Here is a 57,671-nt window from a genome sequence, read left to right as displayed (position 1 = left end):
GATGGCGGCAAGGTTACCGACCACCAAAGAAGCAACGGCAAGGATGGACAACATCGGCGCCCAGTCTGAATGTATGGTACCCATACCGGTCACAAGGATACGGAACGCAAAGACAACGGCGGCAATTTTCGGAGCCGTACCCACAAAGGCGGTAACAGAGGTAGGCGCGCCATCGTACACATCGGGTACCCACATATGGAATGGAACCGCACCCAATTTAAATGCAATGGCGACCACAATAAACACCATACCCAATTTCAACAACCATTCATTGGCCTGCTCATTGAAAGCAGAAGCCAAGACGGAAGCAAAATCAAGAGAACCGGTGGCGCCGTAAACCATAGAAATACCATAGAGCAGCAAACCGGAGGCCAACGCACCCAATACGAAGTATTTCAGCGCGGCCTCGGCAGAACGGCCGGAATCACGGCGCAGGGCAATCATAGCGTACAGCGACAAAGACAACAATTCCAAACCGATATACGCAGTCAGGAAATGTGCCGCGCTGACCATGACGCTCATGCCCAACAGGGCAAACAGCGACAGGGTGTAAAACTCGCCTTTAAAAATTTGGCGGTCTTGGTTGTACGGTTTACTGTAAATAAACAGACCGAAAGTCAGCGCATACAGCACCAGTTTTGCCAAACGGGACATGCCGTCTGCAATATACATACCGTGAAAGGCATCGACACTGCCCTGTTCCCATACTGCCAATTGGGTAACGGCCACGATGATGACCGTTCCCAAACTCATCAGATGGGTCAGATAGCGGTTTTTATCGCAAATCCACAAGTCTGCCAGCAATACGACACCCAATAGCGCAAGCAGCACGATTTCGGGCATGGCGGGCATTAAATTCAAATCAGACCAGTTCATTTACACACCTCAAATCTTGCTTTGTGCCACATGGGCAATCAAATCGTTTGCCGCTTGATGCACCACTTCGATAAACGCTTGCGGATACAGACCCATGCCCAAAACAGCAACCGCCAAAATCGCCAAAATCGCAAATTCGCGGCAATTGATGTCTTTCATTTCGGCAACGTGCGGATTGTGGATCGCACCAAAAATAACGCGTTTGTACATCCACAGGGTATAAGACGCACCGTAAATCAAGGTCATGGCAGCCAACGCGCCTACCCAAAAATTCACTTTAACCGCGCCCATAATCACCATAAACTCGCCCACGAAGCCGGAAGTCGCAGGCAGACCGGCATTGGCCATACCGAACAACATCATAAACGCCGCAAACTTAGGCATTACATTGACCACGCCGCCATAGTCGGCAATATTGCGGGTATGCAGGCGGTCGTACATCACGCCGATACACATAAACATCGCGGCAGACACAAAACCGTGGGAAATCATTTGAACGATTGCACCTTTCAATGCCCAGTCATTCAGTTGGCCGTTCACGAACAGGAACATACCCAAAGTGACAAAACCCATGTGGCTGATGGAAGAGTATGCCACCAGTTTTTTCATATCGGTTTGCACCAAAGCCACCATACCGATGTAAATCACGGCAATCAGGCTCAATACGATGATCACGGGGGCAAAATAGCGTGCCGCATCCGGCATAATCGGCAGGATAAAGCGCAAGAAACCATACGCACCCAGCTTCAGCGTAATGGCCGCCAACACCATCGAACCGCCGGTCGGCGCTTCAACGTGGGCATCCGGCAACCAAGTGTGCACAGGGAACATCGGCACTTTTACGGCAAATGACAGGAAGAATGCCGCAAACAAAAGCTGTTGTACGCCCAACGGAATCTGTTTGATGTTTTGGAAATCGATAATAGAGAAGCTGCCTGTTTGATAGTACAGGTAAACCATGGCAACCAGCATCAAAAGCGAACCCATCAGCGTATAGAGGAACAGCTTGACCGACGCATAGACGCGGCGCGGACCGCCCCATACACCGATAATCAGGTACAGCGGAATCAGCATACCCTCGAAGAACACATAAAACAGAATCGCATCCTGCGCGGCAAACGCACCGTTAATCAAACCTGACATAATCAGGAAAGCGGCCATATACTGCGCCGGACGTTTCTGAATGACTTCCCAACCGGCCAATACCACCAACAGCGTAATAAACGCATTCAAGATGATAAAGAGCACTGAAATACCGTCCACGCCCAATGCGTAGTTGATTTTCAGCAACGGAATCCACTCGTGGAACTCGGTAAACTGATAGCCGCCGCTCAAACGATCGAAACCGGTAAACAGGGGCAGCGTTACCAAGAAACCGGCAAGCGCACCCATGAAGGCAAGCACACGCGCCAGCGGCGCACGGCTGTCCTTACCGGTCGCCAAAACCAGCACACCTGCGGCGATGGGTATCCATATTGCCAAGCTGAGTAGGTAGTTGGAAAACATAGTGGTTAACCTGTGGTTAAAATAAAAATGTGTTTATGTGGATATTTCTTCGTTTCAGACGGCCTGAAGGTTTAAGACCGTCTGAAACCTTATTCTTATCGGAACAATCCCCAGAAAGTCATGCCGAGCAGTACTAATACGCCGAATACCATAGCGGCGGCGTAGGTATAGATAAAGCCGGTTTGGGCTTTACGCACTTGCGCGGCAATCGCGCCGACCAGTTTGGCAGAGCCGTTGACGATGCCGTTGTCGATAATGGCGGTATCGCCGACTTTCCAGAAGAAGTTGCCCAATGCGCGTGTGCCTTTGGCGAAAACGTTGAAATACAGGGCGTCAAGGTAGTATTTGTTTTCAAACAAAACGTAAATCGGACGGAACGTCTGTGCAATTTTCGCAGGCAGGTGCGGCAGTTTGACGTACAGGAGCCATGCGCTCAAGACACCTGCAATAGCAAGGTAGAGTACAGGAGAATGCAGGCTGTGTGACACCATTGCCAATGCGCCGTGGAACTCTTCCTTCATGATGTGCATGGTCGGATGCGCGTCGGCATTGACAAAGATTACGTCTTTAAAGAAATCGCCGTAAAGCATAGGCTCAATGGCAACGTAGCCGATGATGACGGACGGAATGGCCAGCAAAATCAAAGGCAGGGTAACAACCAATGGGCTTTCATGCGGATTATCGTTTTTGCCCAAGCCGTGATGTTCTTCGCCATGATGATCGTCATGATGCTCAGGCAGACTGCGCCATTTCTCTTCACCATGGAACACCATAAAGTATTGGCGGAACGCGTAAAACGCAGTAACAAACACGCTGGTAAGGACGGCAAAATAGGCAAAGCCGCTGCCCGGTAGGGTACTGTATTTCGCCGCTTCGATAATCGAATCTTTAGAATAGAAGCCGGAGAAGAACGGCGTACCGATCAGAGACAAGTTACCGATCAACATGGTCAGCCAAGTAATCGGCATGTATTTTTTCAGGTTGCCCATGTGGCGCATGTCTTGGTCGTGGTGCATACCGATAATCGCGCTACCTGCGGCCAAGAATAACAAGGCTTTAAAGAAGGCGTGGGTCATCACATGGAACATCGCCACGGAATAGGCAGACGCGCCCAGAGCCACAGTCATATAACCCAGTTGCGACAGGGTGGAATACGCAACCACACGTTTGATATCGTTTTGAATCACGCCCAAGAAGCCCATAAACAGGGCGGTAATCGCACCGATCACCATGATGACAGACAACGCAGTGCTGCTCATCTCATAAATCGGCGACATACGCGATACCATAAACAGACCGGCGGTAACCATGGTTGCGGCGTGAATCAATGCAGAAATCGGGGTCGGGCCTTCCATCGAATCAGGCAGCCAGACGTGCAGCGGGAATTGTGCCGATTTACCCATCGCACCGACAAACAGGAGCAAACAGGTTACGGTAATCAAAGACCATTCCACGCCGGGGAACAATTGAATGGTGGCCGTCTGAACATTAGGCAGATAAGCGAATACATCTTGATAGCGCAAACTGCCGCCGAAATAGGCAAGCACCAAACCGATACCGAGCAAAAAGCCGAAGTCGCCGACACGGTTGATCAAAAAGGCTTTCAGGTTGGCAAAAGTCGCGCTCGGACGTTTGAAATAGAAACCGATCAAGAGATACGATACCAAACCCACAGCTTCCCAGCCGAAGAAGAGCTGGATGAAGTTGTTGCTCATAATCAGCATCAACATGCTGAATGTAAACAAAGAAATATAGCTGAAGAAGCGTTGGTAGCCGACTTTTTCATCGTGCATATAGCCGATGGTGTAGATATGCACCATCAACGACACGCCCGTTACCACGACCATCATCATCGCCGTCATCGTATCGACCAAGAAGCCGACGGAAAAATCCAAACCGCCCATCGTCAGCCAAGTATAGACATTCTCGTCAAACTTGGCGCGGCTGCCGTCGATAAAGCCCCACAGCACATAAGCCGACAACACGGCGGACACTGACACGCCGAGTATCGTCACGGTATGCGCACCGGCACGACCGATTTTGTTACCGAACAAACCCGCAATCAACGATCCTGCCAACGGAACAAGGGCAATTATCAAATATAAAGTCATATCGTTCATGATTACCCTTTCAACTCATCCAAATCGGCAACGTTGATTGTTTGTCGGTTGCGGTACACCAATACCATAATCGCCAAACCGATGGCAGATTCGGCAGCGGCAACGGTCAATACGAAGAATACGAAAATTTGTCCGGCAGTATCGCCCAAATGTTGTGAGAAGGCGATAAAGTTGAAGTTCACCGCTAAAAGCATCAGCTCGATGGACATCAGCAATACCAGCACGTTTTTGCGGTTCATAAAGATACCCATTGCGCTGATACCGAACAGGAGCGCACCCAATACCAGATAATGCGTCAAGGTAATCATGCTTTGCCCTCCCCTTCCGGCTTGAGGCCGTCTGAAACTTCGCTTTCTTCGGCAGATTCAACTTGCGGTTTGACCGCTTCCATTTTCACCAGACGCATACGGCCTTGGTCGGCGCGTACTTTAACTTGGTCGGCTGGATCCATGCGTTTCGGGTTAGTGGTTTTGCGGTGAACCAGCGCAATCGCGGCCACCATGCCCAACAGCAGCAATACCGCCGCCAATTCAAACGGCAACAGGTAGTCGGTATAAATACGGCTGCCCAAATCGCGGATATTGTTGTAATCGGCAGGAATGTCTTTCATCAAACCAAATGCAGCGAGGTCGGTTTTCGGGTTGACCAGAATCAGAATTAGGGCAACCGCCAACAACGTGCCGACCACACCGGCAACAGGCGCGTGCCGCCAGAAACCGGCGCGCATTTCTTCAATGTCGATGTTCAACATCATCACGACGAACAGGAACAACACCATTACGGCGCCGACATACACGACCACCAGCGTAACGCCCAAAAACTCCGCCTGCATCAACATCCAAATCATCGCGCTCACGCAGAAGGTCAGCACCAGATGCAAAGCGGCATGTACGGGGTTTTTAGCGGTAACGGTACGAACCGCACCGTACAAAACGATGGCGGCAAGAATATAGAACAGAATCGCGGAAAAAGTCATTCGTCTGCTCCTTAACGATACGGCGCGTCAGCGGCTTTGCGCTTGGCGATTTCGGCTTCGTATTTGTCGCCAATGGCCAAAAGAATCGGCTTGGTCATGTGCAAGTCGCCTTTTTTCTCGCCGTGGTATTCAAAAATATGGGTTTCCACAATCGCATCGGTCGGGCAGGCCTCTTCGCAGAAACCACAGAAGATGCACTTGGTCAGGTCGATGTCGTAACGCTTGGTGCGGCGCGTGCCGTCTTCGCGTTCTTCCGATTCGATGTTAATCGCCATTGCCGGACAAACTGCCTCGCACAATTTACACGCAATACAGCGCTCTTCGCCGTTCGGATAGCGGCGTTGGGCGTGTAGGCCGCGGAAACGCACGGATTGCGGCGTTTTCTCTTCGGGGAAGTAAATCGTGTCTTTGCGGGCGAAGAAGTTTTTGAGCGTTACGCCCATGCCTTTCACCAATTCGCCCAGCAGGAAGGTTTTTACTAAATTAGCCATTTTCGGATGCTCTTTTCGGATTGTTCTGTTTACAGGCCGTCTGAAAGCGGTTTTTTAACCTGCCGCGCCCACCATTTCTAAAAACTCTGCTTCGGTCAGCTTCGGGGTATCGTTGGCCAAGTCGTAATACGGAGCTTTGCAATCGATAAAGATTTGCGAAGTGGTTTCAAAGCCCGCGTTGTCGGCAAACAGCCCGGCGTTGATGTAATAATCGTTGCCAACTTTCACAAACAGATGTGTGCCGCAGTGTTTGCAAAAACAGCGTTGCGCCCATTCGGACGACTGATAATGCGCAATGTGTTCGCTGCCTGTAATTTCAGGCGACTGGGCGGCCAAAGTAAAAGACGCGCCGCCGCCCCATACGCGGCATTTTCCGCAATGGCAGGCGTGGAGTTCGCGGTTTTCGGCGGTTTCCAGTGATACTGCGCCACACAGGCATTGAGCTTTCATTAGGTTCTCTCGGTTTGAAACGGTTAAAAATTTGGGTTATAGGCTACCTGAAAACTTTCAGACGGCCTCCCTGCCCTATTTCCACAAATTCAGCGGTGAAATCATCCACACGCCCAAAATCACGATGTAGGCGAAGCCGATCGGAATCAGCACTTTCCAGCCCAAACGCATGATTTGGTCGTAACGGTAGCGCGGGAAGGTTGCACGGATCCACAGATACCAGTACAGCACCGCCGCCATTTTCACAAACATCCAGAATGCGGAAGGCGTACCGATAAAGCCCCAGCTTTGCGGGAACGGAGACAACCAGCCGCCGAGGAACATCAGCGAGGTCAGCGCGGCAATCAGAATCATGAAAATGTATTCGGCAAGAAAGAACAGTGCGAATGCGAAGCCGGAGTATTCAACGTGGTGGCCGGCAACGATTTCAGATTCACCCTCTGCCACGTCAAACGGTGCGCGGTTGGTTTCGGCAACGGCGGAAATCAGATAGACGATGAAGATGGGGAACAGCGGCAGCCAGTTCCACGAGAACACAGAACCGCCCGCGATGCCTTTTGCCTGCGCGGCAACGATGTCGGAGAAGTTCATGCTGCCCGACACCATCACGACGCACACCAGCGCGGCACTCATGGCAATCTCGTAAGAAATGCTTTGTGCGGAAGCACGCATTGCGCCCAAGAACGAATATTTGGAGTTGGAAGCCCAGCCCGCGATGATCACGCCGTAAACCGACAGCGAGGTAATCATCAGGATGTACAAAAGGCCGATATTGATATTGGTCAGCACCCATTCTTCGTTGAACGGAATCACTGCCCATGCCGCGAAAGACGGGGCGAGCGACATAATCGGACCGATGTAGAACAGGGCTTTGTTTGACAGCTTCGGACGGGTAACTTCTTTAAACAAGAGTTTGAACACGTCGGCAAACGGCTGAATCAGACCCCACGGACCGGTTACGTTCGGACCGACGCGAAGCTGCATAAAGCCGATGACTTTACGTTCGAAATAAGTCAGGTAGGCGACGGTTAGAATCAGCGGAATCAGGATAATCACGATTTTGACGATGACGGACACCACCAAGCCCACGGTGATGCCCAAATCGCCCAGACCGAGCGTTGCGGCAAAGAGGTTTTGGAACCATTCCTGCATAATCAAGCTCCCGCCAGTTCAATAGTGTCCATCAACGCACCCAGCGCGGCATTTTCGGTATGCAGCGGCAGATGCACCACGTTTTCAGGCAGTCCGGCATCGGCTTTGACCATCACGGACATGCCTGTGCCGTTTTGTTTGGCAATGGCGGTTTGTCCGTCTTGCAGGCCTAAGCGCGCCAATGTGTTCGGATTCACACGCGCGGCGGGCACGGCGGCATGGCTGGTCGCTTGCAACGGCGCGGAACGGCGCACGATGGCATCGGTGTGATAAATACCGACTCCGCCCACGCGCACGAGGCGGCTTGAGGTCGTCTGAAAATCTTTTTGAGTCGATGCGGCACGGTTGTTCAGTTTGGACGGCAGGCTTTCCATGTCCAACGCATCTTTCAGAATCTCGGCGGTATCGTGGTATTCAAAGCCTTGCAGGTCAAACAGGTTGCCCAATACGCGCAACACTTTCCACAGCGGACGCGAGTCGCCAAATCCCTGAACGACACTGTGGAAGGATTGCAGACGGCCTTCCATATTGATGAAGCTGCCCGAGGTTTCGGTAAACGGCGCAATCGGCAGCAATACGTCGCACATGTCCAGCAGCGTTTCGCTGACAAACGGCGTAAACGCCATCACGCTTTTCGCCTGTTTCAACGCGGCTACGGCTTTTGCGCCGTCCGCCGTATCGATTTCCGGCTCGACGTTGAGCAGCAAAACCGCCTGTTTCGGCGCGTTTGCCATTTCGGCAACGCTCTCGCCCGAGTTCACGCCCAAAACGTCCGCACCGACGCTGTTGGCGGCTTGCGGCAGAATGCCCAGCACCGCGCCGGTCGCGTCCGCCAGCTCTTGCGCGACGGCGTAAATTGCGGCGTAATCGGGATGGTTTTGCACTTCCGCGCCCAAAATCACCGCTGCTTTTTCAGCGTTTTTCAGGCTCGCGGTAACCGCATGTTCCGCATCGGCAGACAGGTTTTTCAGACGACCTGCCCACTCGTCGGGATGCACCGCTTCCTGAGCCAGAAGCGGCATCAACAATTCTTCCTTGCTGCTTGCCAATACGCTCAAAGCCATGCGTTCTTTGGCAGCGCGGCGCAGGCGGGCAGTCAGGAGCGGCTGTTCTTTGCGCAGGTTCGCACCGACCACCAGTACGGCTTCGTTGTCCGCCAGCGATTCGATACTTTGTCCCAGCCATTGCGCACCATTGAGGTCGTCTGAAAGACGTTTGTCCTGTTGGCGCAGGCGGGTGGCGAAATTTTTAACGCCCAAACCGTCGGCAAGTTTCTTCGCCAGATACAGTTCTTCAACCGTATTCATCGGGTTCGCCCAAATGCCGACTTGGTTTTGGTTGCCGTCTTTGGCGATACATTCAATCGCGCTGTGGACATATTCCAGTGCGGTTTTCCAATCTACGTCCATCCACTCGCCGCCCTGTTTGATTTTCGGGTTTTTCAGACGGCTTTCGTGATACAGGCCTTCATAGGCAAAACGGTCGCGGTCGGACAGCCAGCATTCGTTGATGGCTTCGTTTTCCAACGGCAATACGCGGCGGACGGTATGGTCTTTGGTTTGCACAATCAAGTTGCTGCCCAAAGCGTCATGGGCGGAAACGGATTTGCGGCGGTTCAATTCCCAAGTACGCGCGTTGAAACGGAACGGTTTGCTGGTCAGCGCACCGACGGGGCACAAATCGATGACGTTGCCCGACAACTCGGTTTCCACCGCTTTGCCGATAAAGGGCATGATTTCGGAGTGTTCGCCGCGATTCGCCATCGCAATTTCCTGCAAACCGGCGATTTCTTCGGTGAAACGTACGCAGCGGGTGCAGTGGATGCAGCGGCTCATTTCCTCGGCGGAAACCAAAGGCCCCATGTCTTTGCCGACGACGGAACGTTTTTCTTCGGTATAGCGGCTGGTGGTTTTGCCGTAGCCCACCGCCAAATCCTGCAACTGGCATTCGCCGCCTTGGTCGCAGGTCGGACAGTCGAGCGGATGGTTGATGAGCAGGAACTCCATCACGCCTTCCTGCGCTTCGCGGGCTTTTGCCGAATGCGTACGCACAATCATGCCGTCCGTTACCGGCGTGGCGCAGGCGGGCAGCGGTTTGGGGGCTTTTTCCACGTCCACCAAACACATACGGCAGTTGGCGGCGATGGAAAGTTTTTTGTGGTAACAGAAATGCGGGATATAAGTACCGAGCTTGTGCGCGGCTTCAATCACCGTCGCGCCCTGCTCCACAGATACCTGTTTGCCGTCGATTTCGATTTGTAACATGGTTCGTTCCTAGTTACGGGTATTTAATAAATAATTCTTTTAGAGGCCGTCTGAAAACTTAGCACCACTTATTTGGTTTCATCGGCCCGCCGTGTTCAATGTAATGCACAAACTCATCACGGAAATGCTTGGTAAAGCTGCGGACAGGGAAAACGGCGGCGTCGGCGAGGGCGCAGATGGTGCGGCCTGCCATTTGGTTGCCAACGGAATCCAACAAATCCAAGTCTTCCATGCGGCCTTTGCCTTCTACGATGCGGTGGACGATGCGGTAGAGCCAGCCGGTTCCTTCACGGCACGGGGTGCATTGGCCGCAGGATTCGTCGTAGTAGAAGTAGCTTAAGCGTTCGAGGGCTTTGACCATGCACACGTCTTCGTCCATCACGATAATCGCGCCGGAACCGAGCATCGAGCCTGCTTTGGAAATCGAGTCGTAGTCCATATTGGTCTGCATCATGATGTCGGCAGGCAATACGGGGGCGGACGAACCGCCGGGGATAACGGCTTTGAGTTTTTTGCCGCCGCGCATACCGCCCGCCATTTTCAGGATTTCGGCAAACGGCGTGCCCAATGGCACTTCATAGTTGCCCGGACGCTCAACGTGGCCGGAGATGCAGAACAGTTTGGTACCGCCGGCATTCGGAATGCCTTTGTCGGCAAACGTCTGACCGCCATCGCGGACGATAAACGGTACGGAAGCGAAGGTTTCGGTATTGTTGATGGTGGTCGGTTTGCCGTACAGGCCGAATGAAGCAGGGAATGGCGGTTTAAAGCGCGGCTGGCCTTTTTTGCCTTCCAGCGATTCGAGCAATGCGGTTTCTTCGCCGCAGATGTATGCACCGTAGCCGTGGTGGGCGAAAAGTTCGAATTCAAAATCCGAACCCAAAATATTTTTACCCAAAAAGCCTGCGGCGCGCGCTTGCTCCAAAGCGGCCTCAAAGCGTTGGTAGCCTTCGAAAATTTCGCCGTGGATATAGTTGTAGCCAGCTTTCGCACCCATTGCGTAACCGGCAATAATCATGCCTTCAATCAGGGCATGAGGATTGAACATGATGATGTCGCGGTCTTTAAATGTACCCGGCTCGCCTTCGTCGGTGTTGCAAACCACATATTTTTCGCCCGGGAAGGAGCGGGGCATAAAGCTCCATTTCAAACCAGTCGGGAAGCCCGCACCGCCACGACCGCGCAAGCCGGAGGTTTTGACTTCGTCAATCACGTCGGTTTGCGAGATGTTTTCGGACAGGATTTTACGCAGGGCGGTATAGCCGCCACGTTTGACGTATTCGTCCAATGTCCAGCAATCGGGATTGGCGGTATCCACTTGGTCAAAAATCACGCCTGATTGGTAAATAGCCATTTTTGGTGTGCCTATTCGTTTTCGTATCGGTTGCAGCCGTTGTTTTCAGACGGCCTTTTATTTCAGTTCGGCAAGTTTCTTCTCAATCGCCTCTTCGGTCATAAAGCTGCACATGCTGTGGTTGTTGACCAGCATAACGGGGGCGTCGCCGCATGCGCCCATGCATTCGCCTTCGACAAGAGTAAATTTGCCGTCAGGCGTGGTTTCGCCGTAGCCGATACCGAGTTTTTGTTTGAGGTATTCGCCGGTAGCCATACCGCCGCGCAGGGCGCAGGGCAGGTTGGTACAAACGGTCAGTTTGTATTTGCCGACAGGCTCAAGGTCGTACATATTGTAGAAAGTAGCGACTTCATATGCCTGCGCCGGCGAGATGCCGATGTAGTCGGCAACAAAGGCGATGGTTTCGGGGGCGAGCCAGCCTTTTTCGGTTTGGGCGATACGCAACGCGCCCATGATGGCGGAACGGCGTTGGTCGGCGGGATATTTCGCCAACTCGATGTCGATTTGTTTTAAGGATTCTGCGGATAACATTATCGGTCAACCTCCCCGAATACGATGTCCTGCGTACCGATGATGGCAACGACGTCGGCAAGCATGTGGCCTTTTGCCATTTCGTCCATGCCTTGCAGGTGGGCGAAGCCGGGTGCACGGATTTTCAGGCGGTAGGGTTTGTTTGCGCCGTCTGAAATGATGTAAACGCCGAACTCGCCTTTCGGATGTTCGACAGCGGTATAGGTCTCGCCCTCAGGAACGTGCATACCCTCGGTAAAGAGTTTGAAATGGTGAATCAGGTCTTCCATACCTGTTTTCATTTCGGTACGTTTGGGCGGAGCAAATTTGTGGTTGGTGGTAATGACCGGACCGGGATTGACACGCAACCACTCAGAGCATTGTTTGATGATGCGTACGGATTGACGCATTTCTTCCATACGGCAGAGGTAACGGTCGTAGCAGTCGCCGTTGACGCCGACGGGAATGTCGAAATCCATTTTGTCGTACACTTCGTAAGGCTGTGTCTTACGCACGTCCCATTCCACGCCGGAACCGCGCAACATAACGCCGGTAAAGCCTTTTTGCATGGCGCGCTCAGGAGTGACAACGCCGATGCCGACGGTACGCTGTTTCCAAATACGGTTGTCGGTCAGAAGGGTTTCGAGTGTGTCGATGTTTTTCGGGAAGCGTTCGCAGAAGGCGTCGATGAAGTCAAGCATGGTACCTTCGCGGGATTCGTTGAGCTGCTTCAATACTTTGGCATTGCGGAATTTACTGCTCTCGTATTTGGGCATGAAGTCGGGCAGGTCGCGGTAAACGCCGCCGGGACGGAAGTAGGCGGCGTGCATACGCGCGCCGGAAACGGCTTCGTACAAGTCCATCAGCTCTTCGCGATCGCGGAAGGCGTAGAGAATGGCGGTCATCGCGCCGATGTCGAAAGCGTGCGAACCGATGCCCATCAGGTGATTGAGGATGCGCGTTACTTCGGCGAACATCACGCGGATGTATTGGGCGCGGATAGGCACATCAATGCCAGCGAGTTTTTCTACTGCCAAACAATACGCCTGCTCGTTGACCATCATGGAAACGTAGTCCAGCCTGTCCATATAAGGCAGGGCTTGCAGGTAGGTTTTGGTTTCCGCCAGTTTTTCGGTGCCTCGGTGCAAGAGACCGATATGCGGGTCGGCACGGACGATGGTTTCGCCCTCCAACTCCAAAATCATACGCAATACGCCGTGCGCCGCAGGGTGTTGCGGACCGAAGTTGATGGTGTAGTTTCTTAATTTATTGGCCACCGTAGTTCTCCTCACGGACGATACGCGGCGTGATCTCGCGCGGCTCAATGGTAACAGGTTGGTAAATCACGCGTTTTTGCTCTTCGTCGTAACGCATTTCCACATAGCCGGAAATCGGGAAATCTTTGCGGAACGGATGTCCGACAAAACCGTAATCGGTCAGGATGCGGCGCAAGTCCGGATGGTTGTTGAACATGATGCCGTACATATCGAAGGCTTCGCGCTCGTACCAATCCGCACTGTTGTAAATATCGACTACAGACTCGACTACGGGGAAGTCGTCGTCTGAAACCCAGACGCGTACGCGGATGCGTTGATTGTTTTTAACGGAAAGCAACTGACTGACGACGGCAAAGCGTTTACCTTGCCATACTTCGTTTTTGTAAGTGCTGTAATCGACACCGCACAAGTCAACCAGAAGCTCGAAATGCAACTCTTCATGGTCGCGTAATGCGGTCATGACTGAAATATAGTGTTCGGGCAGACACTCGACGGTAATCTCGCCCAAAGCTGAAATAACTTTGCTTGCCTGATCGCCAAGCACGCCGACGACGGTCTCGTATAAGTTTTGAATGCTTGCCATATCGTCCTCTCCTTACTCGTCACGCGCGATGGTGGAAGTGCGCTTGATTTTTTGTTGGAGCTGAATCAGGCCGTAAATCAGGGCTTCCGCAGTCGGCGGACAACCCGGCACATAAACGTCTACCGGCACGACGCGGTCGGCACCGCGCACAACGGAATAAGAATAGTGATAATAGCCGCCACCGTTGGCACACGAACCCATAGACAATACCCAACGCGGCTCGGCGAGCTGGTCGTATACGCGGCGCAGCGCAGGCGCCATTTTGTTGGTCAACGTACCTGCCACAATCATCAGATCGGCCTGACGTGGGGACGGACGGAAAATGATACCGAAACGGTCAAGGTCATAACGCGCCATACCCGCATGCATCATTTCCACGGCGCAGCAGGCCAAGCCGAAAGTAACCGGCCACAATGAACCGGTACGCATATAGTTCAACACCGTATCCGCGCTGGTGGTGATGAAACCTTTTTTCAAAACGCCTTCTATTCCCATTCCAGCGCACCTTTTTTCCATTCGTAAACAAAGCCTACCGTCAGAACGACGATAAACACCAGCATAGACCAGAAGCCGTATGCGCCCAAATCTTTGAACACGACAGCCCACGGCAACATGAACGCGACCTCCAAATCAAACAGGATGAAGAGGATGGCGACGAGGTAATAGCGCACGTCGAACTTCATCCTTGCGTTTTCAAAGGCTTCAAAACCGCATTCGTAAGCCGCGTCTTTTTCGGCATAGTGACGTTTCGGGCCTAAAATTGTGCCGAGCAGAATAAACAGCACGCCGGCCGCAAGGCCGACGAGGATGAATACGAGGACGGGAAAGTAACTGGCCAACATGGTCGTACCTAACTGGTTGACAGACAAATCTTAAAAATAGATTACCATTTTATCGAATTTCAAAAGCCATTTAAAGGTAAATATCAGCAAATCAGCAAAAAAACCTCAATAAATTCAATAAAGTTATGAGAACAATTCTTATTCTTATTTAATATTTCCAAATTTTAATTTCGTTTTAATTATGTATCATTTAATTCGAATTTTCCGCCTGTCCGATTTACTTCAAAAATTTGGAAAACCGCCCTTTTCCAAATCTCAATAAAAACATCAGGCCGTCTGAAAACTGATTCTTTTCAGACGGCCTGTGTACATCACATTATTTTAAATAGAAAAATTAATCGACACCTTTGAGCATGCGGTTCAATACCGGGGCAAGTACCAACAGGATACCGCAGGTTACTGCGCCGATGGTGGCCAGCATCCAGTAGAAATCCAATGGCGACTGAGCATTGTAGTAGTCTTTAAACAACACTCCGCCCAAAGTAAAGCCGATGGACAATGCCAAGAAATTCAACGCAACCATTTGTGTTTTAAACATGCTCGGTGCGATTTTGGTGGAAAACGACAGCGAAATCGGCGACAGCATCAACTCGCCTATCGTAATCGCCAGCAACACCAGCATAAACACGATAATCGGCATCGGGGTTCCGGATGAAATATACGGGATGAAACACAAATAGGAGACGCCGGTTACCAACATGGCCAGCGCAAACTTCAACGGCGTTTTAGGTTGGCGCTTGCCCATTTTCGTCCACACCGCCGCCATCACGCCGGAGAAGAGAACCACCCACATGGCCTGTATCGAGTCTTTCCATGAAACAGGCACGGTAAAGCCGAAGAAAGTACGGTCAACCGTTTCGTCGAAATAAACCGTTGCAACGGTGTACACCTGAAACCAAACCGCCCAGAACATACAAATGGTCAAAAACAGCGGAATATAGGCCATGATGTAACGTTTATTGGCTGCCTCAACCTGGCTGCTGCCCAGCAGGCGTGCAAAATAAGCGATGACGGTGATAATGACTACACCCAAGAGCCAGCGTGAAAAGTTCTCAAGATTGAGCGCGCCGGAAGCAATCACGCTGCCCAACACCAAAATCAGCAACACGCCGACAGCTATTGCAGTCTGTACCTTTTCAGGGCGCAACGGATTGGGAGCCGGCGTATGCGGCAGGTCTTTACGGCCACGTGAATACCACAGCAGGCCAAATGCCATACCGACGGCCGCCGCGCCAAAGCCATAATGAAAACCCATGCGGTCTTGCAAAATACCGGTCAACAAAGGGCCTAAGAAACCACCGATATTGATGGAAATATAGAAAATGGAGAAACCGGCATCGCGCAATTCGCGCAGATCGTCCCGTTCATACAAAGAACCGACCATCGAACTGGCAGACGATTTCACGCCGCCGCTGCCCAGCGCGATAAACACCAAGCCCAACAGCAATCCCATCAAGCCCGGCACAATCGCCAATAAAATATGACCGGTCATCACGACGATACCGGCGATAAACAGGGTACGTTCCGAGCCCCAAATGCGGTCGGCCAACCATGCGCCGAGAATAGTGGACAGGTAAACGCTGCCGCCGTATGCGCCAACGATACCGCCGGCCAAAGCCTTATCCATACCCAAGCCGCCTTGATTCGCGGCGTAATACAGATAAATCAACAGGATGCCCTGCATACCGTAGAAGGAAAAACGTTCCCACAGCTCAATATGGAATAGGGTGGATAATTGCAAAGGATGGCCGAAGAAGGTTTTCTCGGCAGAAGACGGCTTTTGACCGGACATTATGAGTTCTCCTATATATTAGACAGACTTAGGCTTCAGACGGCCTGTTATACCTACCAATCATTTTTATGGAAGCCATATATTACCGCTAATCTTTGCATTTGCAAAACATTAAAAAGCATATTTTTACAGAAAGATTAAGATTCGTATCTAAAAAGAACTCAATAGCTACATAACAAGGATATCGCGGCCATCTCCGTCATGCCCTACATATTCAAAAACCCATTAATTTTTAGATTTTCTATATTGTATTTTTCATGTGGCCGAAAACGGATATATTTACTACGTTCAGCATTCCTTTTAGGCTGATAGGACTTTAGCTTATTCAAATAGATAGAACCTTTTACCTGCTGGAAATATAAATCATCGAAGTAGGTGTAGTTACTGCCATATTCAACAACAAACAGGCCGTCTGAAATCTTTCAGACGGCCTGTTTATCTCTTACGGTTTACACACCTTGTTTCAGGCTGGCTTCGATGAAGCCGTCCAAATCGCCGTCCAATACGGCTTTGGTGTTGCCGACTTCGTAGCCCGTGCGCAAGTCTTTGATGCGAGAGGAGTCCAAAACGTATGAGCGGATTTGGCTGCCCCAACCCACATCGGATTTACCTTCTTCCAACGCCTGTTTCTCTTCGTTGCGTTTGCGCATTTCCAATTCATACAGTTTGGATTTCAACATTTCCATCGCAGCGGCTTTGTTGGCGTGTTGCGAACGGTCGTTTTGACACTGCACCACAATCCCCGTCGGCTCGTGGGTAATGCGCACGGCAGAGTCGGTTTTATTGATGTGCTGACCGCCCGCGCCCGATGCGCGATAAGTGTCGATACGCAAATCGGCGGGGTTGATTTCGATTTCGATGGAATCGTCGATTTCGGGGTATACGAACACGGATGAGAACGATGTATGGCGTTTGTTGTTCGAGTCAAACGGCGAGTAGCGCACCAGGCGGTGAACGCCGGTTTCGGTACGCAGCAGGCCGTAGGCGTATTCGCCTTCCACGCGGATGGTGGCGCGGTTGATGCCTGCGATTTCGCCGTCGTCTTCTTCAAGGATTTCGATTTTGAAGCCTTTGCGCTCGGCGTAGCGGCTGTACATGCGGAACAGCATGCCCGCCCAGTCTTCGGCTTCGGTACCGCCCGCGCCTGCGGTGATGTCGATAAAGCAGTTGTTCGGGTCGGCGGGCTGGTTGAACATCCGTTTGAACTCCAAATCCGCCATCTGTTTTTCCAAACCGGCCACGTCTTCCTGAACGGCGGCGAAACCTTCTTCGTCGTTTTCTTCGACGGCCATTTCAATCAGCATGCGGTTGTCTTCGATACCTGTGGCGATGTTGTCGAGGGTCACCACTATGCCTTCGAGGATTTTGCGCTCTTTGCCGATTTCTTGGGCGCGTTTGGGGTCGTTCCAGAGTTCCGGATCTTCGGAGAGGCCGACGACTTCTTCAAGGCGGTCTTTTTTACCTTGATAGTCCATATAGATGCGGATGTCTTCGCTGCGCTTCTCCAAGTCATTTAGGGTGTTGTTAAGCTGGTTGATTACTTCGGCTTCCATGATTCTTGTGTTCTTTCAAAATTTTAGGGGCGTATTGTAAGGGATTTGCCTGTTTTTTTCCATGACCGGGCCGTCTGAAAATGTGCGGTTTGGATTTTCAGACGGCCTCGGTTTTAAATTTTTCCATCCAAAGCCGCCAGTCGTTGTCTATCGGTGCTTGTACGGTCATCCGGCTGCCGTCTTCTATGCTTTGAAAACTGAGGCTTCGCGCGTGCAACATCAGGCGTTGCGTGCCGATATGTTCGGCAACGGCATGGTTTTGGCGCAAATCGCCGTAGTTGGTGTCGCCGACGATGGGGTGGAAAATGTGTTTCATATGGCGGCGGAGTTGGTGTTTGCGGCCGGTGTGCGGCGTGAGTTCGGCCCATGAATAACGCGAGGTCGGATAACGCAGGGCGGATTGGAACGGCAGCTCGGTTTGTGCCAGACAGCGGTAGGCGGTTTGCGCTTCCTGCAATGTGGCTTCGGTCTGCGCTTCGGCGATTTTGTCGGGCATATATTTGAGGGCGTAATCAATCAGGCCGTCTGAAGGCAGATGACCGCGAACGATCGCCCAATAAGTTTTTTCGATGGTTTTGTTTTCAAACTGCTGCGTCAATAACCGTGCGGCTTCCGTATCGAGGGCAAACAACAAGACGCCGGAAGTCGGGCGGTCGAGGCGGTGGACGGGATAAACGTGCTGCCCGATTTGGTCGCGCAGGGTCTGCACGGCAAAACGGGTTTCGTGTTTGTCTAACCAGCTTCGGTGTACCAGCATTCCGGCAGGTTTGTTGACGGCGATGGTGCGGCTGTCGCGGTGGATAATATCGAGCATGGCGGAGCAGTTGAATAAAAGCAGATATTGTAACGGGCTTTTGAAGATGTGGCAGAAACACTTGCCGCCGAAACCCAACTTTCAGACGGCCCGCCCCTTTCGGGTTACAATACTGCACATAAAAACACGAAGGAAAAGCCGTGAGCCTGCTCAAAAAACTGCCCAAACCCATGCTGCCCGACGAAACCCGCCGCGATATTCAGGCGCGCGAGTCGTATCATGTATTGAAGATTATTTCCGAATTTGTCGAAGCCGGCGAAGAATTGCGCGCCATTCAGCCAGCCGTCAGCATTTACGGCAGCGCGCGTACGCCTGAAGATCATCCCGACTACGAGTTCACATTACGCTTGGCACGCAAACTGTCGGATGCTGGATTTTCCGTCATTTCCGGCGGCGGGCCGGGCATTATGGAAGCGGCCAACAAAGGCGCGTTTGCAGGCGCAAGTCCGGCAGTGGGGCTGAATATCGTGTTGCCGCACGAGCAAAAAGCCAATCCGTATCAGGATTTGTCAATTAAATTCCAACACTTTTTCCCGCGCAAAGTCATGTTCGTCAAACACGCCGTGGCGTATGTCGTCATGCCCGGCGGTTTCGGCACATTGGACGAATTGTTTGAAAGCCTGACCTTGGTGCAAACCGGCAAAACGCCCGACCGCCCGATTATCTTAGTGGGCAAAGCATTTTGGGCAGGATTGTTGGACTGGATACGCGAGCAGTTGTTGGGCAGAAACCTGATTTTGGAAGAGGATTTGAACCTGATCCGCGTTATCGACGACGAAGACGAGATTATCGAAGAAATCTTCGCCCATTACGAAAACCGCTTGGAAGACTTGTCCGAGCACCAAAATGCTTGGTCGCTGGGGCTGTAAAAAACTAAGGTTTCAACTAAAAAAGCGGTTATCCCGCCTGCCCTTGCTTCATTAATAAAGGCCGTCTGAAAATGTTTTCAGACGGCCTTTTATCTTCTTTCAAAGCGTTTAATTGTTTTCCCATTCGACATGCTCACTCAAGAAACCGCCGCTTTGGTGCGCCCAAAGTTTGGCGTAGAGACCTTGTTTTTCAAGGAGTTCGGCGTGGCTGCCTTCTTCGATGATGCGGCCTTTGTCCAAGACGATGAGGCGGTCCATCGCGGCGATGGTGGAGAGGCGGTGGGCGATGGCAATCACGGTTTTGCCTTCCATCATTTTGTCGAGGCTTTCTTGGATGGCGGCTTCGACTTCGGAGTCGAGCGCGCTGGTGGCTTCGTCAAGCAATAGAATCGGCGCATCTTTAAGCATAACGCGGGCGATGGCGATGCGTTGGCGCTGGCCGCCGGAAAGTTTCACGCCGCGTTCGCCAACGTGTGCATCATAGCCGCGCCGGCCTTTGGCGTCGCTTAAGTTAGGAATAAAACCGGCGGCCTCGGCGCGTTCCGCAGCGGAAATCATTTCGGCTTCGGTCGCATCGGGACGGCCGTAGATAATGTTGTCGCGGACGGAGCGGTGCAACAGGGAGGTATCTTGCGTCACCAAACCGATTTGAGCGCGCAGGCTTTCTTGGGTAACGCTGTCCACGTTTTGGCCGTCGATCGAAATCGTGCCGCTTTGCGGTTCGTAAAAGCGCAGGAGCAGGTTGACGATGGTGGATTTGCCCGCGCCGCTGCGGCCGATCAAGCCGACTTTTTCGCCAGGTTTGATGTTCAGATTAAAGCCGTTGAGGAGCGGTTTGCCGGCTTCGTAGGAGAAATCGACGTGTTCAAACTTGATTTCGCCTCGGGTGACTTTCAGCGGCAGGGCGTTCGGCTTGTCGAGGATGGTGTGCGGCTTGGACAGGGTTGCCATGCCGTCGCCGACAGTGCCGATGTTTTCAAACAATCGGGCGGATTCCCACATGATGTATTGCGACAAACCGTTGACGCGCAACGCCATGGCTGTGGCTGTGGCAACCGCGCCGACGCCGACTTGTCCGTGATACCAAAGCCAGATGCCCAGCGCGGTCGTGCCGGCGGTTAGCGAGCTGTTGACGATGAAGCTGCAGGTGTGCAGCAGCGTCGCCAAACGCATTTGGGCGTGTACCGTAACCATAAATTCTTCCATCGACTGCTTGGCGTAGGCCGCTTCGCGCGCCCCGTGGGAGAAGAGTTTGACGGTGGTAATGTTGGAATAGGCGTCGGTAATGCGGCCGGTCATCAGCGAACGCGCATCCGCCTGACGCGCGGCGGTTTTCCCAAGCTTGGGAATCAGGAAGCGCATCACCAAGGCGAAGCCGATAATCCAGCCGATAAAGGGCAACAGCAGCCAGCCGTCGAACGAAATCAGAATCACGCCGGACGTGATGAAATACACCAGCACATACACAACCATGTCGGCAACCGTCATCACCACGTCGCGCATCGCCAGCGCGGTCTGCATGACTTTGGCGGACACGCGGCCGGCAAATTCGTCCTGATAGAAACCGAGGCTCTGCCCCAGCATCAGGCGGTGGAAATTCCAGCGCAGGCGCATGGGGAACACGCCTTGCAGGGTTTGCAGGCGCACGTTGGACGCGAGGAAGGTCCAGAGGGCGAAAAACACCATCATCCCCGCCATCGCCGTCAACGCCCAGCCTTTTTCAGCAAACAGGGTCGCGGGCGTGTATTTGCCGAGCCAGTCCACGACTTTGCCCATAAATTGAAACAGCAGGGCTTCCATGATGCCGATACCGGCGGTAAACACCGCCAATACGGCAATCCATTTGCGCAAGCCTTCGATATTGCTCCAGACAAACCGCCACAGCCCTTTTTCAGGCGTTTTCGGGGCGGCTTCGGGATAGGGGTCGATGCGGGACTCGAACCATGAGAATATTTTTTTAATCATTGTTTTTGCAAATGTGATAAGACGGTCAGGCCGTCTGAAAAGAAGTGTTCAAATACATTCAAGACTGTATTTTACGGGAAAAATCCAACTGATGACAGCGGATACCGTCAGTCCGATCAAACCAATCTATCGGGTTGACCATCTAAAAATCCCTTTGCTTTACATAAAACAAAGGCCGTCTGAAACTTTTCAGACGGCCTTTGCTGGATTTAGGTTGCCCTTAAAAATCACTCTTTACGTTGACGGCCCAAATCGGCAGCGGCAGTAAACAAGACGTCGGTGGAAGAGTTTAACGCAGTTTCTGCAGAGTCTTGAATCACGCCGATGATAAAGCCGACGGCAACCACCTGCATGGCCACATCGTTATCGATACCGAACAAGCTGCACGCCAAAGGAATCAGCAGCAACGAGCCGCCGGCCACACCGGATGCACCGCATGCGCTGACGGTAGCCACCAGGCTCAGCAGCAGGGCAGTGGCGAAGTCAACCGTAATGCCTTGCGTGTGCGCCGCAGCCATCGCCAAAACGGTAATGGTGATTGCCGCACCGGCCATATTGATGGTTGCACCCAATGGAATGGAGATGGAGTAAGTGTCTTCGTGCAAACCCAGTTTTTTCGCCAATGCCATGTTCACAGGGATATTGGCGGCGGAAGAACGGGTAAAGAAGGCATAAATGCCACTTTCGCGCAGGCAGGTAAACACCAGCGGGAAAGGGTTGCGGCGGATTTGCGACCACACAATAATCGGGTTGACCACCAAAGCAATAAACAGCATACAGCCGAGTAATACAGCCAACAGCTGCATATAACCGGCAAGCGCTTCAAAACCGGTTTCCGCAATGGTAGAGGACACCAAGCCGAAAATACCCAGCGGCGCAAAACGGATAATCCATTTCACAACCGTCGAAACGGTATCGGCCAAATCGGCCGCCACTTGGCGGGTCGTATCCGAGCCGTGATGGCGCAAAGCCGCACCCAATACCAAAGCCCAAGCCAAAATGCCGATATAGTTAGCATTAGCCAGCGCGTTAATCGGGTTGGCCACCAAATTCATCAGCAGCGTTTTCAGCACTTCGACAATGCCGGAAGGCGGTGCAACGGACACATCGCCTGCCGCACGCAAAATCAGCGTGGTCGGGAATGCCATACTGGCAATGACTGCCACCACAGCCGCAGCAAACGTACCGAAAATATACAAAATCAAAATCGGTTTGATGTAGGCCTGATTGCCTTTTTGGTGTTGCGCAATGGCGGCAGTCACCAAAACAAATACCAAAATCGGCGCGATAGCCTTAAGCGCACCGACAAACAGGCTGCCCAGCAGTCCTGCGCTGATACCGACTTGCGGCGAAACTGCGCCCACAAGAATACCTAAAACCAAGCCGATGGCGATTTGCGCCACCAGGCTGACGCGATTGAGCGCGTTCAAAATCGGATTGCCACTTGCCATATCCGTTCCTTCACAATTTAAAGATATGTTAAAAAAGTCTTACATTCTAAAATAAAAAATCATTTGTCGGCGAGGTTTTCATGCACACCTCACAAAAACAGCATTAAAGTTTAGCATTTATAACACAGTTGGCACTTTATGCCAAAAATACGGTCAAACCCGCTCAAACCCTACTTTAAAGTATGCCCATACCTTTACCTTATCCCTCTGTATCTTGATTTCAGACGGCCTGAAATCTGCGCCATAAGGCCGAATACAAAGGCAACTTCATCAGTAAAAATACAAAAACATAAATATTACAATCAGATAGAAACAAACCAAAGTCCGCCCTTATGTCGCATTTTGCAACGTTATCGCGCTAAATTTCCGTTTATAACCACAGCCTGAAACCTTGCAGAAATAATGTTAAAATCCCCAAACTGAAGAATTGTCGCTGTCGAACACACATCATGACCAAACTGACCTACCCTGTTTTATTTGCATCATTGGCGCTCGCCTACGGACACGCGTTGGCAGTAGATACTTCCGTTCCCAAAGCGGAAGACTACGAAGCTGTTCCCGAATCCGAAATGCCCAAGCAGCCCAAAGACGACCAAACAGGCAAACTCAAGCCCAAATTCCCCGTCAAAATCGACACTCAAGACAGCGAAGTCAAAGAAATGCTTGAAGAATACCTGCCGCTGATTACCCAGCAGCAGGAAGAAGAGCTGGATAAAGAACAGGTCGGCTTCCTCGCCGAAGAGGCACCCGACAACGTCAAAACCATGCTCCGGACCAAAGGCTACTTCAACAGCAACGTCAATATTCAAGACCACGGCGAGAGCTACACCGTCAACGTCACCCCCGGCCCGCGCACCAAAGTCGACAACGTCAGCGTGGCCATCCTCGGCGACGTATTGAATGACGACAACTTGGCCGAGTACTACCAAAATGCGATGGAAAACTGGCAACAGCCCGTTGGCGAAAACTTCGACCAAGATGGCTGGAGTGCGAGTAAAACCTCCGTCCTCAGCGCGGTAACACGGAAAAAATATCCGTTGGCGAAACTCACCACCACCCAAGCCACCATCAATCCTAATACGCAAAAAGCCGACTTGAACGTCATCGTGGAGAGCAACCGCCCCATTTACTTCGGCGATTTCCAAATCACCGGCACACGTCGCTACCCTGAGAGCGTGGTTTCCGGCATGGCGCGTTTCCACCCCGGTTCGCCTTACGACTTGGACAAAATCCTCGACCTGCAACAGGCGCTCGAGCAAAACGGCCACTATTCCGGCGCGTCCGTACAGGCCGACTTCGATCAACTGCAAGGCGACCGCGTTCCCGTCAAAATCAACGTGACCGAAGTCAAGCGCCACAAACTGGAAACCGGTATCCGCTACGACTCCGAATACGGAATCGGCGGCCGCATCGCCTACGACTATTACAACCTCTTTAACAAGGGCTACATTGGTTCCATCGTTTGGGACATGGACAAATACGAAACCACGCTGGCCGCCGGTATCAGCCAACCGCGCAACAACCGCGGCAACTACTGGACCAGCAACGTTTCCTACAACCGCTCGACCACGCAAAACCTTGAAAAACGCGCCCTGACCAGCGGTATTTGGTATGTCCGTGACCGCAACAATATCGACGCCCGCTTCGGCCTCGAATTTATTACCGAAGACCGCAAAGTCCCCGACACCAGCTACGATTTGGGCCGAAGCCATGCCACCATGCTGACCGCCTCATGGAAACGGCAAAGCATCGAAACCGAGCTGCACCCTCAAAACGGCTACTACCTCGACGGCAAAATCGGGGCAACTTTGGGCAAATTCCTTTCCTCCACCCAAATGGCACGCGCTGCAGCACGGGCAGGCTATTTCTTCACGCCTGAAAACAAAAAACTCGGTACATTCATCGTACGCGGACAGGCAGGCTACGTTTATGCCCGCGAAGGCGAAGAAGTACCGTCCAGCCTGATGTTCCGCACCGGCGGCGCAACTTCCGTACGCGGTTACGAACTCGACAGTATCGGTTTGGCCGGCCCCAATGGCTCCGTCCTGCCGCAACGCGCATTGATAGTCGGCAGCCTCGAATATCAATTCCCAGTTACCAAAAGCTTCTCCGGCGCCATCTTCCACGATGTCGGCGATGCGGCAAGCAACTTTAAACACATGACCTTAAAACACGGTACCGGCTTGGGCGTGCGCTGGTTCAGCCCGGTTGCGCCGTTCTCCTTCGATATTGCCTACGGCCATCACGACAAAAAAATTCGCTGGCACATCAGCTTGGGCACAAGGTTTTAAAAAAACATACTCACCATCCATTCTTTCAGACGGCCTCAGCCATTTCAGGCCGTCTGAACAACAGACAAACAGAAAAATATCATGACCGATACTGCAAACACTTCCACGCCGTCTGAACAACAGCCCGCCCCGCCAAAGCGCAAAAAACGCCTGTTGCGCGGCTTTGTCCTGTCCGCCTTGGGCGTATTGACCGTTTCCGCCGGCGCAATCGGCTGGCTGGTCGGTACGGAATCGGGTTTGCGTTTCGGTTTGTACAAAATCCCGTCATGGTTCGGCGTCAAAATCTCTTCGGACACGCTGAAGGGCACGCTGATTGAAGGTTTTGAAGGCGACAAATGGTTGATTGAAACAGAAGGTGCGGACATCAAAATCAGCAGCTTCCGCTTTGATTGGAAACCGTCCGAGCTGACCCGTCCGTCCTTGCACATTACCGAAGTCGTGGCCGGCGACATCGCCATCGTGACCAAACGCACGCCGCCCAAAGAAGAAGAGCCATCAAAAGGCCTGCCCGACAGCATAGACCTGCCCGTTACCGCCTATCTCGACCATTTGGAAACCGGCAAAATCAGCGTGGGCAAGCGTTTTGACAAGCAGACCGTCTATCTCGACCATCTGCACGCGGCCTATCATTACGACAAAAAAGAACACCGCCTCCACATCAAAACCGCCGATACGCCATGGAGCAGCTCGACAGGCGCGGTGGTGATCGGTTTGAACAAACCCTACGTCCTCAATACCGCCATCTACACCAAAGGCCAGCTTGAGGGCGAAACCCTACATGGCACGGTACGCCTGTGGGGCAGCCTGCAAGACGTATCCACCGACTTGCTGCTCGATAGCGACAACGTTCATTTGTCGGCCAAATCCACCATTCACCCATTCGCCGACAGCCTCAATGAAACCGTCGGCGAAATCCTGATTAAAGGTTCCAACATCAATCCGCAGGCCTTCCTGCCCAGCCTGCCCAAAGCGCGCCTGAATTTCGACGCCACCACCATTCCGTCGTTTACCAACGGCGTTGCGTTGGAAGGCTCGATTGACTTGGAAAACGACCAAGCCGGTTTTGCCGATGAAAATCATATTCCTGTCAAGCGCATCCTCGGCGAATTCATCGTCGACGATAAAGGCACGGTCATGATTGAAGACATCAGCGTCGACCTGCTCAAAGACGGCAGCATCGATGTATCCGGCTCTATCGATACCGCCCAAGACCAGCTCAAACTCGCACTGGGCATCAACAATACCGGCGCAGACGACTTTGTCCGTCAAAACATCGCAGGCCGTCTGAACGGCAGTATCGACGTCAAAGGCGAAACCTCCTCCCCCGTCGTCAACTGGAATCTCGACAGCGGATTCGCGCGCACAGACGGCATGCTGTTTTTCCAAACCGACAAACAGCTCGGCCAGCGCACGCTCAAGCTCGACAAAGTCCGCCTGGTTCCGCAAAACGGCGGCGAACTCAACGCCAAAGGCTCGCTCGAACTCTTCAAAGACCGCAAACTACAACTGGACATCGTCAGCAAAGCCTTCAACCCTGCGCGCATCGATCCGCAGCTTCCGCAAGGCAGCGTCAACGGCAACATCAACTTGACCGGCATACTGGCGCAAGAAAAATTCGCCGGCAAAATGCAGTTTGCACCGAGCACGCTCAACGGCGTTCCGCTCAGCGGCAAAGCCGACATCGCCTATGAAAACAAACACCTCGCGCGCGCCCTGACCGACCTGACCCTCGGCAACAACATCGTCAAAACCAACGGCAGCTTCGGCAAAAAAGGCGACCACCTCAACCTCAACATTACCGCCCCCGATTTGTCGCGTTTCGGCTTCGGCTTGGGCGGCCTGCTCAACGCGCGCGGCTACATCTCCGGCAGTTTTTCAGACGGCCTCAAAACCCTTGAAGCCGATTTGAACGGCGAAGCGCGCAACTTCAAAGTCGCCGATACCGTCAACATCCGCACCCTCGACTTCAAGCTTAAAGGTTCGCCCGATACCAACCGTCCGTTGAGTGCCGATATTAAAGGCGAACACATCGCCGTCTCCGGCGGCGCGGCCATGATCGACAACGTCAACCTGCTCATCAGCGGCACAGGCTCGCACCACCACATCCGCGGCAACAGCAGCATGGCGGTGGACAACAAACGCTACAAGCTCGACCTCGACGCCACCGGCGGTCTCAACAAAGACCAAACCCAATGGAAAGGCACGGTTGACACGCTCGACATCAACGGCGCGTTCAACCTCAAACTGCAAAACCGCCTCAACCTCGAAGCCGGCAGCGAACGCGTTGCCCTCAGCAGCGCGCGCTGGGCGGCCATGGGCGGCAGCCTCAACCTGCAAAATTTCGTTTGGGACAAGAAAGCCGGCATTACCAGTAAAGGCAGCGCACAAAATCTGCACATTACCGAATTGCACAACTTCTACACTCCGCCCATCGAACACAACCTCGTCTTGGGCGGCGACTGGGATTTGGCGTACAGTCAAAACGCGCGCGGCTTCCTCAACATCAACCGTCAAAGCGGCGACATCATCCTGCCGAGCAAAGACCCGAAAAACAAACAGCCTTTGGGACTTTCCTCGCTCGCCCTGCGCACCCGTTTCCAAAACGGCCGCATCGACAGCACGCTGGAAGGCAACACCCGTTTCGGCAAAGTTGACGGCACGCTCGGCATCGCCCAGCAGTTCGGCAACAACATCAACAACGCCCCCGTCAGCGGCAAAGTCAATATCAGCGTTCCCGATTTGGGCTCGCTCAAATCCTTTATGCCGGCGACAGCCCAAGGCATTGTAGGCCGTCTGAACGCGACCGCCACCATCGGCGGCCGACTCGGTTCGCCCACCGTCAACAGCAACCTCAACCTCCAAACCAATTACGGCCGTGCCGACGGTACCGTCAACATCGGTCAAGGCACCAGCTTCGATACCGCCCCTCTGAGCGGCAAGCTCAATCTGAACGTTGCCAACCTCGAAGTCTTCCGCAACTTCCTGCCCGTCGGCCAAACCCTCAAAGGCCGTCTGAACGCCGCCGTCAACTTGGCAGGCCGTCTGAACGATCCGCAACTGAGCGGCCTGATTAACGGCGACAACCTCTATTACCGCCATCAAACCCAAGGCCTGATTCTCGACAACGGCGTATTGCGTTCACGCCTGCAAGGTCAAAAATGGGTGATCGACAGCCTCAAATTCCACCGTGGCGGCACGATTGAGCTCAAAGGCGCGGTTAACCTTGCCAACGCCAACCCCGATGTTGACGTGGACATCGTCTTCGACAAATACCGCACCCTCTCGCGTCCAAACCGCCGACTGCAGCTCTCCGGCGCGGCCAAAGTCCTCTACAATCCGGAAAAAGGCGTATCGCTCAACGGCACCCTCAACACCGACTACGGCAGGTTTGGTTCGCAAAAATCCTCCATGCCGACCCTCGATGACGACGTGGTCGTACTGGGCGAAACCCCAAAAGAAGCAACGGCCACCACGCCGATTAATATGAACCTTGTCTTGAACATCAACGACAATGTCCGTTTTGTCGGCTACGGCGCAGACGTTACCATCGGCGGCAAACTGACCATCACGTCCCGCCCGGGTGAAACCGTCCAAGGCGTCGGTACCGTACGCGTTGTCAAAGGCCGCTACAAAGCCTACGGCCAAGACCTCGAAATCACCAAAGGCGCGGTTTCCTTCGTCGGCCCGCTGACCGATCCGAACCTCAACATCCGTGCCGAACGCCGCCTCTCCCCAGTCGGCGCTGGCGTCGAAGTTCTCGGCAGCCTCAACAATCCGCGCGTGACCTTGGTTGCCAAAGAAGCCATGAGTGAAAAAGACAAACTCTCCTGGCTCATCCTCAACCGTGCCAGCAGCGGCAGCGACGGCGACAACGCCACGCTCTCAGCGGCCGCCAGCGCATTGCTTGCCGGCCAAGTCAACGACCGCATCGGCCTTGTCGATGATTTGGGCTTCACCAGTAAACGCAGCCGCAACGCCCAAACCGGCGAGCTCAACCCTGCCGAACAAGTCCTGACCGTCGGCAAACAGCTCACCAACAACCTCTACGTAGGTTACGAATACGGCATCTCCAGCGCCGAACAATCCGTCAAACTCGTGTACCAACTGACCCGCGCCATCCAAGCCGTTGCCCGCATCGGCACACGCTCGTCCGGCGGCGAGTTGAAATACACCATCCGCTTTGACAATCTGTTCGGCAAAGACGAATCAGAGCCGGAAGAACAACAATAAGAGCCGTGATAAAGGCCGTCTGAAATTTATCTTTCAGACGGCCTTTATCTTGTTCTACCGTATCCAAATCCGCAGCCATGCCTCAAAAGGCAAAGGCCAACGGCGCAAGTTTGAAAATAAATGCTGCTAAAAAGTGAGCGGCAAACCATGGCTTATTCAAGATTAGTGATACATAAGGCAGATACAAAAAGGCCGTCTGAAACTAACAGGGGTAGGTTTCAGACGGCCTTTTTTTGAATCATCGAAACATCTTGTGCATGGCGTTGCTGATTAATTCGATCTGTTTCTTATATTCACGGCAACGGGGACAGAGCGACAGGTGCACGGCAAGGGCAATGCGCTTAAAAAGACTGAGGCGTACTTGGTCTTGCTGTTTGGAAATCAGATCGGTTATTTTGCGGCATTTCTTCATGGCGTTTTCCTGTCAGGCATGGGAGAACCATTTGATTTGCAGACACTGGCGCAAGGTTTCGCGCGCGCGGTGCATGATGGTGTGGTAGTTGGCATGGCTGATGCCGCATTGTTCGCGGATTTCATCACTTGAAAAGCCGAGAATTTCTTTCATGGTAAACACGCGGGCGGTGTTTTCCGGCAGATGGTAGAGGCAGGTCTGCAAAACTTGATAGAATTCTTTATTGTTTAAACTGGTTTCGGGCGAGTCCCAACCCTGAGGCTGTCCTTCGTCCGTCCAATGCCCGTCGGAGGCAAAATGTCCTTCAAAGGCTTCATCCAAAGCTTCTTCGTCGCGCGTGACGAAAACTTGGCGTTGCCGCCCGATTTGGCGCAAACAGTCGGTAATTTTGTTTTTTAAGATTGCAAACAGCCAGCTGCTCACTTGGGCGCCGCCTTTGAAACCCTCGGCCGCACGGTAGGCGGAAAGCATGGTTTCCTGTACGAGGTCTTCCGCCAAATCGGGGCGGTCGGGCAACTGGATACGGGCAAAGCGCAGCAGCAGTTTGCGGGATTCGGCAAGCTCTGCATCGGTCAGTTCGGGTAGGGCCATAATGTATCAGTATGAAATGAATGATCAATATGCTTCTGATTTTACGCTGATACGGAAAGAGCATGCGATTGAATCTATAAACGATTTCAGTAGTTTTTTTGTTTCGCCAAAACCGACTGTACCCGTTTCAGACGGCCTTGGTTTATGCCGCAACCAAAATGCCCTGTTCCCGCCAATCCGTCCATTGCTGCCTTAATGCGTCCTGCCAAGCGTTTTCAGACGGCATGAACTCTGTCAGCATGGTTTGCAGGCCGTTTAGGGAAGTGGGCGTCTCTGCCAGCGTTTCCAGCAATAATGCACCGAATCCATCAAGCGTTTGATACATCACGTCGTCTTCCTTATCGCGCCACACCAAAACAGCAGTTTCCGCCTCCTGCAATTCATCGGTCACATCATACTGATAACGGCGCACAAAGGCGGCGGGAGAAAGGGTGTAAGCTAAATCGTTTGAATCGGCGTGGGTTGTTTGGCTGTCGGTTTGAGCGGTTTCGGCGAGCAGCTGGGTGTGTTCAAAGTCCATCAATGCCAAGAGGTCGTCTGAAAGCGGCAGGCTTTGGCAATATTGGAGGAACTCGCCGGGGATTTCTTGAAAATAGGGCGTTTGGGCACGCGCGTCACGGACGAAACCTTCTTTCAGACGGCCCCATTCTTCGCTGTCAAAGTATTGCAGTGTTTCGGTATAACAGCGGTCGATAAAGCTGTGAATATTGTTGCGTATCAATCGGATATAGACGTTCAGGCGCTCTTGCGGCAATCCGTCTGCGGCTTTGCCTTCGCGTATGGCTTGGGCAAAGCGATGTTGGTATTGGGCGGAGGTTTCAGGCTGCACGGCGGTATTCCTTTCCGGCACGCGTTTGATATTCGGCGATTTTGGCAACTTCGGCTTCGAGTTCGGCAAAAGGCGGGAAATTGAAATCGCGTTCCAACAGGGTGGGCGGAATCGTCGGCAGTTTGGCATAGGCGAGTTCGAGCAAATCCCAAACGGTCGGCAAAACCGCCGCGCCATGCGTATCAATCAATAATTCGGGCGTTTCGACATCGTGTCCGGCGATGTGGATGTAGCACACGCGCTCTGCGTCCACATTTTCTAAAAAGGCTTCAGGCGACAACAGGCCGTGATTGACGGCGTTGACGTAAATATTGTTCACGTCCAAATGAATGCCACAGTCGGCTTCGCGTGCAACGGCGTTAAGGAACTCAACCTCATTCATTTCGGCAAGCGGGGAATGCAGGTAGTAGGAGGTGTTTTCTACGGCAATGCGGCAGCCTAATCGATCCTGCACTTCGCGGATACGCCGAGCGGTATGTTGCACCATTTCTTCGGTGAAAGGCAGCGGCAACAAATCGTAAAGATGACCGCCGTCGTGGCAATAGCTCAAATGGTCGGAGAAAAACGTGCAGTCATAACGGCGCATCATTTCTTTGATGCCGTCTATCAAGTCGGTATCCAGCGGGGCTTGTCCGCCCAATGACATGGATAATCCGTGCAACGCCAGCGGCAGCCGTTCTGCCACGCGGTCAAACTGTTTGCGCGCCCTGCCGCCCATTTTCAGCCAATTTTCGGGGGCGGCTTCGATAAAGCGTATCGGGCTGTCGTCTGAAAGCGAGAGGAAGTCTTCCGCCAAGTCGCGGCGGTAGCCCAAGCCTGCGTGTTGAATCATGGTGATGTCCTGTTATGGTGCCGTATGAATGACAAAGTCGCATTTTCGTTTATAAAATGCGACTTTGTTAAAGGTATGTTGCAGGATTATTTAGAACCGCATTTACCTTCGCCGCATTTACCTTCTACTACTTTGGCAGCTTTGGCTTTAGATGCTTTGCCTTTTTTAGCGTGAGTTTTTTCTACGGTTGAACCGCATTTGCCTTCGCCACATTTGCCTTCGCTTGCTTTAGAAACAGCGCTTGCACCGCATGAACCTTCACCGGCTTTAACCGCACCGCAAGAGCCTTGAGCAGATTTTTGAACACCTGCTTTGCTGCTTAACGGTTTATCAGCGGCAACAACGCCGGCAGCCAGAGACAGGGACAGTGCACCGGCCAGAGCAGCAGCTACATTTTTTTTCATTTTAACTTCCTTTTTAAAATATGGGTTTAAATAAATCAAGGGATAATATCGGGCATTTAAAGTCGGCCCGCGACCGTGAATCATTAAAGAAAATGCTTGATGCGGCAACAGCGTTTCTTCAGCAGGGCATCCAAAGACAGACGGCCTGCGCCCTGCAATAGGACAGGAAATAAAACCACCAAATAAATCAGTGCCATTTTATAACCGTTGTCGCACACATTGTACCCCAAGCCGGCATGTACCGCAGACCATGCGACAGCTGTTACGACCATCAATCCCAGCGCGGACAGCCGCGTTGCCAAGCCGACAATGAGTAACACAGGCAAAACCAGTTCTGCCCACATGGCCAAATTCCAGTTGACCGTATCCGGCAACAAATTGAACGGAAAGGGAAATTGACTGTTGATATCTGCAAACCAGTTTTCCCCGTTCCATTTTTCCAGGCCGGACTCAAGAAATTCATACGCGGCAAAAAGCCTGAGCGTCAACAAGCCGAAAGCGGCCTGCCAAGAGGGGGTGGCTGAGGTGTTCATTTATTTTCCTTATCGATGTGTGTCAAATGGGCTGGGACGAAAAATCAATCGGCACCATCCCATATTTCATGCCTGTTTAGACGAGACAGCTTTGGAAAACTGACAAAACAAATAAAGTTATTTTCTTATTCATTGTTTTATAAAGATTAAAAATTCAAAAAGGCCGTCTGAAACACCATGCTTGATTGGGCTTCAGACGGCCTTTGACAATAAACGCGGTCAATTAATCCGCTTGTTTGCACAATTCGACAATTTCCGCTCCGTATTTGTCGGTTTTCTCCTCATTCATGCCGTGGATTTCCGCCAGCTCTGCCAAATCTTGCGGCCGTCGGGCGGCAATGGCGCGCAGGGTAACTTTGCTGCATATCTGATAGGCTTCGAGGCCTTCATGGCGGGCAGTATCGATGTTCCACTGAAGCAGGCGGCGCATCAATCGGCGTTTGCGTTTGTCCTCTTCGCTCAGGCCGTCTGAAAACGGGTGGCAGATGTTTAAAATGCCCTCGCCGTATTGTTCGATACGTTTTTCGCCTAGTTTATACACGCCCAAAAGGTCGATGGGTTCGGCAGGCGTATTGGTCAACAAATCGTCCATACTTTCGTTGGAGAATACCGTACCCAGCGTTACTTGATCGGCACTTGCCTGCTGCTCGCGCCAAGTTTCCAAAGCCTGTTTTAAGGCCTGTTCGCGCTCGCCCAAACTGTGGATAACTTGTGTGCTGTCTGTGGAAACCGTACCGGCTTCGGCTATTTCGCAAACATCGAGTATCTCCAAACCGAATTTATTGATTTTCGCCTCACCCAAGCCGTAGATTTGATGTAAATCTTCCAAACTTCGGGGCATTTTTTCGACAATATCGCGCAAGGTTTTGTCGCCGCAAACCACATAGGCCGGCACTTCCTCTGCCCGGGCGCGTTGTTGCCGCCATTGGCGCAATGCCTGCCACAAACGCTCTTCGCGCTCGGTACGCAACCAATCGTCTTTCGGCTTTTGAGTGGCCGTTTTTTCGCGACGCAAGGGGCGCAGCATGACTTCGGTTTCGCCCTTGAGGACTTTTTTTGCCGCTTCGGTCAGCTGCAAGGCTTGATGTTGCTCGACGTTGACGGTGAGATAGCCCAGGCTGATGCACTGGCGGATGACGCTGCGCCACTCCTTGTCGGTCTGTTCGCTGCCGATGCCGAATGTGGATAACTTGTCATGGCCGTTGCGCTGTATCCAATCATCGCTTTTACCGCGCAAAAGGTTGGTGATGTAACCGGCGGCAAAACGTTGTCCGGAGCGGTACACGCAGCTGAGTAATTTTTGCACCAACACCGTACCGTCAAACCGCACGGGCGGATGCAGGCAGTTGTCGCAATGGCCGCAGGGTTCGGATTCTTCGCCAAAATGTTTGAGCAGCAGTACGCGGCGGCAGGTGGCGGTTTCGCAGACGGAAAGCATGGCATCGAGTTTTTGCATTTCGATTTGCTTTTGCATCTCGTCGCTGTTGCCCTCGGCAATCCGTTCGCGCAACAACACCCAATCGTTCAAGCCGTAACACAGCCAGCTCACGGCAGGCAGCCCGTCCCGGCCGGCGCGCCCCGATTCTTGATAGAAATGTTCGATACTCTGGGGCATATCGAGATGGGCGACAAAGCGCACGTCGGGTTTGTCTATGCCCATGCCGAACGCCACGGTCGCCACCACAATAATATTGTCTTCATGCGTAAAGCGGCGTTGGTTTTCCTCGCGCACGTCCATGCTCAAACCGGCATGATACGGAATCGCCTCCAAGCCGTTTTCACACAAAAACTGCGCCACATCCTCGACTTTTTTACGGCTTAGGCAATACACAATGCCGCTTTGCCCATGCATCTGCTTGCGGATGAAATCCAGTAATTGTTTTTTGCCATTATTTTTTTCGATAACCTGATAATAAATATTCGGGCGGTCAAAGCTGGAGATAAATTCGGGCGCATTGTCCAAGTGCAGATAATGCTTGATGTCGGCGCGCGTGGCCGCATCGGCGGTAGCGGTCAGGGCGATGCGCGGGATGTTCGGATAGCGTTCGGCAAGCATGCCAAGCTGTTGATATTCAGGGCGGAAATCGTGTCCCCATTGGCTGACGCAATGCGCCTCATCAATGGCAAACAGGCTGACGGTTTGTTGGTCGAGAAAACGTAAAAAGCGGTCGGTAACCAAGCGTTCCGGCGCGACATAAAGCAGTTTCAGACGGCCTTGGGCAAGCTTGTCGGCAATCTCGCGCGCCTCATCTGCCGATGTGCTGCTGTTGACTGCCGCCGCTTCAATCCCGGCCACATGCAGGCTGGCCACTTGGTCGTTCATCAGCGCAATCAGTGGCGATACGACAACCGCCACGCCTTCGCGCATCAGCGCCGGAATCTGGTAACACAAAGACTTGCCCCCGCCCGTCGGCATCAGCACCATCAAACTCTCGCCTCCGGCCAAAGCATTGACGATAGCCTCCTGCTTGCCACGAAATTCGGGATAACCGAATACTTCGTGCAAAATCTGTTTGGCGGTCGGCTGAGGCATAATGATTCCGTAGAATAGGGGAAAGCGTTATTTTAACGGTTTTACACCCGCGTATGTGCGGAACATTTTGCCGCTGCTTTTTCAGACGACCTCAAATTCAAATCTATCAAATTTATTTAATTTTAAATAAAGATTTGTTTTATTTTGAATGAAATGTATAAAGGCCGTCTGAATCCTAATCTTCGGATTTCAGACGGCCTTTTCAAAAATAAAATCTTTAGGCTTTTTTGACGAACTCAGACTTCAAATTCATCGCGCTGCCATCGATTTTACAACCGATATTGTGGTCGCCCTCTTGCAAGCGGATGCCTTTGACTTTGGTGCCTTGCTTGATGACCATAGAGCTGCCTTTGACTTTCAGATCTTTAATCAAGACAACCGTATCACCATCTTGCAAGACCGCGCCGTTGGCATCTTTGACTTCCAAGGCATCATCGCCGGTAGCCGCAGCATCGGCCTCGTTCCACTCATGGGCGCACTCAGGGCAAACGTATTGAGCGCCGTCTTCGTAAGTGTATTCGGAGTGGCATTTCGGGCAGGGAGGTAGGGACATGAGGTTTCCTTATAAATATGATAAAAGAAGCGTAAAACGCAAATAATACAATGTCTAAATTATTGCTTCGCCTTGCTGCCGCCTGCGCCGTAAACGGCATTCCAAGCCGCGTCCAACATCTGGCCGGCTTGTTGCAGCTTGGCATTTTGCTGCTCTTTCTGAGCCAAGGCCGTCTGAATTTCGCCTTTCAAACGGTCAATATCGGATTGCGCAGCCTGCAAACGGCGCTGCGCGCTTTCCAAATCACTTTGCAGGGAAATGATTTTGCTGTCGTTGCTGTTTTGCTCATGCAAAGCGGCACGGTAAACCGATTGGATGGACAACAAACGGTCTTCCGCCTCACCGGCATACGCCGCGGCGGCAGATAACATCATCAGGGCAAGTAAGGTTTTTTTCATGGGTTTTCCTTTAAGTTATTGATTTGTAAAGTAAAGCGCAAAGCAAATTTTTCAGCCGCCAAGTTTACATAATATGCTTGTTGGTCTTTGTTCTTGATGGTTTATTTTATCCAATCCGGACATTCAGGCTGCCGATAAAAGTTAATTCAATCAACTGTTGTGACAGGCAGGCGGCTATTATTTTCTCATATTCTCCGCCTTATTCCATTATTTTCTGGTTTTATTAGAAAAGGCCGTCTGAAAAATTTTCAGACGGCCTTCCCTTTTATTACATCTTAAGAACGACTCATCCCCTGTGCTTGTGACTGAGCATACTGTCTTTGTTGTTCTTCATACTCAAAACGCTGCGTCGCTTCCTGAACCTTTGCAAGGCTTTCTTCTATCGGAATATAGGCTGCTGTCTGCATATCCATAGATACTCGATTCAATATGGGATTACGCTCACCAATCAGATACTGTCCGTCTTTTACATTAAACAGCGTGACATCTGTCATTTTTTTAGAATAACCCAACGCAGTAAGAGCCATTGCGGAGTTTTGCAGTTTTGCTTCCTCAATCGGTATCCCATTTTTCTCATGGTATTCGGTTAGATGTTCTTTTACTGCATTGAAAAGATTTTGGGTTTCAGAGGCAAGAGATTGTAGTTTGGATACAAAGAAGGACTGTGAATATTGTAGTAGCTGTTCTTTCTCATTTTCAAATGATAATCTCATTTCCTCAGTAAAAACGCGATTATCTTTCAAATTATTTATTGTCTCTCCTCTTTTTACTGCATCATAGATCCATTTTTCCAATGGATCTTTAGTTTCTCCTTTGATTTTTGCTTGTTCCCATTTAAAATATTCCTTTTGTCCAACGGCATTATTCCATTTATCCATGTTAACTTCTTTTCGCCAATCCTCCATACTCATGTTAGCAGGCTTATTAGAAATATCTTCATGATCATCAAGTATTGCTTTAGCTCGATCACGTCCTATTGCCTTGGATAATTCATGAAATTGATCCTGAAATACAGGGTAAACAATACCAGAACCAGATATTAATGTACTTTCAGCTACTTTTTGAATATTTTGAGTAATAACTGCACTTAAAAGAGCATGTCTATATGCATCATAGCTATTATTATGTGGTCTTTTGTCATCTTCCCCTGCAAAGCCACCATATTCATTAGCCTTTCTTACTGCATACGACACAAAAGTACTAGGACTATAATAGTAATCACTCATTTTCACACTTCCCTAAATTAAAGTTAGAAAAATTTGAATTATTTGATATTTCTGCCTGTAAACAAATATTTTTATTTACGGGATAACAAACTTCGGGTTGTTTATTCATAGGCCATGATTCAATGTAATAAACCTTCTCAAATTTTCCATTTTTTTTACCCCAAAATATTGTTTTATCTTCTACCATTTTGTAAAAAAATAAATCTTGTCCTAATTTATTCTCAAAATCAGTTTTCAATACATAAGGTTCTTGAATACAAACTTCATCATACCCATTAAAAATCTCGATTAAAGGGATACTACTTTTTCCTTGAATTAATGGGAATAAGTTATTATTTCCATTAAAAAATCTAGAAAATAGACAAATGAATACTATTATTATTATAAATATAAGTACCAGAATAACTTTAAAAGAAATATTTTTCATAATCATACCATTATAAAGACGTAATGATTATACGTCTGAAGACTAAATATTGACAACCCAAAAGGCCGTCTGAAACATTTCAGACGGCCTTTTATCATTCATGCCTTACGAACGAATCCGTTTCAACACTTCTTCTTTGCCGATTAAAGCCAATACTGCATCGACGCTTGGGGTTTTTGCTGTACCGCAGACAGCGAGGCGCAAAGGCATGCCGAGTTTGCCCATTTTAACGCCTTCTTCGTCGCAGAAAGGTTTGAAGAGGTCGTGGATGGCTTCGGCGTTCCAGTCTTCCAACCCTTCGAGGCGTTCGGCGAAGCGCAGCATACGGGCGGCGGCTTCGTCGTCCCAGTGTTTCTGCACGTCGGCTTCGGCGGGCGTTTGTTTGACGTAGAAGTAGAGGCACTCATCAGCAAGTGTGTTCAGGTCTTGGGCGCGGTCTTTGACCAATGCCAACACATCTTCCAAAGCGGGCTTGCTGGTTTCGTGGATATCGCGCAGGGCGAGGCGCGGTTTCACCATTTCGGCCAGTTTTTCGTTGGCGGTGATTTTGATGTGTTCGCCGTTAATCCAGTAAAGTTTTTTCAAGTCCATGCGGCTTGGAGACGGGGAAACGTCTTTTAAATCAAACCATTCGATGAATTGTTCCATCGTGAAGAACTCGTCGTCGCCGTGCGCCCAGCCCAAACGCGCCAGATAGTTGAGCATGGCTTCGGGCAGGATGCCCATCGCGCCGAAATCGGTGATGGCGACGGTATCGCCGCTGCGTTTGGAGATTTTTTTGCCTTGTTCGTTGAGAATCATGGGCAAGTGACCGTATTCGGGCAGATTTGCGCCGATGGCTTTTAAGATATTGATTTGTTTCGGGGTGTTGTTCACATGGTCATCGCCGCGGATAACGTGGGTAACGCCCATGTCGTAGTCGTCCACCACGACGCAGAAGTTGTAAGTCGGCGTGCCGTCGGCGCGGGCGATAATCAGGTCGTCGAGCGCTTCGTTGGGAATGGAGATTTCGCCTTTGACCAAGTCCGTCCATTGGGTAACGCCGTCCAAAGGCGTTTTGAAGCGGACGACGGGTTGCACGTCGGCAGGGATTTCGGGCAGGGTTTTGCCTTCTTCCGGACGCCAGCGGCGGTCGTAAGTTGCCGTGCCTTCTTTTTCGGCTTTCTCACGCATGGCTTCCAGCTCTTCTTTGCTGCAATAGCAGTAGTAGGCAGCGCCTTTTTCCAAGAGTTCGGCGATGACTTCTTTATAGCGGTCGAAACGGCGGGTTTGGTACACGACGTTGTCGGCGTTATCGTAATCGAGACCGACCCATTTCATGCCGTCGAGGATGATGTTGACGGATTCGGCGGTGGAACGCGCCAAGTCGGTGTCTTCGATACGCAATAAGAACTCGCCTTTGTGATGGCGGGCAAACGCCCATGAAAACAAGGCGGTGCGTACGCCGCCGATGTGCAGGTAGCCGGTGGGGCTGGGGGCGAAACGGGTTTTGACGGTCATGATGGCTCCAAAGTCTTTGAAAACAGGTATTTTACTTTTTCGGCAAGGTTTAAACAATGTAAGGCCGTCTGAAAATAATGTCGGCGCAGAAGGACCGTCTGGGACTTTTCTCCTGAAAACAAATCAAATATAATGATAATTATTTCTTTTAAAGGATCCGCTCATGAACAAACGCGCTTTATTTGCCGCCCTCGCCCTCCTGCCCCTTTTTGCCCAAGCCGAAATCAAAACTATCAAAGATGTATTGGGACGCGAAGTCAAAGTCGATGTCCCTGTCAAACGCGCGGTTTTGGCGTTTTACTATCCCGACTATATCGCGGTAACGGGCGCGGACAAATTTAAAAACGTCATCGGCATTTCGCGTGAGTTTTGGGAGAAATTCAATCCCGGCAGCTGGGCGATGTTCAAACAGAAGCTGCCTACGCTGCAAAACATTGCAGACATCGGCAACATCAACACCGGCACGTTTTCACTGGAGAAAACGCTCGCGCTCAAGCCGGACGTATTGATTCTGGCCGACTGGCAGTATAAGGCCATCGCCACCCATCTGCCGCGCATTAAAGCGGCAGGCATACCCGTAGTCGTGGTCGATTTCAACGCCGAAACCGTCGCGCGGCACACGCGCAGTGCGGAAATTTTCGGCGAACTCAACGGTACGCAGGCTCGCGCCCAAAAAATTGCCGCCGAATACGCCCGAGGCATTGCCGACATCCAAAAACGCGTCGCACGCGCCAAGCAGTCCAAACCGAAAATCTATATCGAGTTCGGCGACAAAGGCCCGTCCGAATACAGCTACACCTTCGGCAAAGATATGTGGGGCGCGATTGCCGACACAGCAGGCGGCAACAATATCGCCGCGCCTTACGTTAAAAACTGGGGACCGATAAACCCTGAAAAATTCCTGACGGCCAAACCCGATGTCATCGTCATTTCGGGGACGGAAAACGGCCATAAAGACAAGCCTGACATTATGGCGATGGGCATAGGCATCAGCCAGGCCGATGCGCAACGCCGCCTGGCCGGATTTGTCAAACGCAAAGGCTGGGCAGACATTCCTGCCGTCAAAAACAAACGCGTTTACGGCATCTACCACACCGCCTCCCGCTCGCTCACCGATTTGGCCAGCGCGCAATTTATCGCCAAAACCCTGTATCCGCAGCAGTTTGCCGACATAGACCCAAACAAGACCTATCTGGACTTCTACCGCAAATACCTGCCCGTCGTGCCGGACGGTACGTTTTACATCCAATTGAAATAGCGGCTGCAAAAATCATAGGCTCAGGCCGTCTGAATATGTATGCTATACTAATAAGGCTTTATTATGTATAATTATTATTCTTTTTATTTAATGTATTGGACAAGATATGACTGAACAAAACCAAATCGGCCATCAACAGGCTCCAATTGTAAGCGTCAAAGAATGGTTGATAACAAACTTGATTATGATGATTCCACTGGTCAATATAGTTATGATGCTTGTATGGGCATTCGGCTCAAACACCAATCCGAATAAAGCCAATTATTTCAAGGCTGCCTTGATTCTGTTTGCCATCGTAATGGTAATTTATCTGGTACTGGCTGTAGTCTTATTTGGCAGTGTAGCTGCAAATCAATATCAATAAGTAAGAATACATTTAGGCCGTCTGAAACCTAAAAGGCTTCAGACGGCCTTTTACATGGATTACCGAAAGCTCAACCACCTATCCAATTCCAAACCGCATCGCTCCATTTGCCGATACGGTAGAGAAACAAAGAATAGCTCTCCTGTATCAGGAACTTGGTTTTCTTACTGCGCTCGTCAAAGCGCGTGGTCGGGGTGGCGGAGAACTGCGCGTCCGACAAGCCTAAATCGGCGGCCATTTCTTCGGCGCGCGCCAAATGATACGGGTCGCTGACAACGATAATGCTGCCGATGCCGTTGGCGTGCATGATGGGGACGATATTGCGCAGGTTTTCGTAAGTGTTGCGCGATGTGTTTTCAAACAGGATATTGTGCGCCGGTATGCCCTGCTTGAGCGCGTATCGGCGCCCCACTTCGGCTTCGGTCATAAATCCTTTTTTGGGTGTGCCGCCGGTGAAAATGATTTTGCCGACCCGATGGCTTTGGTAGAGCGTGATGGCGTGGTTGATGCGCTCACGGAATACCGGCGACGGGCGTTTGTCCCACGCCGCCGCACCCAACACCACCGCCGCATCGGCATGAGCGTCCTTCGGCAAGGTGTGTGAACCTGTCCGGTAAATCTGCCATGTGCCGCTCAAAAAAATACCGCACACCAGCAAGACGCTCAAAGCAAGGCCGCGAAACAGGTAGTATCGCAAGCCATTGCGGCTTTTAAGCAGGGAAATCATCTTCAGACGGCCTTATCCAACCCCATCAGCCGAGTAGGGCGGCAATGTTTTCCAACGGACGGCCGATGGCTGCGCGCGTAGGCGTTACCAAAACGGGACGCTCAAGCAGGGCGGGGTGTTCGGCGATTGCCTGAAGCAGGGCGGCATTGTCCAAATCGGGGTTGTCCAAACCCAATTCTTTGTACAAATCGTCTTTCGTGCGCATCATGCCGCGCACCGATTCGATACCGAGTTTGGCAAACATATCCTGCAAAGTCGCCAAATCGGGCGCGGTATCCAGATATTTGACCACGTCGGCGGCAACGCCTTTTTCTTCGAGCAAAGCCAGCGCGGCACGCGATTTGCTGCAACGCGGGTTGTGATAAAGTGTGAATTCAGACGGCATGAAATTCTCCGTATTATTGCAAAATCATTCAATGATGGCGGTTATTATCGTCTGCAACTGATTTTTACTCAAACTTTTTACCTGATATCTTGATATGAATCGGTAGGCATACCCACCAAACCGTTTTACAATAAACCCAATTTCGATTGGCAACCTCAAGGATACAACCATGAAAGCCTTAACCGCCCTTCTCTTGTCCGCCGCCGTTTTTACCGCTGCGCCGGCCTTTGCCGCCGACGAAACGGCAGGTTGGCAGGACAACAAACCGCAAAGCCTGGAGTCACTCAAAGCCCCCGTACGCGTGGTCAACCTTTGGGCAACCTGGTGTGGCCCCTGCCGTAAAGAAATGCCCGCCATGTCCGCATGGTACAAAGCGCAAAAAAAAGGCAGCGTCGATATGGTCGGCATCGCACTGGATACGACCGACAATATCGGCAAATTCCTGAAACAAACGCCGGTCAGCTACCCGATTTGGCGTTATACCGGCGCCAACAGCCGCAACTTCATGAAAGCCCACGGCAACAACGTCGGCGTATTGCCTTTCACTGTCGTCGAAGCGCCGAAATGCGGCTACAAACAAACCATCACCGGCGAAGTCAACGAAAAAAGCCTGACCGCCGCCGTGAATTTGGCCAAAACCAAATGTAAATAAAACAGCGGATAGGGTGCTTAACCTACGCTGATACCGAGGCCGTCTGAAACCCAACCGTTCAGACGGCCTTTTTTCAAACCATGTTGTTTTGTGTTGCAAACCGGCAGTGTCTCCACAGGCAGAACCGAGGTTTCACTATCAAAAAGCAGCCGAAATATTTATAATCTGTGAATATCCCCATTTTTTCAGACGGCATGTTGCCCTATCGATGACGCCGGCCGTCTGACTCCCTATTTTCAGGAAAACCCATGATCCGTTTCGAACAAGTTTCCAAAACCTATCCCGGCGGTTTCGAAGCCCTGAAAAATGTCAGTTTCCAGATTAACAAAGGTGAGATGATTTTTATCGCCGGCCATTCGGGCTCGGGCAAATCCACCATTTTGAAGCTGATTTCAGGCATTACCAAGCCTACCAAAGGCAAGGTTTGGTTCAACAATCAAGACCTCGGCACCTTGAGCGACAATCAGATCGGCTTTATGCGCCAACATATCGGCATTGTCTTCCAAGACCACAAAATCCTCTACGACCGCAATGTCTTGCAAAACGTTATCCTGCCTTTGCGGATCAGCGGCTACCAGCCGCGCAAAGCGGAAGAGCGCGCGCGTATTGCGATTGAGAAAGTCGGCTTGAAAGGCCGTGAAAACGATATGCCCATCACCTTGTCCGGCGGCGAACAACAACGTTTGTGCATCGCGCGCGCAGTGGTTCACCAACCCAGCCTGCTGATCGCCGACGAGCCGTCCGCCAGCCTCGACCGCGCCTATGCGCTGGATATTATGGAATTGTTTAAAACCTTCCATGAAGCAGGCACGACTGTGATTGTTGCGGCGCACGATGAAACGCTGATGGCGGATTACGGCCACCGCGTCTTGCGCCTGCAGAAAGGACGCCTCGCATGAGTATGATTCACTATATCTCGTTACACGTCGAATCGGCGCGCGCCGCGCTCAAAGAGCTTCTGCGCCAACCCATCGGCACGCTGCTGACCCTGCTCATGCTTGCCGTTGCCATGACCTTGCCGCTGTTTATGTATTTGGGTATCCAAAGCGGGCAAAGCGTATTGGGTAAACTCAACGAATCGCCACAGATTACGGTTTATATGGACACTGATGCAGCAAGTTCTGATGCCGATACGGTGAAAAACCTGCTCCAGCGCGACAGCCGTATCGATAAAGTCCGCTTTATCAGCAAGCAGGAAGGTTTGGAAGAATTGCAAACCAATCTCGACCAAAACCTCGTTTCCATGCTCGATGGCAACCCATTGCCCGACGTCTTTATCGTTACACCCGACCCGGCCACTTCTCCGGATCAGATGCAGGCCATCTATAAAGACATTACCAAACTGCCGCGCGTCGAATCAGCAACCATGGATACCGAATGGGTACAGACCCTTTATCGTATTAACGAATTTATCCGCAAGATTTTGTGGTTCCTCTCGCTGACTTTGGGCATGGCCTTTGTCTTGGTGGCACACAACACCATCCGCCTGCAAATCCTCAGCCGCAAGGAAGAGTTGGAAATCACCAAGCTGTTGGGTGCGCCCGCTTCCTTCATCCGCCGCCCTTTCCTTTATCAGGCAATGTGGCAGAGTATTTTCTCAGCCGCCGTCAGCTTGGGCTTGTCGGCTTGGCTGCTGGCCGAAGTACGGCCGCTGGTGGACGCGATTTTCAAACCCTACGGTCTGAACATCGGCTGGCGTTTCTTCACATTTAGCGAAGTGTCGCTGGTATTCGGCTTCGTCATCGCGCTGGGCATATTCGGCGCATGGCTGGCCACCACGCAACACCTCTTAGGCTTCAAAGCCAAAAAATAAACCTTGGCAAACAGGCCGTCTGAACCATTCAGACGGCCTGAAATCTTATCCTTTCGCAACTTAAACAAACCTTGTGAAAATTTAATACTGCCAAATCTAACAGCAAGGGCATAATCCCTTATAATTGATGGCTTATTATCCATCTCATTTCATTTGTGCGGCATAAACCGTGCAGACAAATAACGAAAGACATCCTGTGGACAAACTCAAAATCTCTGCCAACGGCCCCCTCAACGGCGAAATCATCGTATCCGGCGCAAAAAACGCCGCCCTGCCGCTGATGTGTGCCGGTCTGCTGACTTCCGGCACTTTACGCTTGAAAAACGTACCCATGCTCGCCGACGTCAAAACCACCCAAAAACTGCTGCAAGGCATGGGCGCACGCGTTTTGACCGACAACATCTCCGAATTTGAAATCAACGGCGGCACCGTCAACAACACCTGCGCACCTTACGAGCTGGTAAAAACCATGCGCGCATCCATCTTGGTTTTGGGCCCGACCCTCGCCCGCTTCGGCGAAGCCCAAGTCAGCCTGCCCGGAGGCTGCGCCATCGGTTCGCGCCCGGTTGACCAACACCTCAAAGGCCTCGAAACCATGGGTGCGGAAATCACCATCGAACACGGCTACGTCAAAGCCAAAGGCCGTCTGAAAGGCACGCGCGTCACCATGGATGTCGTGACCGTAGGCGGTACTGAAAACCTGCTGATGGCGGCCACGCTCGCCGAAGGCACCACCATCCTCGAAAACTGCGCCATCGAGCCCGAAGTCGTCGATTTGGCCGAGTGCCTCGTTAAAATGGGCGCGAAAATCAGCGGCATCGGTACAGCAACCATGACCATCGAAGGCGTAAAAGAGCTGCACGGCTGCGAACACAGCGTCGTTCCCGACCGTATCGAAGCCGGTACCTTCCTCTGCGCCGTCGCCATGACCGGCGGCAAAGTCGTCCTGCGCAATGCCGCCCCCAAAACCATGGAAGTTGTGTTAAACAAACTGACCGAAGCCGGCGCCATCATCGAAGCAGGCGACAACTGGATTTCCATCGACATGCAACAACGCCCCAAAGCCGTGGACATCCGCACCGTCGTCCACCCAGGCTTCCCAACCGACATGCAGGCGCAGTTTATGGCCATGAACGCCATTGCCGAAGGCAGCAGCCGCGTGGTGGAAACCATTTTTGAAAACCGCTTCATGCACGTTCCCGAACTCAACCGCATGGGCGCAGACATCACCACCGAAGGCAACACCGCCTACATCAAAGGCGTGGAAAAACTCTCCGGCGCCGTCGTGATGGCAACCGACCTGCGCGCCTCCGCCAGCCTCGTCATGGCCGGTTTGGTCGCAGATGGCGAAACCATCGTCGAACGTATCTACCACCTCGACCGCGGCTATGAATACATCGAGAAAAAACTCGGCGGCGTAGGCGCAAAAATCGAACGCGTACGCGGTTGATTCCATACGCAGCCGATAAATAAAAGGCCGTCTGAAAACAAAATCTAGCAAACACGCTATGCTTGTTTTCAGACGGCCTATCTACTTGTGAAATAAAAAGCAGGTAACTAAGATAAGAAATAGGATTTTTCGATTAGTAAACACTCAGAAAACCCACCTTCCAATCTTTTCAAAATTAATCTGGTTTATATAAACAGCATCATTAAAGCAGTAGAAAAGCCGATAATTATCCACTACTAATCCTCCATATAATCAATATACATTATGAACGATTCATCACTCACGACAAAGAAATGGCTAACCCGTTATGGCCATAAACTATGTTTCTTTATTGCTATTTTCATTTGGATTTGTTCCTTATTTCAAAATGTATTTACTTTTGGAAAAGAAGGACAATATGAGGGATTCTTTGTTCTAATTATTGGAACAATATTTGGACCTGGTTTAGGACACATTGGATATTTTGCTGTTTATGCAAATTATATTTGGTTCATTTTAATATTCATATCTCTTATCCGACCGCAAGCAAAAAAATTTATCTTTACTTTGCATGGATTATTATGGGTTGTGGCGCTACTTACATTTACCTTAAACGAAGTAATTGTGAATGAAGCAGGAGGACATGCAAAACCAACTTACGGATTAGGATTGTATTTATGGTTTACAGCGTTTTTATTGACAACCATCGCAGAATTTCTAAAACAGCGTATTTATCAAAATTTGAAAGAAAATACAAAAAGAATAAAGTAACAACAAATACTCCTGTATACTTTGAATTACTCCTGTATACTTTGAATCAAGATTCAAAATCTCATTGTAGAAGGAAGCCTTATGAAACCTTTTATCTTGCTATTCGGTCTCTGTGCCGCTTTATCATTAACCGCCTGCAACAAGGAGAAAAACGTGTACGAAGAATATGGCTTTAAAGAATCGGATTTCCCCACCTATAAACTGCCGAAAGGAGATGCTCCTCCAAAGGATGTCAAAATTAACCCAAACCGTAAAGAACATTATCAAGCTGTGGTTAAAATTAAAGATGCGCCTCTAGCTTTCCAAATTGTGACGGGAGATGAACTTTACCAATCGGAAAACTGCAAATATGTAACCAATCGTTGGGTAGGTGCGACAACGTGGCCTCAATACCGAAAAAAACTGGAGTTGACTAAAATTGATAATAATACATATGCTACAGACTTTTATTCGGATACTCCTTTAGATGAAGATTACTATGGGGAAGGCGTATGTAAATGGCAGTTTTTAAGTGCTGCCATAGTAATGGAACCAACAGGAAAAGATAAGCGAGAAACAGCTTTGATTGTCCGTATTGATTCGGAAGATTTAAAAAAACTGACTGAGGAAAATCCTGAATTAAAAGTAACCAATCATTATGAAAAAAACCTTTATCCCATAGCAACCGAATTTCAAGGTAATGGTTCAATTGATAGCGGATATTCTGATAGAGGTATTGAAAGTTGGCATAAAGATGTGGCGGATTATAAACCGGATTCTCTTTTTACAGTTGAATTAACATTAAGAAAGGTTGAAAAATGAGAGCATTGAATAGTCAGGATTTTGCCCTGCTGTCTGATCACATTTATGGGAAGAAAGATGAAAACGGCGAAAAAAAACTGGTTTTTGATAACGAAAAAAATAAAGAAATAACTTTAAACGGTATTAAATATGCTGTTGAAAGAATCAGCGACAATCCCAAAAATGGTTATTTTGGTGCCATTTACCGTCGCTTAGACACCAACGAGTTAGTAGTCGTCCACAGAGGTACAGAGTTTGAAACACGCCAAGACCGAGAAGCCGATATGCGTATGGTTAAAAGCCATACCAATCCTCAGTACAACGATGCTAGAGCGTTAACTGAAGTAGCAAATGCAATGGCAAAACATAACGGAGCAACAATCTACCAAACCGGTCATTCACTAGGAGGAGCACTTGCCCAGTTATGCGGTAATCGTTATGGTCAACGCACCGAAACTTTCAATGCCTTTGGTGCAGCAGGCTTGAAAGAAGCTCTCCCAATCAATCCTTTGGCAGACAGATTAATCATCAATCACCGCATGGGTGGAGACTATGTCTCGTCTGCAAGCAATCATTTAGGCAGGAGTATTTTGTATACTACAAAAAACGAAGTAGATAATCTGCGTAAAGGCGGCTTTAACACACAAGATCCGTCAGATGACAAATTTTTGGCCAATGCAGGTTTCAGAATGCCTTCAAGTTGGGGTAATTGGGGTAGTGCATCAGATTTATATACTTCTCATGCTGTTAGCAATTTTACGCACGAACATGGTTTGTCTGTTTTATCCCCAAAATCCCCTGCTCATAAACTAGCTGAAAATAATATGGCAATGATTGGGCGGTTTAACAATTATGTAAAAGAAGAAATTCGCAAATCCCCTGATAAATTTGAAAAATATATCAATCTTGCAGACCGTTTTATTGCAGAAAACCAACCGCAGTATTCAAATCCATATGAACAACAGGATCGTCCTCAATACGCCTTTTTAGATCTGCAAATAAATGCTAGCAAACTACAAAACTTTTCCCCTGAAAATCAAAAGTTCTTCAATACTGCAATGGTGCACCTAACGACGTATCATAAGACAAACAATCTGCCTATTGATGAGAAAAAGCTGCAAAATTCCGCGATGGCACTTACCGCCTTGGCTCAGTCAAAAAATATCACTGATCTTACTTTATTTAGTGTAAAAAACGACCAGTATCTAATCGGGAACCGAAATCCTACATTAAATCTTGCCTCTATGGATATAGGACTATCTGCATCTATTCCCGTGGAAAAGAGCTTTAATCAAATTCAGCAAACGGCTGAATATGAAGAGCAACAGAAACAATTAGCGCAATCTCAATCGCGTGGAATGAGCATTGGGTAACAATCTTTCTGCCAAGTCTCAAAAGGCCGTCTGAAACACCGGCAATCGGGTTTCAGACGGCCTTTGCGTATTGTTTTGCGGTATAATTCCCGATATCTTTATCCATTGTTTTTAAAAGCACAAACCATGACACGCAAAATCCTTGTCACTTCCGCGCTGCCGTATGCCAACGGCAGCATCCACCTCGGCCACATGGTCGAACACATCCAAACCGACGTTTGGGTGCGCTTTCAAAAACTGCGCGGCCACGAGTGCCACTACTGCTGCGCCGACGACACCCACGGCACGCCCGTGATGCTTGCCGCGCAAAAACAAGGCATCGCGCCCGAAGACATGATTGCCAAAGTGCGCGAAGAGCACCTCGCCGACTTCACCGGCTTCGGCATCGGCTACGATAATTATTACAGCACCCATTCCCCTGAAAACAAACAGTTTTCCCAAGACATCTACCGCGCGCTGAAAGCCAACGGCAAAATCGAAAGCCGCGTTATCGAGCAGCTTTTCGACCCCGAAAAACAAATGTTCCTGCCCGACCGCTTCGTCAAAGGCGAATGCCCCAAATGCCACGCCCAAGACCAATACGGCGACAACTGCGAAGTCTGCGGCACGACCTATTCCCCGACCGAACTGATTAACCCGTATTCCGCTGTATCCGGTGCCAAACCCGAATTGCGCGAATCCAAACACTTCTTCTTCAAACTGGGCGAATGCGCCGACTTCCTCAAAGCATGGACTTCCGGCAACAACCCGCACGACGGCAAGCCCCATCTGCAAGCCGAAGCCCTCAACAAAATGAAAGAATGGCTGGGCGAAGGCGAAGAAACCACTCTGTCCGACTGGGACATTTCCCGCGATGCGCCGTATTTCGGTTTCGAAATCCCCGACGCGCCGGGCAAATATTTCTACGTCTGGCTGGACGCGCCCGTCGGCTACATGGCGTCGTTTAAAAACCTGTGCGACCGTATCGGCGTCGATTTTGACGAATACTTCAAAGCCGACAGCCAAACCGAGATGTATCACTTCATCGGCAAAGACATCCTCTATTTCCACGCCCTGTTCTGGCCTGCCATGCTGCATTTCTCCGGCCACCGCGCCCCGACCGGCGTGTACGCACACGGCTTTTTGACCGTCGACGGGCAAAAAATGTCCAAATCGCGCGGCACGTTCATCACCGCCAAATCCTATCTGGAACAAGGTCTGAACCCCGAGTGGATGCGCTACTACATCGCCGCCAAACTCAACAGCAAAATCGAAGACATCGATTTGAACCTGCAAGACTTTATCTCACGCGTAAACAGCGACCTCGTCGGCAAATACGTCAACATCGCCGCTCGCGCATCAGGTTTCATCGCCAAACGCTTTGAAGGCCGTCTGAAAGACGTTTCAGGCAGCGCATTGCTGGCAAAACTCGCCGCCGAAAGCGACACCATCGCCGAGCAATACGAAAACCGCGAATACGCCCGCGCCCTGCGCGACATCATGGCATTGGCGGATGTCGTGAACGAATATGTTGATGCCAACAAGCCGTGGGAGCTCGCCAAACAGGAAGGCCAAGACGCACGCCTGCACGAAGTATGCAGCGAACTCATCAACGCCTTCACCATGCTGACCGCCTACCTCGCCCCCGTGTTGCCGCAAACCGCCGCCAACGCCGCGCGTTTCCTCAATCTGGACGCAATTACCTGGGCAAACACGCGCGAAACCCTAGGCGAACACGCCATCAACAAATACGAACATTTAATGCAACGAGTGGAGCAAAAACAAGTGGACGATTTAATCGAAGCCAACAAACAAAGCATTCAGACGACCCCCGCGCCTGCCGCCGAAGAGGGAAAATACGAAAAAGTCGCCGAACAGGCGAGCTTCGACGACTTCATGAAAATCGACATGCGCGTCGCCAAAGTATTGAACTGCGAAGCCGTCGAAGGCAGCACCAAACTCTTAAAATTCGACCTCGATTTCGGTTTTGAAAAACGCATCATCTTCTCCGGCATCGCCGCGTCTTATCCCAACCCCGCCGAATTGAACGGCCGCATGGTCATCGCCGTCGCCAACTTCGCCCCGCGCAAAATGGCAAAATTCGGCGTATCTGAAGGCATGATCCTCTCTGCCGCCACGGCAGAGGGCAAACTGAAGCTCCTCAATGTCGACGCAGGCGCACAGCCCGGGGATAAAGTGGGCTAAGTATCAAATCTTAAGGAGAAACCATGTTAAACCTTTCCGCACCGGTACTTAAAGAAATTGAGTTGCTTCATGATGCAGGCTTATCGGTTGGCGCTATTGTTGCAGTGTTGCGTCTGAAATTTCCGGTAGAGCTCCATGATCGGGAGGACAAAAAAATTGAAGAAGCCGTTCTTCTCATGATCAATCCGCCACGAAAAGCACCTTCTCTTTCCCGCTAAGGCAGCGATACCGGTTGAAAGGTAAATTTGGTTATACTTCAACAAAATGCCGTCTGAAAATTTCAGACGGCATTTTTATTTATCCAAACGCTTATTTCCGTTAAAACTTTATCTCAACAATTCATCGGTAATGCGTTGCAGAAACTCAATACGCTCAGGTTTGGCTTCGCCTGATTCGGCAGCGGCTTTGACGGCGCAGCCGGGTTCGGCGCGGTGGGTGCAGTTGTGGAAACGGCACTGGCCGATAAGGTGGCGCAGGTCGGGGAAGTATTGCAATAAATCGGCGGCTTGGAGATGGTGCAGGCCGAATTCTTGCAGGCCAGGAGAATCGATGAGTCGGGTTTCTGCGTTTAAATCGTACAGTTGGGCGTGGGTGGTAGTGTGTTTGCCGGAGTCGAGCGCGGTGGAAATGTCGCCGGTTCGAGCGGCTTGGTTGCCGAGTAGGGCGTTGGTCAGGGTGGACTTGCCCATGCCGCTTTGTCCGAGCAGGATGTTGGTTTGCCCTTCTAAAATGGGACGCAGGGTGTCGGCGTTTTCCAATGCGTTGGTTTCGACCACGGAGTAGCCGAGGGTTTCGTAGAATTTGAGTTTCTCGCGCCATTGGGCGGTTTCGGGGAGGTCGGCTTTGTTGAGGACAATGACGGCATCGATGCCGGCCGCTTCGGCTGCGAGGAGGGCGCGTTGCAACAGGGCTTCGCTGGGTGAGGGGCTGGCGGCGGTTACGATGAGCAGTTGGGTAACGTTGGCGGCAATCAGTTTGGTTTTCCATGCGTCTTGGCGGTAGAGCAGGCTTTCGCGCGGGAGGTAGTCTTCAATCACGACTTGTTCGCCGTTGATGGGGCTGATGCGGACTTGGTCGCCGCAGGCAAAATCGACGCGTTTTTTGCGGGTGGTGGCGTCATATGTTTGGCCGTCGGGGGTGCGGACGATATAACGGCGGCCATAGCTGGTAATGATTTGGGCGGTATCGGTCATGATGGGGTTTATTGTTTGGAATGGTGTGATTGTACCGAAAGTCGGCTATGGCCGTCTGAAAACTTGTTTGCACCTTTTAACTTTCTTTGGCTTGGTTTTTTGGTGTTTCTGCCCTATATTTGCAATGTATTTGTTTTCAGGAGATTTTTTTATGGATTTCAGTCAGTTGCTCAATCAAGTTTTGGGTGCGGCTCAAAAAAGCAGCAAAGCGGTGGCGGACAGTCCGCTCAATTCTTTCGGCGGCGGCGCGCTGACGGGTGCTTTGGCATCGATGCTGTTGAAAAAGAAAAACACGAAGAAGCTGGTCAAGGCCGGCTCGGTCGCTGCTTTGGGTTTTCTGGCTTATAAAGGCTATCAAAACTGGAAACAAAACCGCCAGCAGGAAGAATTGCCGCAAAGTGCGTTCCAACCTGCCGGTCTGATTGGTGAAAACCACAGCCGTGTGATTTTGCAAACGATGATTGCGGCGGCGGCTTCAGACGGCCTGATTGACGATGCGGAACGCGCGGCGATTGAGCGTGAAAGCGGCAGCGATGCGGAAATGGCGGCATGGCTGCAGGCTGAATATGCGCAACCGGCCTCTATCGAGCAAATTGCGGCTGCGGTCGGCAGCGACGAGGCTTTAGCAGCCGAAACTTATCTGGTGGCCAGATTGGTCTGCGCGGACTTGTCGCGCAAGGAAATCGTGTTCCTGAGCCGTTTGTCCCAAGCTTTGAATTTGGACGACCAGCTGGTCGAAAGTTTGGAAAAACAGCTCGAGTTGGCTTGAGCTTGATTTAAAAGGCCGTCTGAAACCCGATTTCAGACGGCCTTTCGACTTAATTTCAGAGTAGAATAACCCTTTCGACATATTAAAGGCTGTCTGAACATGAATAAACTTTTTTCCACATTCAAAACGCTTTTAGCCGCTTCGTCCGTCTTGGTATTGGCTGCCTGTCCGAGCGGCAACGCGCCACAATCCAAACCTTCTACGCAAGGTCAAAATACGGTTTCACATACTGCACCCAAACCGAAAGCTACGGTTGCGCTGGCTTTGGGCGGTGGCGCATCCAAAGGCTTTGCCCATATCGGGATTATTAAGGTTTTGAAAGAAAACAATATTCCGATCAAAATCGTTACCGGTACATCCGCTGGCTCGATTGTCGGCAGTATGTACGCTTCGGGAATGTCGCCCGACCGCCTCGAATTGGAAGCGGAAATTTTGGGTAAAACCGATTTGGTGGATTTGACCTTGTCCACCAGCGGCTTCATCAAAGGCGAAAAACTGCAAAACTACATCAACCACAAAGTCGGCAGCCGTCCGATACAGCAGTTCCCCATCAAATTTGCCGCCGTTGCGACCGATTTTGAAAGCGGCAAACCGGTGGTGTTCAACGTCGGCAATGCCGGACAGGCCGTCCGCGCTTCCGCTTCGATTCCGAACGTATTCCAGCCTGTTGTCATCGGCAGCCGCAAATATGTAGATGGCGGCCTGTCGCAACCCGTACCGGTCAGCGCGGCGAAAAAACTGGGCGCAAACTTCATCATTGCCGTCGATATTTCCGCCCGTCCGGCCAAAAACGTCAGCCAAGGTATGTTCTCCTATCTTGACCAAACCTTCAACGTAATGAGTCAAACTGCGTTGCACCAAGAATTGGGCCAAGCCAATGTGGTCATCAAACCGCAGGTTTTGGAGCTGGGTTCGGTTGGCGGTTTCGACCAAAAACAACGCGCCATCCAACTGGGCGAACAGGCCGCACGCGCTGCCCTGCCTGAAATCAAACGCAAACTGGCGGCATATCAGTATTAATCATCCGCCGTTTGAACAGGCCGTCTGAAAGTATGTTTTTCAGACGGCCTTTCTTGTGCAAATCTGCTAAAATCACGCGTTTCCTACAAATCATAAAATCCTAAAAAAATGAATATCTTTTACGAAGAGTCCGGCCAATTCAAAGTTGCCTCCATCGTCCAAAAAAACGACGCTACCTACCAAGTCGATACCCAACACGGCAAGCGCACCAAAGTGAAGGCAAACAATGTCTTTGCCGAGTTTGACGGCGATATGGCGGCATTTTTGGAGAACGCGCAGGCACAGGCGGCGGACATCGACACCGATTTATTGTGGGAAGTATGCGGCGAAGAAGAATTTTCAGCCGAGGCCATCGCCGAAGAATATTACGGCCATGCGCCGACCAAAACCGAGCTGGCGGCGACTTTGATTGCACTTTACGCCGCGCCGATGTATTTCTATAAAAAAGCCAAAGGCGTGTTCAAAGCCGCGCCCGAAGAAACTTTGAAACAGGCGCTTGCCGCCATCGAACGCAAAAAACAGCAAGACGCGCAAATCGACGCTTGGGCGGAAGCCTTGAAACGCGGCGAGATGCCGTCTGAAATCGCGGCGGATTTGAAAACCATCTTACACGCGCCCGACAAGCAGTCGCTGACCTACAAAGCCTTTACCAAAGCCGCCGACGAGCTGAAAATCTCCGCCTACGAACTGGCGAAAAAAACGGGCGGCATTACGTCCATTCCCCAATACCTACAAGACGGGTTTGAAATCAAATACTTCCCCAAAGGAACAGGCTTCCCCGACCTTCCGCTTCCTGAAATGCCCGACTTACCCAAGGCTGATGTTACCGCCTTTTCCATTGACGACGAATCGACCACCGAAGTGGACGATGCTTTAAGCCTGACCGATTTGGGCAATGGCATGAAACGCGTCGGTATCCACATCGCCGCGCCGTCGCTTGCCATTAAACAAGGCGACAAAATGGAAAAAAACATCATGGAACGCTTGAGCACGGTTTATTTCCCCGGCGGCAAAATCACCATGTTGCCCGAAAACTGGATTGCCGCGTTCAGCCTTGATGCAGGTGCATACCGCCCTTCCATCAGCATTTATTTCGATGTGGACAGCGAGTTCAACGTCGGCGCGCCGACCTGCAAAATCGAAGCGGTCAACATCGCCGAAAACCTGCGCATTCAAACCATCGAGCCGCATTTCAACGCCGAAAACGGCTTGGACGAAGCAGGCGAAATGATGTTCGCCCACCATCAAGACCTGATTTGGTTCTATCAATTCGCCGTCGCCCTGCAAAAAGCACGCGGCAAATACGAACCCGACCGCGCGCCGCAATACGATTACAGCATTGAATTAGATGAGGAAGGCAACGTATCCGTCGTCCGCCGCGAACGCGGTTCGCCCATCGATACGCTGGTCAGCGAAATGATGATTCTTGCCAACAGCACTTGGGCGCAAATGCTGGACGAAAACGAGCTGCCCGGCCTTTTCCGTGTGCAACCGGCAGGCAAAGTGCGCATGAGCACCAAATCCGAGCCGCACATCGGCATGGGCGTGCAGCATTACGGCTGGTTTACCTCGCCGCTGCGCCGCGCAGCCGACTACATCAACCAAAAGCAGCTGATCAGCCTGATCGACGACTCTGCCGAGCTGCTGTATCAAAACAGCGATGCCGAGCTTTTCGCCGCGCTGCGCGACTTTGATGCCGCCTATACAGCCTACGCCGACTTCCAACGCCAAATGGAAGCCTACTGGAGCCTCGTCTATCTGCAACAGCAAGGCATCAGCGAGCTGACGGCCACCATCCTCAAAGAAGACCTCGTCCGCATTGAAGGCTTGCCGCTGGTAACGCGCGCGACCGGTATTCCGTTTGACGCGCTGCCTAAATCGCAGGCATTGTTCAAAATCACTGAATTGGATGCCGAGAAGCAGTTTATCGCGCTCAACTATCAAAAAGCCGTTTTACCGGGCTGATAACGTTATTTCGTTTGAAAAAAGGCCGTCTGAACAAAGAAACAGAAATCTTTGATTTCGTTTTCACCCCTGTTCAGACGGCCTTCATCATCTAAAAATGCTACAATTCCCCTTTTCTGCCCATCATTTCAAACCATGAAAAAAAACGCCCCCCAATCCTTTGAAGAAGCCTTATCCCGCCTCGAAACCCTGACTCAGGCCATGCAAAGCAGCGAAATGCCGCTGGAAGACGCTTTGGCCGCCTATCAGGAAGGCAACGAATTGGTCAGATACTGCCAAACCAAATTAGCGGAAGTCGAGCAGAAACTGCAAGTATTGGATGCCGGCGAACTGAAGGAGTTGAACCTTGAACCCGGCGAATGAACTCAAAACATGGCAGCAAAAAGCCCAAGCGCAAACCGAATTGCTGCTGGCGCATTTTTTGCCGTCTGAAAGCCAAGTGCCGCACACGCTGCATGAAGCCATGCGTTACGTTACCCTCGGCGGAGGCAAACGGCTGCGCCCGCTCTTGGTGCTTGCCGCGTCCGAATTGGGCGAAGCAAACCAAAATGCCGTCGAGCAGGCCATGGCGGCCATCGAAATGGTACACGTCTATTCGCTGGTTCACGACGATATGCCGGCGATGGACAACGACAGCCTGCGCCGCGGCAAACCGACCTGCCATGTGCAATACGATGAAGCAACCGCCCTTTTGGTCGGCGATGCGCTGCAAACCCAAGCCTTTGATGTATTGAGCCGTCCGACAGGTCTGTCTGCCGAGCGCCAGCTTGCCATGTTGTCCACGCTGGCCCAAGCATCCGGCAGCCTCGGCATGGCGGGCGGACAAGCCATCGACCTTGCCAACGTCGGCAAAGCCATGAATCAGGCCGAATTGGAACAGATGCACAGCCTCAAGACCGGCGCACTCATCCGCGCGGCCGTAGCCTTAGGCGCACTGTCCTGCCCGGACTTAACACCGGCGCAAATCCAAACCTTAGACCACTACGCCGCCAAATTGGGCCTGGCTTTCCAAGTGATCGACGATGTATTGGACTGTGAAGCCGATACCGCCACCTTGGGCAAAACCGCCGGCAAAGACTCGGACAACGACAAACCGACCTACGTCAAACTGATGGGCCTGCAGGCCGCGCGTACTTACGCAGAAACGCTGATTGCAGAAGCCGTTGCCCTGATCGAGCCATTCGGCGACAAAGCCCTGCGCCTGCGCCAACTGGCCGAGTTTGTTACCGCACGGAAAAACTAAACCTGCAAATAAATAAAGGCCGTCTGAAACCTGATTTTGGGTTTCAGACAGCCTTTTTAACAGCCTGAGACCTTTGCAAAAAAATCTTTCCTCCAACAGCCGAAATCCCAAACACAGGTTTTCGGCTGTTTTTGTTTCAAA

Annotated in this window: 54 protein-coding genes (1 of these 54 running past the window's edge); 19 read left to right on the top strand and 35 right to left on the bottom strand. The window is 51.3% G+C overall.

The features are described 5' to 3' along the window. The 18 genes from nuoN to truC form a co-directional block, all read right to left on the bottom strand. Positions 1–876 carry the 5' portion of an NADH-quinone oxidoreductase subunit NuoN gene (nuoN, locus tag ACTHSQ_RS09540; protein WP_440371858.1) on the bottom strand. The gene continues 567 nt to the left of window position 1, outside the view, so the window shows 876 of its 1,443 coding nt (coding positions 1–876); it begins with the start codon at positions 874–876; the stop codon falls past the left edge of the window. A gap of 9 nt (positions 877–885) precedes the next feature. Further along, the gene (locus ACTHSQ_RS09535) at positions 886–2,382 is read right to left on the bottom strand and encodes an NADH-quinone oxidoreductase subunit M (RefSeq protein WP_440371859.1); all 1,497 of its coding nucleotides are present in this window, start codon (positions 2,380–2,382) and stop codon (positions 886–888) included. Positions 2,383–2,477: 95 nt separating this feature from the next. Then, on the bottom strand, positions 2,478–4,502 hold the full coding sequence (nuoL, locus tag ACTHSQ_RS09530) for an NADH-quinone oxidoreductase subunit L (protein WP_440371860.1): 2,025 nt from the start codon (positions 4,500–4,502) through the stop codon (positions 2,478–2,480). Positions 4,503–4,504: 2 nt separating this feature from the next. Beyond that, a complete protein-coding gene (gene nuoK, locus ACTHSQ_RS09525; protein WP_002215628.1) occupies positions 4,505–4,810 on the bottom strand; it encodes an NADH-quinone oxidoreductase subunit NuoK in 306 nt (101 codons plus the stop codon). Continuing rightward, complete coding sequence (locus tag ACTHSQ_RS09520) at positions 4,807–5,478, bottom strand: NADH-quinone oxidoreductase subunit J (protein WP_003676988.1); 672 nt, start codon at positions 5,476–5,478, stop codon at positions 4,807–4,809. Before ACTHSQ_RS09520 ends, nuoK begins: the two co-directional genes overlap by 4 nt. An 11-nt stretch (positions 5,479–5,489) precedes the next feature. Next, the gene (gene nuoI / locus ACTHSQ_RS09515) at positions 5,490–5,969 is read right to left on the bottom strand and encodes an NADH-quinone oxidoreductase subunit NuoI (protein WP_002216341.1); all 480 of its coding nucleotides are present in this window, start codon (positions 5,967–5,969) and stop codon (positions 5,490–5,492) included. A 54-nt stretch (positions 5,970–6,023) separates the two neighbouring features. Further along, on the bottom strand, positions 6,024–6,419 hold the full coding sequence (locus ACTHSQ_RS09510; protein ID WP_003686531.1) for a GFA family protein: 396 nt from the start codon (positions 6,417–6,419) through the stop codon (positions 6,024–6,026). A 75-nt stretch (positions 6,420–6,494) separates the two neighbouring features. After that, on the bottom strand, positions 6,495–7,571 hold the full coding sequence (nuoH, locus tag ACTHSQ_RS09505) for an NADH-quinone oxidoreductase subunit NuoH (protein WP_002216340.1): 1,077 nt from the start codon (positions 7,569–7,571) through the stop codon (positions 6,495–6,497). Between the two features lie 2 nt (positions 7,572–7,573). Further along, positions 7,574–9,835 carry an NADH-quinone oxidoreductase subunit NuoG gene (nuoG, locus tag ACTHSQ_RS09500; RefSeq protein WP_440371861.1) on the bottom strand — a complete coding sequence of 754 codons (2,262 nt, stop codon included), beginning with the start codon at positions 9,833–9,835 and terminating at the stop codon, positions 7,574–7,576. A gap of 58 nt (positions 9,836–9,893) precedes the next feature. After that, positions 9,894–11,189 (bottom strand): NADH-quinone oxidoreductase subunit NuoF, encoded by a 1,296-nt coding sequence (gene nuoF / locus ACTHSQ_RS09495; RefSeq protein WP_440371862.1) that lies wholly within the window; start codon positions 11,187–11,189, stop codon positions 9,894–9,896. A gap of 57 nt (positions 11,190–11,246) precedes the next feature. Next, entirely contained in the window at positions 11,247–11,720 is a 474-nt protein-coding gene (gene nuoE, locus ACTHSQ_RS09490; RefSeq protein WP_283121435.1) for an NADH-quinone oxidoreductase subunit NuoE, read from the bottom strand. Next, complete coding sequence (nuoD, locus tag ACTHSQ_RS09485) at positions 11,720–12,976, bottom strand: NADH dehydrogenase (quinone) subunit D (protein ID WP_049332998.1); 1,257 nt, start codon at positions 12,974–12,976, stop codon at positions 11,720–11,722. The genes nuoE and nuoD overlap by 1 nt, the downstream gene beginning before the upstream one ends. After that, a complete protein-coding gene (locus tag ACTHSQ_RS09480) occupies positions 12,966–13,559 on the bottom strand; it encodes an NADH-quinone oxidoreductase subunit C (RefSeq protein ID WP_002216335.1) in 594 nt (197 codons plus the stop codon). The genes nuoD and ACTHSQ_RS09480 overlap by 11 nt, the downstream gene beginning before the upstream one ends. A gap of 12 nt (positions 13,560–13,571) precedes the next feature. Beyond that, entirely contained in the window at positions 13,572–14,054 is a 483-nt protein-coding gene (locus ACTHSQ_RS09475) for a NuoB/complex I 20 kDa subunit family protein (RefSeq protein WP_002215610.1), read from the bottom strand. Further along, the gene (locus ACTHSQ_RS09470; protein ID WP_049223664.1) at positions 14,045–14,401 is read right to left on the bottom strand and encodes an NADH-quinone oxidoreductase subunit A; all 357 of its coding nucleotides are present in this window, start codon (positions 14,399–14,401) and stop codon (positions 14,045–14,047) included. The genes ACTHSQ_RS09475 and ACTHSQ_RS09470 overlap by 10 nt, the downstream gene beginning before the upstream one ends. A gap of 334 nt (positions 14,402–14,735) precedes the next feature. After that, positions 14,736–16,193, bottom strand: coding sequence for an oligopeptide:H+ symporter (locus ACTHSQ_RS09465; RefSeq protein WP_440371863.1), 1,458 nt, complete (start codon positions 16,191–16,193; stop codon positions 14,736–14,738). 449 nt (positions 16,194–16,642) lie between these two features. Next, positions 16,643–17,746, bottom strand: a complete 1,104-nt coding sequence (gene prfB / locus ACTHSQ_RS09460; RefSeq protein WP_003686722.1) for a peptide chain release factor 2 — start codon at positions 17,744–17,746, stop codon at positions 16,643–16,645. A 97-nt stretch (positions 17,747–17,843) separates the two neighbouring features. After that, positions 17,844–18,560, bottom strand: a complete 717-nt coding sequence (gene truC / locus ACTHSQ_RS09455) for a tRNA pseudouridine(65) synthase TruC (protein ID WP_049328752.1) — start codon at positions 18,558–18,560, stop codon at positions 17,844–17,846. A gap of 140 nt (positions 18,561–18,700) precedes the next feature. Between truC and ACTHSQ_RS09450 the strand changes: the two genes are divergently transcribed. Next, positions 18,701–19,429, top strand: coding sequence for a TIGR00730 family Rossman fold protein (locus ACTHSQ_RS09450; RefSeq protein ID WP_070590039.1), 729 nt, complete (start codon positions 18,701–18,703; stop codon positions 19,427–19,429). Positions 19,430–19,537: 108 nt separating this feature from the next. Here the strand turns inward: ACTHSQ_RS09450 and ACTHSQ_RS09445 are convergent, their stop codons facing one another. Together ACTHSQ_RS09445 and sstT are read right to left on the bottom strand one after the other, a co-directional pair. Next, positions 19,538–21,394 (bottom strand): ABC transporter ATP-binding protein, encoded by a 1,857-nt coding sequence (locus ACTHSQ_RS09445; RefSeq protein WP_250591039.1) that lies wholly within the window; start codon positions 21,392–21,394, stop codon positions 19,538–19,540. 227 nt (positions 21,395–21,621) lie between these two features. After that, entirely contained in the window at positions 21,622–22,845 is a 1,224-nt protein-coding gene (gene sstT / locus ACTHSQ_RS09440; RefSeq protein ID WP_440371864.1) for a serine/threonine transporter SstT, read from the bottom strand. Between the two features lie 449 nt (positions 22,846–23,294). Between sstT and ACTHSQ_RS09435 the strand changes: the two genes are divergently transcribed. Further along, complete coding sequence (locus ACTHSQ_RS09435) at positions 23,295–25,136, top strand: autotransporter assembly complex protein TamA (protein WP_440371865.1); 1,842 nt, start codon at positions 23,295–23,297, stop codon at positions 25,134–25,136. 81 nt (positions 25,137–25,217) lie between these two features. Then, positions 25,218–29,366 carry a translocation/assembly module TamB domain-containing protein gene (locus tag ACTHSQ_RS09430; protein ID WP_440371866.1) on the top strand — a complete coding sequence of 1,383 codons (4,149 nt, stop codon included), beginning with the start codon at positions 25,218–25,220 and terminating at the stop codon, positions 29,364–29,366. A 238-nt stretch (positions 29,367–29,604) separates the two neighbouring features. On the opposite strand, the gene ACTHSQ_RS09425 is transcribed toward ACTHSQ_RS09430, so the two are convergent. From ACTHSQ_RS09425 to gltX, 12 genes are all read right to left on the bottom strand, one after another. Next, on the bottom strand, positions 29,605–29,778 hold the full coding sequence (locus ACTHSQ_RS09425) for a zf-HC2 domain-containing protein (protein ID WP_440371867.1): 174 nt from the start codon (positions 29,776–29,778) through the stop codon (positions 29,605–29,607). Positions 29,779–29,790: 12 nt separating this feature from the next. Further along, the gene (locus ACTHSQ_RS09420) at positions 29,791–30,369 is read right to left on the bottom strand and encodes a sigma-70 family RNA polymerase sigma factor (protein ID WP_440371868.1); all 579 of its coding nucleotides are present in this window, start codon (positions 30,367–30,369) and stop codon (positions 29,791–29,793) included. A 142-nt stretch (positions 30,370–30,511) separates the two neighbouring features. Next, positions 30,512–31,198, bottom strand: coding sequence for an HvfC family RiPP maturation protein (locus tag ACTHSQ_RS09415; RefSeq protein ID WP_440371869.1), 687 nt, complete (start codon positions 31,196–31,198; stop codon positions 30,512–30,514). Further along, positions 31,188–32,030, bottom strand: a complete 843-nt coding sequence (locus ACTHSQ_RS09410; RefSeq protein WP_128582417.1) for an HvfB family MNIO-type RiPP peptide maturase — start codon at positions 32,028–32,030, stop codon at positions 31,188–31,190. The genes ACTHSQ_RS09415 and ACTHSQ_RS09410 overlap by 11 nt, the downstream gene beginning before the upstream one ends. 86 nt (positions 32,031–32,116) lie before the next feature. After that, a complete protein-coding gene (locus tag ACTHSQ_RS09405) occupies positions 32,117–32,434 on the bottom strand; it encodes an HvfA family oxazolone/thioamide-modified RiPP metallophore (protein ID WP_003686668.1) in 318 nt (105 codons plus the stop codon). An 83-nt stretch (positions 32,435–32,517) separates the two neighbouring features. Next, entirely contained in the window at positions 32,518–32,967 is a 450-nt protein-coding gene (locus ACTHSQ_RS09400) for an HvfX family Cu-binding RiPP maturation protein (protein WP_440371870.1), read from the bottom strand. A 223-nt stretch (positions 32,968–33,190) separates the two neighbouring features. Then, positions 33,191–35,500, bottom strand: coding sequence for a DNA helicase RecQ (gene recQ / locus ACTHSQ_RS09395; protein ID WP_440371871.1), 2,310 nt, complete (start codon positions 35,498–35,500; stop codon positions 33,191–33,193). 217 nt (positions 35,501–35,717) lie between these two features. Then, a complete protein-coding gene (locus ACTHSQ_RS09390; RefSeq protein WP_049349236.1) occupies positions 35,718–36,053 on the bottom strand; it encodes a zinc ribbon domain-containing protein YjdM in 336 nt (111 codons plus the stop codon). Between the two features lie 59 nt (positions 36,054–36,112). Next, a complete protein-coding gene (locus ACTHSQ_RS09385) occupies positions 36,113–36,451 on the bottom strand; it encodes a hypothetical protein (protein WP_308887773.1) in 339 nt (112 codons plus the stop codon). Positions 36,452–36,726: 275 nt separating this feature from the next. Further along, on the bottom strand, positions 36,727–37,677 hold the full coding sequence (locus tag ACTHSQ_RS09380) for a hypothetical protein (protein WP_440371872.1): 951 nt from the start codon (positions 37,675–37,677) through the stop codon (positions 36,727–36,729). Then, on the bottom strand, positions 37,670–38,104 hold the full coding sequence (locus ACTHSQ_RS09375; RefSeq protein ID WP_318248791.1) for a hypothetical protein: 435 nt from the start codon (positions 38,102–38,104) through the stop codon (positions 37,670–37,672). Before ACTHSQ_RS09375 ends, ACTHSQ_RS09380 begins: the two co-directional genes overlap by 8 nt. A gap of 105 nt (positions 38,105–38,209) precedes the next feature. After that, positions 38,210–39,604 (bottom strand): glutamate--tRNA ligase, encoded by a 1,395-nt coding sequence (gltX, locus tag ACTHSQ_RS09370; RefSeq protein WP_440371873.1) that lies wholly within the window; start codon positions 39,602–39,604, stop codon positions 38,210–38,212. 163 nt (positions 39,605–39,767) lie between these two features. Between gltX and ACTHSQ_RS09365 the strand changes: the two genes are divergently transcribed. Further along, entirely contained in the window at positions 39,768–40,862 is a 1,095-nt protein-coding gene (locus tag ACTHSQ_RS09365) for an ABC transporter substrate-binding protein (RefSeq protein WP_440371874.1), read from the top strand. Between the two features lie 106 nt (positions 40,863–40,968). Then, the gene (locus ACTHSQ_RS09360) at positions 40,969–41,226 is read left to right on the top strand and encodes a hypothetical protein (protein WP_049333040.1); all 258 of its coding nucleotides are present in this window, start codon (positions 40,969–40,971) and stop codon (positions 41,224–41,226) included. 70 nt (positions 41,227–41,296) lie between these two features. Here ACTHSQ_RS09360 and ACTHSQ_RS09355 read toward each other — a convergent pair whose 3' ends face one another. Together ACTHSQ_RS09355 and arsC are read right to left on the bottom strand one after the other, a co-directional pair. Then, positions 41,297–41,953: a YdcF family protein gene (locus tag ACTHSQ_RS09355; protein ID WP_440371875.1), complete on the bottom strand. Its 657-nt coding sequence runs from the start codon at positions 41,951–41,953 to the stop codon at positions 41,297–41,299. A 25-nt stretch (positions 41,954–41,978) separates the two neighbouring features. Further along, a complete protein-coding gene (gene arsC / locus ACTHSQ_RS09350) occupies positions 41,979–42,338 on the bottom strand; it encodes an arsenate reductase (glutaredoxin) (protein ID WP_004519164.1) in 360 nt (119 codons plus the stop codon). Positions 42,339–42,507: 169 nt separating this feature from the next. On the opposite strand from arsC, the gene ACTHSQ_RS09345 reads away from it, so the two are divergent. From ACTHSQ_RS09345 to ACTHSQ_RS09305, 9 genes are all read left to right on the top strand, one after another. Continuing rightward, complete coding sequence (locus ACTHSQ_RS09345) at positions 42,508–42,990, top strand: TlpA disulfide reductase family protein (RefSeq protein WP_003747814.1); 483 nt, start codon at positions 42,508–42,510, stop codon at positions 42,988–42,990. A 248-nt stretch (positions 42,991–43,238) separates the two neighbouring features. Further along, entirely contained in the window at positions 43,239–43,889 is a 651-nt protein-coding gene (gene ftsE / locus ACTHSQ_RS09340; RefSeq protein WP_003681151.1) for a cell division ATP-binding protein FtsE, read from the top strand. Next, on the top strand, positions 43,886–44,803 hold the full coding sequence (ftsX, locus tag ACTHSQ_RS09335) for a permease-like cell division protein FtsX (RefSeq protein WP_003686699.1): 918 nt from the start codon (positions 43,886–43,888) through the stop codon (positions 44,801–44,803). The genes ftsE and ftsX overlap by 4 nt, the downstream gene beginning before the upstream one ends. A gap of 196 nt (positions 44,804–44,999) precedes the next feature. Further along, positions 45,000–46,253, top strand: coding sequence for a UDP-N-acetylglucosamine 1-carboxyvinyltransferase (gene murA, locus ACTHSQ_RS09330; protein WP_070504121.1), 1,254 nt, complete (start codon positions 45,000–45,002; stop codon positions 46,251–46,253). Positions 46,254–46,517: 264 nt separating this feature from the next. Continuing rightward, positions 46,518–47,003: a hypothetical protein gene (locus ACTHSQ_RS09325; protein WP_036473433.1), complete on the top strand. Its 486-nt coding sequence runs from the start codon at positions 46,518–46,520 to the stop codon at positions 47,001–47,003. Positions 47,004–47,084: 81 nt separating this feature from the next. Beyond that, positions 47,085–47,804, top strand: coding sequence for a hypothetical protein (locus ACTHSQ_RS09320; RefSeq protein WP_003686658.1), 720 nt, complete (start codon positions 47,085–47,087; stop codon positions 47,802–47,804). After that, positions 47,801–49,156, top strand: a complete 1,356-nt coding sequence (locus tag ACTHSQ_RS09315; protein WP_440371876.1) for an Mbeg1-like protein — start codon at positions 47,801–47,803, stop codon at positions 49,154–49,156. The genes ACTHSQ_RS09320 and ACTHSQ_RS09315 overlap by 4 nt, the downstream gene beginning before the upstream one ends. Before the next feature lie 126 nt (positions 49,157–49,282). Next, positions 49,283–51,340 carry a methionine--tRNA ligase gene (gene metG, locus ACTHSQ_RS09310; RefSeq protein WP_440371877.1) on the top strand — a complete coding sequence of 686 codons (2,058 nt, stop codon included), beginning with the start codon at positions 49,283–49,285 and terminating at the stop codon, positions 51,338–51,340. Between the two features lie 23 nt (positions 51,341–51,363). Next, positions 51,364–51,558 carry a hypothetical protein gene (locus ACTHSQ_RS09305; RefSeq protein WP_049328774.1) on the top strand — a complete coding sequence of 65 codons (195 nt, stop codon included), beginning with the start codon at positions 51,364–51,366 and terminating at the stop codon, positions 51,556–51,558. Between the two features lie 108 nt (positions 51,559–51,666). Here the strand turns inward: ACTHSQ_RS09305 and rsgA are convergent, their stop codons facing one another. Continuing rightward, the gene (gene rsgA / locus ACTHSQ_RS09300; protein WP_440371878.1) at positions 51,667–52,533 is read right to left on the bottom strand and encodes a ribosome small subunit-dependent GTPase A; all 867 of its coding nucleotides are present in this window, start codon (positions 52,531–52,533) and stop codon (positions 51,667–51,669) included. 151 nt (positions 52,534–52,684) lie between these two features. Here rsgA and ACTHSQ_RS09295 point away from each other — a divergent pair, with 151 nt between their 5' ends. The 5 genes from ACTHSQ_RS09295 (at position 52,685) to ACTHSQ_RS09275 (ending at position 57,530) form a co-directional block, all read left to right on the top strand. Beyond that, complete coding sequence (locus ACTHSQ_RS09295) at positions 52,685–53,302, top strand: tellurite resistance TerB family protein (RefSeq protein ID WP_440371879.1); 618 nt, start codon at positions 52,685–52,687, stop codon at positions 53,300–53,302. Between the two features lie 99 nt (positions 53,303–53,401). Next, complete coding sequence (locus tag ACTHSQ_RS09290) at positions 53,402–54,322, top strand: patatin-like phospholipase family protein (protein WP_440371880.1); 921 nt, start codon at positions 53,402–53,404, stop codon at positions 54,320–54,322. Positions 54,323–54,430: 108 nt separating this feature from the next. Further along, positions 54,431–56,287, top strand: coding sequence for a ribonuclease catalytic domain-containing protein (locus ACTHSQ_RS09285; protein WP_440371881.1), 1,857 nt, complete (start codon positions 54,431–54,433; stop codon positions 56,285–56,287). Positions 56,288–56,422: 135 nt separating this feature from the next. Beyond that, on the top strand, positions 56,423–56,650 hold the full coding sequence (locus ACTHSQ_RS09280; protein ID WP_003681131.1) for an exodeoxyribonuclease VII small subunit: 228 nt from the start codon (positions 56,423–56,425) through the stop codon (positions 56,648–56,650). Continuing rightward, positions 56,634–57,530, top strand: coding sequence for a polyprenyl synthetase family protein (locus ACTHSQ_RS09275; RefSeq protein ID WP_003686607.1), 897 nt, complete (start codon positions 56,634–56,636; stop codon positions 57,528–57,530). The genes ACTHSQ_RS09280 and ACTHSQ_RS09275 overlap by 17 nt, the downstream gene beginning before the upstream one ends. The last annotated feature ends 141 nt before the right edge of the window (positions 57,531–57,671 follow it).

It is taken from the genome of Neisseria sp. P0009.S008, from assembly GCF_051958615.1.
Classification (GTDB): Bacteria; Pseudomonadota; Gammaproteobacteria; order Burkholderiales; family Neisseriaceae; genus Neisseria; species Neisseria subflava.
This window is presented reverse-complemented; position numbering and strand designations above follow the sequence as displayed.

Excerpts from the sequence above, each read along its gene's own strand:
- ACTHSQ_RS09535 (WP_440371859.1), bottom strand. The coding sequence starts at position 2,382 with ATGTTTTCCAACTACCTACTCAGCTTGGCAATATGGATACCCATCGCC.
- nuoL (WP_440371860.1), bottom strand. The coding sequence starts at position 4,502 with ATGAACGATATGACTTTATATTTGATAATTGCCCTTGTTCCGTTGGCA.
- nuoK (WP_002215628.1), bottom strand. The coding sequence starts at position 4,810 with ATGATTACCTTGACGCATTATCTGGTATTGGGTGCGCTCCTGTTCGGT.
- ACTHSQ_RS09520 (WP_003676988.1), bottom strand. The coding sequence starts at position 5,478 with ATGACTTTTTCCGCGATTCTGTTCTATATTCTTGCCGCCATCGTTTTG.
- nuoI (WP_002216341.1), bottom strand. The coding sequence starts at position 5,969 with ATGGCTAATTTAGTAAAAACCTTCCTGCTGGGCGAATTGGTGAAAGGC.
- ACTHSQ_RS09510 (WP_003686531.1), bottom strand. The coding sequence starts at position 6,419 with ATGAAAGCTCAATGCCTGTGTGGCGCAGTATCACTGGAAACCGCCGAA.
- nuoH (WP_002216340.1), bottom strand. The coding sequence starts at position 7,571 with ATGCAGGAATGGTTCCAAAACCTCTTTGCCGCAACGCTCGGTCTGGGC.
- nuoG (WP_440371861.1), bottom strand. The coding sequence starts at position 9,835 with ATGTTACAAATCGAAATCGACGGCAAACAGGTATCTGTGGAGCAGGGC.
- nuoF (WP_440371862.1), bottom strand. The coding sequence starts at position 11,189 with ATGGCTATTTACCAATCAGGCGTGATTTTTGACCAAGTGGATACCGCC.
- nuoE (WP_283121435.1), bottom strand. The coding sequence starts at position 11,720 with ATGTTATCCGCAGAATCCTTAAAACAAATCGACATCGAGTTGGCGAAA.
- ACTHSQ_RS09480 (WP_002216335.1), bottom strand. The coding sequence starts at position 13,559 with ATGGCAAGCATTCAAAACTTATACGAGACCGTCGTCGGCGTGCTTGGC.
- ACTHSQ_RS09475 (WP_002215610.1), bottom strand. The coding sequence starts at position 14,054 with ATGGGAATAGAAGGCGTTTTGAAAAAAGGTTTCATCACCACCAGCGCG.
- ACTHSQ_RS09470 (WP_049223664.1), bottom strand. The coding sequence starts at position 14,401 with ATGTTGGCCAGTTACTTTCCCGTCCTCGTATTCATCCTCGTCGGCCTT.
- ACTHSQ_RS09465 (WP_440371863.1), bottom strand. The coding sequence starts at position 16,193 with ATGTCCGGTCAAAAGCCGTCTTCTGCCGAGAAAACCTTCTTCGGCCAT.
- prfB (WP_003686722.1), bottom strand. The coding sequence starts at position 17,746 with ATGGAAGCCGAAGTAATCAACCAGCTTAACAACACCCTAAATGACTTG.
- truC (WP_049328752.1), bottom strand. The coding sequence starts at position 18,560 with ATGCTCGATATTATCCACCGCGACAGCCGCACCATCGCCGTCAACAAA.
- ACTHSQ_RS09445 (WP_250591039.1), bottom strand. The coding sequence starts at position 21,394 with ATGATTAAAAAAATATTCTCATGGTTCGAGTCCCGCATCGACCCCTAT.
- sstT (WP_440371864.1), bottom strand. The coding sequence starts at position 22,845 with ATGGCAAGTGGCAATCCGATTTTGAACGCGCTCAATCGCGTCAGCCTG.
- ACTHSQ_RS09435 (WP_440371865.1), top strand. The coding sequence starts at position 23,295 with ATGACCAAACTGACCTACCCTGTTTTATTTGCATCATTGGCGCTCGCC.
- ACTHSQ_RS09430 (WP_440371866.1), top strand. The coding sequence starts at position 25,218 with ATGACCGATACTGCAAACACTTCCACGCCGTCTGAACAACAGCCCGCC.
- ACTHSQ_RS09425 (WP_440371867.1), bottom strand. The coding sequence starts at position 29,778 with ATGAAGAAATGCCGCAAAATAACCGATCTGATTTCCAAACAGCAAGAC.
- ACTHSQ_RS09420 (WP_440371868.1), bottom strand. The coding sequence starts at position 30,369 with ATGGCCCTACCCGAACTGACCGATGCAGAGCTTGCCGAATCCCGCAAA.
- ACTHSQ_RS09410 (WP_128582417.1), bottom strand. The coding sequence starts at position 32,030 with ATGATTCAACACGCAGGCTTGGGCTACCGCCGCGACTTGGCGGAAGAC.
- ACTHSQ_RS09405 (WP_003686668.1), bottom strand. The coding sequence starts at position 32,434 with ATGAAAAAAAATGTAGCTGCTGCTCTGGCCGGTGCACTGTCCCTGTCT.
- ACTHSQ_RS09400 (WP_440371870.1), bottom strand. The coding sequence starts at position 32,967 with ATGAACACCTCAGCCACCCCCTCTTGGCAGGCCGCTTTCGGCTTGTTG.
- recQ (WP_440371871.1), bottom strand. The coding sequence starts at position 35,500 with ATGCCTCAGCCGACCGCCAAACAGATTTTGCACGAAGTATTCGGTTAT.
- ACTHSQ_RS09390 (WP_049349236.1), bottom strand. The coding sequence starts at position 36,053 with ATGTCCCTACCTCCCTGCCCGAAATGCCACTCCGAATACACTTACGAA.
- ACTHSQ_RS09385 (WP_308887773.1), bottom strand. The coding sequence starts at position 36,451 with ATGAAAAAAACCTTACTTGCCCTGATGATGTTATCTGCCGCCGCGGCG.
- ACTHSQ_RS09380 (WP_440371872.1), bottom strand. The coding sequence starts at position 37,677 with ATGAGTGATTACTATTATAGTCCTAGTACTTTTGTGTCGTATGCAGTA.
- ACTHSQ_RS09375 (WP_318248791.1), bottom strand. The coding sequence starts at position 38,104 with ATGAAAAATATTTCTTTTAAAGTTATTCTGGTACTTATATTTATAATA.
- gltX (WP_440371873.1), bottom strand. The coding sequence starts at position 39,604 with ATGACCGTCAAAACCCGTTTCGCCCCCAGCCCCACCGGCTACCTGCAC.
- ACTHSQ_RS09365 (WP_440371874.1), top strand. The coding sequence starts at position 39,768 with ATGAACAAACGCGCTTTATTTGCCGCCCTCGCCCTCCTGCCCCTTTTT.
- ACTHSQ_RS09360 (WP_049333040.1), top strand. The coding sequence starts at position 40,969 with ATGACTGAACAAAACCAAATCGGCCATCAACAGGCTCCAATTGTAAGC.
- ACTHSQ_RS09355 (WP_440371875.1), bottom strand. The coding sequence starts at position 41,953 with ATGATTTCCCTGCTTAAAAGCCGCAATGGCTTGCGATACTACCTGTTT.
- arsC (WP_004519164.1), bottom strand. The coding sequence starts at position 42,338 with ATGCCGTCTGAATTCACACTTTATCACAACCCGCGTTGCAGCAAATCG.
- ACTHSQ_RS09345 (WP_003747814.1), top strand. The coding sequence starts at position 42,508 with ATGAAAGCCTTAACCGCCCTTCTCTTGTCCGCCGCCGTTTTTACCGCT.
- ftsE (WP_003681151.1), top strand. The coding sequence starts at position 43,239 with ATGATCCGTTTCGAACAAGTTTCCAAAACCTATCCCGGCGGTTTCGAA.
- ftsX (WP_003686699.1), top strand. The coding sequence starts at position 43,886 with ATGAGTATGATTCACTATATCTCGTTACACGTCGAATCGGCGCGCGCC.
- ACTHSQ_RS09325 (WP_036473433.1), top strand. The coding sequence starts at position 46,518 with ATGAACGATTCATCACTCACGACAAAGAAATGGCTAACCCGTTATGGC.
- ACTHSQ_RS09320 (WP_003686658.1), top strand. The coding sequence starts at position 47,085 with ATGAAACCTTTTATCTTGCTATTCGGTCTCTGTGCCGCTTTATCATTA.
- ACTHSQ_RS09315 (WP_440371876.1), top strand. The coding sequence starts at position 47,801 with ATGAGAGCATTGAATAGTCAGGATTTTGCCCTGCTGTCTGATCACATT.
- metG (WP_440371877.1), top strand. The coding sequence starts at position 49,283 with ATGACACGCAAAATCCTTGTCACTTCCGCGCTGCCGTATGCCAACGGC.
- ACTHSQ_RS09305 (WP_049328774.1), top strand. The coding sequence starts at position 51,364 with ATGTTAAACCTTTCCGCACCGGTACTTAAAGAAATTGAGTTGCTTCAT.
- rsgA (WP_440371878.1), bottom strand. The coding sequence starts at position 52,533 with ATGACCGATACCGCCCAAATCATTACCAGCTATGGCCGCCGTTATATC.
- ACTHSQ_RS09295 (WP_440371879.1), top strand. The coding sequence starts at position 52,685 with ATGGATTTCAGTCAGTTGCTCAATCAAGTTTTGGGTGCGGCTCAAAAA.
- ACTHSQ_RS09290 (WP_440371880.1), top strand. The coding sequence starts at position 53,402 with ATGAATAAACTTTTTTCCACATTCAAAACGCTTTTAGCCGCTTCGTCC.
- ACTHSQ_RS09285 (WP_440371881.1), top strand. The coding sequence starts at position 54,431 with ATGAATATCTTTTACGAAGAGTCCGGCCAATTCAAAGTTGCCTCCATC.
- ACTHSQ_RS09280 (WP_003681131.1), top strand. The coding sequence starts at position 56,423 with ATGAAAAAAAACGCCCCCCAATCCTTTGAAGAAGCCTTATCCCGCCTC.